39 protein-coding genes and 1 tRNA gene are annotated in these 57671 nt (G+C 51.1%); 5 read left to right on the top strand and 35 right to left on the bottom strand.

Going from position 1 to position 57671, the window contains the following annotated elements:
* Complete coding sequence (locus tag H6750_17900) at nt 1-1305, bottom strand: adenylosuccinate synthase (protein ID MCB9776181.1); 1305 nt, start codon at nt 1303-1305, stop codon at nt 1-3.
* A 184-nt stretch (nt 1306-1489) separates the two neighbouring features.
* Here H6750_17900 and H6750_17895 point away from each other — a divergent pair.
* Together H6750_17895 and H6750_17890 are read left to right on the top strand one after the other, a co-directional pair.
* Nucleotides 1490-1565 (top strand) — tRNA-Ala (locus H6750_17895).
* A gap of 84 nt (nt 1566-1649) precedes the next feature.
* Nucleotides 1650-3512, top strand: coding sequence for an ABC-F family ATP-binding cassette domain-containing protein (locus H6750_17890; protein ID MCB9776180.1), 1863 nt, complete (start codon nt 1650-1652; stop codon nt 3510-3512).
* Between the two features lie 371 nt (nt 3513-3883).
* On the opposite strand, the gene H6750_17885 is transcribed toward H6750_17890, so the two are convergent.
* The 3 genes from H6750_17885 to H6750_17875 form a co-directional block, all read right to left on the bottom strand.
* On the bottom strand, nt 3884-5212 hold the full coding sequence (locus H6750_17885) for a serine hydrolase (protein MCB9776179.1): 1329 nt from the start codon (nt 5210-5212) through the stop codon (nt 3884-3886).
* A 300-nt stretch (nt 5213-5512) separates the two neighbouring features.
* Nucleotides 5513-6034: a DUF2726 domain-containing protein gene (locus H6750_17880; protein ID MCB9776178.1), complete on the bottom strand. Its 522-nt coding sequence runs from the start codon at nt 6032-6034 to the stop codon at nt 5513-5515.
* Nucleotides 6035-6405: 371 nt separating this feature from the next.
* Nucleotides 6406-6609: a hypothetical protein gene (locus tag H6750_17875; GenBank protein MCB9776177.1), complete on the bottom strand. Its 204-nt coding sequence runs from the start codon at nt 6607-6609 to the stop codon at nt 6406-6408.
* A gap of 155 nt (nt 6610-6764) precedes the next feature.
* On the opposite strand from H6750_17875, the gene H6750_17870 reads away from it, so the two are divergent.
* Together H6750_17870 and H6750_17865 are read left to right on the top strand one after the other, a co-directional pair.
* Complete coding sequence (locus H6750_17870) at nt 6765-7007, top strand: ribbon-helix-helix domain-containing protein (GenBank protein MCB9776176.1); 243 nt, start codon at nt 6765-6767, stop codon at nt 7005-7007.
* Nucleotides 7004-7390, top strand: coding sequence for a type II toxin-antitoxin system VapC family toxin (locus H6750_17865; GenBank protein MCB9776175.1), 387 nt, complete (start codon nt 7004-7006; stop codon nt 7388-7390). The genes H6750_17870 and H6750_17865 overlap by 4 nt, the downstream gene beginning before the upstream one ends.
* Nucleotides 7391-7757: 367 nt before the next feature.
* On the opposite strand, the gene H6750_17860 is transcribed toward H6750_17865, so the two are convergent.
* A complete protein-coding gene (locus H6750_17860) occupies nt 7758-9092 on the bottom strand; it encodes a replication-associated recombination protein A (GenBank protein ID MCB9776174.1) in 1335 nt (444 codons plus the stop codon).
* Between the two features lie 174 nt (nt 9093-9266).
* Here H6750_17860 and H6750_17855 point away from each other — a divergent pair, with 174 nt between their 5' ends.
* On the top strand, nt 9267-10061 hold the full coding sequence (locus H6750_17855) for an alpha/beta fold hydrolase (protein ID MCB9776173.1): 795 nt from the start codon (nt 9267-9269) through the stop codon (nt 10059-10061).
* A gap of 333 nt (nt 10062-10394) precedes the next feature.
* Here the strand turns inward: H6750_17855 and folE are convergent, their stop codons facing one another.
* The 30 genes from folE to H6750_17705 form a co-directional block, all read right to left on the bottom strand.
* A complete protein-coding gene (folE, locus tag H6750_17850) occupies nt 10395-11048 on the bottom strand; it encodes a GTP cyclohydrolase I FolE (protein ID MCB9776172.1) in 654 nt (217 codons plus the stop codon).
* Nucleotides 11048-11491 carry a 6-carboxytetrahydropterin synthase gene (locus H6750_17845; protein MCB9776171.1) on the bottom strand — a complete coding sequence of 148 codons (444 nt, stop codon included), beginning with the start codon at nt 11489-11491 and terminating at the stop codon, nt 11048-11050. The genes folE and H6750_17845 overlap by 1 nt, the downstream gene beginning before the upstream one ends.
* Nucleotides 11492-11614: 123 nt before the next feature.
* Nucleotides 11615-11941 (bottom strand): (2Fe-2S)-binding protein, encoded by a 327-nt coding sequence (locus tag H6750_17840; GenBank protein ID MCB9776170.1) that lies wholly within the window; start codon nt 11939-11941, stop codon nt 11615-11617.
* 12 nt (nt 11942-11953) lie between these two features.
* Nucleotides 11954-13249, bottom strand: a complete 1296-nt coding sequence (gene nuoF, locus H6750_17835) for an NADH-quinone oxidoreductase subunit NuoF (protein MCB9776169.1) — start codon at nt 13247-13249, stop codon at nt 11954-11956.
* Between the two features lie 259 nt (nt 13250-13508).
* Nucleotides 13509-14468 carry a malate dehydrogenase gene (mdh, locus tag H6750_17830; GenBank protein MCB9776168.1) on the bottom strand — a complete coding sequence of 320 codons (960 nt, stop codon included), beginning with the start codon at nt 14466-14468 and terminating at the stop codon, nt 13509-13511.
* 42 nt (nt 14469-14510) lie between these two features.
* Nucleotides 14511-14921 (bottom strand): hypothetical protein, encoded by a 411-nt coding sequence (locus H6750_17825; protein MCB9776167.1) that lies wholly within the window; start codon nt 14919-14921, stop codon nt 14511-14513.
* A 17-nt stretch (nt 14922-14938) separates the two neighbouring features.
* Complete coding sequence (locus H6750_17820; GenBank protein MCB9776166.1) at nt 14939-18022, bottom strand: VWA domain-containing protein; 3084 nt, start codon at nt 18020-18022, stop codon at nt 14939-14941.
* Between the two features lie 204 nt (nt 18023-18226).
* Nucleotides 18227-18553 (bottom strand): YggU family protein, encoded by a 327-nt coding sequence (locus H6750_17815; protein MCB9776165.1) that lies wholly within the window; start codon nt 18551-18553, stop codon nt 18227-18229.
* A 685-nt stretch (nt 18554-19238) separates the two neighbouring features.
* The gene (locus H6750_17810; GenBank protein MCB9776164.1) at nt 19239-20027 is read right to left on the bottom strand and encodes an energy-coupling factor transporter transmembrane protein EcfT; all 789 of its coding nucleotides are present in this window, start codon (nt 20025-20027) and stop codon (nt 19239-19241) included.
* A 77-nt stretch (nt 20028-20104) separates the two neighbouring features.
* On the bottom strand, nt 20105-22519 hold the full coding sequence (locus tag H6750_17805; protein ID MCB9776163.1) for an ATP-binding cassette domain-containing protein: 2415 nt from the start codon (nt 22517-22519) through the stop codon (nt 20105-20107).
* A gap of 263 nt (nt 22520-22782) precedes the next feature.
* On the bottom strand, nt 22783-24384 hold the full coding sequence (locus H6750_17800; GenBank protein ID MCB9776162.1) for a bifunctional metallophosphatase/5'-nucleotidase: 1602 nt from the start codon (nt 24382-24384) through the stop codon (nt 22783-22785).
* A gap of 3 nt (nt 24385-24387) precedes the next feature.
* Nucleotides 24388-25614 carry an SUMF1/EgtB/PvdO family nonheme iron enzyme gene (locus tag H6750_17795; GenBank protein ID MCB9776161.1) on the bottom strand — a complete coding sequence of 409 codons (1227 nt, stop codon included), beginning with the start codon at nt 25612-25614 and terminating at the stop codon, nt 24388-24390.
* Nucleotides 25615-25991: 377 nt separating this feature from the next.
* Nucleotides 25992-27281 (bottom strand): nitrate oxidoreductase subunit beta, encoded by a 1290-nt coding sequence (locus tag H6750_17790; protein MCB9776160.1) that lies wholly within the window; start codon nt 27279-27281, stop codon nt 25992-25994.
* A gap of 57 nt (nt 27282-27338) precedes the next feature.
* On the bottom strand, nt 27339-27755 hold the full coding sequence (locus tag H6750_17785) for a response regulator (GenBank protein ID MCB9776159.1): 417 nt from the start codon (nt 27753-27755) through the stop codon (nt 27339-27341).
* Between the two features lie 173 nt (nt 27756-27928).
* Nucleotides 27929-31366: a molybdopterin-dependent oxidoreductase gene (locus H6750_17780; GenBank protein ID MCB9776158.1), complete on the bottom strand. Its 3438-nt coding sequence runs from the start codon at nt 31364-31366 to the stop codon at nt 27929-27931.
* A gap of 1319 nt (nt 31367-32685) precedes the next feature.
* Nucleotides 32686-33630, bottom strand: a complete 945-nt coding sequence (locus H6750_17775) for an NTP transferase domain-containing protein (GenBank protein ID MCB9776157.1) — start codon at nt 33628-33630, stop codon at nt 32686-32688.
* Nucleotides 33631-33730: 100 nt separating this feature from the next.
* Nucleotides 33731-34603 carry a prohibitin family protein gene (locus H6750_17770; protein MCB9776156.1) on the bottom strand — a complete coding sequence of 291 codons (873 nt, stop codon included), beginning with the start codon at nt 34601-34603 and terminating at the stop codon, nt 33731-33733.
* Nucleotides 34604-34648: 45 nt separating this feature from the next.
* On the bottom strand, nt 34649-35011 hold the full coding sequence (locus H6750_17765; GenBank protein ID MCB9776155.1) for a hypothetical protein: 363 nt from the start codon (nt 35009-35011) through the stop codon (nt 34649-34651).
* Nucleotides 35012-35190: 179 nt separating this feature from the next.
* Nucleotides 35191-35493 carry a hypothetical protein gene (locus H6750_17760; protein MCB9776154.1) on the bottom strand — a complete coding sequence of 101 codons (303 nt, stop codon included), beginning with the start codon at nt 35491-35493 and terminating at the stop codon, nt 35191-35193.
* Between the two features lie 1045 nt (nt 35494-36538).
* Entirely contained in the window at nt 36539-37462 is a 924-nt protein-coding gene (locus tag H6750_17755; protein MCB9776153.1) for a carboxypeptidase regulatory-like domain-containing protein, read from the bottom strand.
* A gap of 128 nt (nt 37463-37590) precedes the next feature.
* On the bottom strand, nt 37591-42471 hold the full coding sequence (locus H6750_17750) for a hypothetical protein (GenBank protein ID MCB9776152.1): 4881 nt from the start codon (nt 42469-42471) through the stop codon (nt 37591-37593).
* A 577-nt stretch (nt 42472-43048) separates the two neighbouring features.
* Nucleotides 43049-44230, bottom strand: coding sequence for an HlyD family secretion protein (locus tag H6750_17745; GenBank protein MCB9776151.1), 1182 nt, complete (start codon nt 44228-44230; stop codon nt 43049-43051).
* Between the two features lie 16 nt (nt 44231-44246).
* The gene (locus tag H6750_17740; GenBank protein MCB9776150.1) at nt 44247-45710 is read right to left on the bottom strand and encodes an efflux transporter outer membrane subunit; all 1464 of its coding nucleotides are present in this window, start codon (nt 45708-45710) and stop codon (nt 44247-44249) included.
* Between the two features lie 44 nt (nt 45711-45754).
* Nucleotides 45755-47353 (bottom strand): DHA2 family efflux MFS transporter permease subunit, encoded by a 1599-nt coding sequence (locus H6750_17735; GenBank protein ID MCB9776149.1) that lies wholly within the window; start codon nt 47351-47353, stop codon nt 45755-45757.
* 991 nt (nt 47354-48344) lie between these two features.
* Entirely contained in the window at nt 48345-49634 is a 1290-nt protein-coding gene (locus H6750_17730) for a nitrate oxidoreductase subunit beta (GenBank protein MCB9776148.1), read from the bottom strand.
* A gap of 57 nt (nt 49635-49691) precedes the next feature.
* Nucleotides 49692-50111, bottom strand: coding sequence for a response regulator (locus H6750_17725; GenBank protein MCB9776147.1), 420 nt, complete (start codon nt 50109-50111; stop codon nt 49692-49694).
* A gap of 173 nt (nt 50112-50284) precedes the next feature.
* On the bottom strand, nt 50285-53722 hold the full coding sequence (locus H6750_17720) for a molybdopterin-dependent oxidoreductase (GenBank protein ID MCB9776146.1): 3438 nt from the start codon (nt 53720-53722) through the stop codon (nt 50285-50287).
* Between the two features lie 52 nt (nt 53723-53774).
* Nucleotides 53775-53963: a hypothetical protein gene (locus tag H6750_17715; protein MCB9776145.1), complete on the bottom strand. Its 189-nt coding sequence runs from the start codon at nt 53961-53963 to the stop codon at nt 53775-53777.
* A gap of 140 nt (nt 53964-54103) precedes the next feature.
* On the bottom strand, nt 54104-56068 hold the full coding sequence (locus tag H6750_17710) for a cytochrome ubiquinol oxidase subunit I (GenBank protein ID MCB9776144.1): 1965 nt from the start codon (nt 56066-56068) through the stop codon (nt 54104-54106).
* Between the two features lie 475 nt (nt 56069-56543).
* Nucleotides 56544-57137 carry a fructose-6-phosphate aldolase gene (locus tag H6750_17705; GenBank protein ID MCB9776143.1) on the bottom strand — a complete coding sequence of 198 codons (594 nt, stop codon included), beginning with the start codon at nt 57135-57137 and terminating at the stop codon, nt 56544-56546.
* Nucleotides 57138-57671: the final 534 nt, after the last annotated feature.

Below are 57671 nucleotides of genomic sequence, written 5' to 3'. Positions count from 1 at the left end.
TTAGGCTTTGCGGGACCGAATCAATGGATTCTTCACAACAATGGTATCTTCACGTTTGGACCCGGTCGAAATCATATCGATTCGGCATCCGGTTAATTCCTCAATTCTGGCTAAATACCGTTTGGCAGCAGGCGGAAGTTGCTTATACCCTTTCAATCCCGTTGTGTCGGTTGCCCACCCACTCCATCGTTCATATACCGGTTCACAACCGGCCAGCACCTGTAAGTCACCAGGCATTTCTTTGTGGAGTTTTCCCTCATATCGGTATCCCGTACAAATTTTCAATTCTTTGCAGCCATCCAGCACATCCAACTTTGTGATGGCCAATGAGGTGAGTCCGTTGATTCGAACGGCATATCGCAATAACACCATGTCTAACCAGCCACACCGGCGGGCCCGCCCCGTCGTCGACCCGTATTCATTCCCACGCTGCATGAGTTGCTGACCCATTTCATCAGTCAATTCTGTCGGAAACGGTCCTCCGCCCACTCGAGTCGTATAGGCCTTCGTGACACCTAAAACCCCCGTTATCGTCGTGGGACCGACCCCACTGCCGGTACACGCCCCACCCGAGCAGGAACTTGAAGAGGTGACATAGGGATACGTCCCAAAATCGACATCTAAATGGGTCCCTTGTGCGCCTTCAAACAAGACACGCTTCCCCCGTTCAAAGGCCCGGTCCAAGACCAAGGCTACATCGGTAATATGCGGACGAAGTCGCTCACCATAGGCTTGATAATCTTTAAAAACCTTCTCAACTGTAAAACCATCCACATTGTAAATGCGCTCTAAGAACGCATTAATTTCCACCAGGTTTTCCCGGATCTTTTGTTGCAACACATCCGGATTCAGCAAATCTCCCATGCGAATGCCGACTCGCGCCATTTTATCGACATACGCCGGACCAATACCTCGGCCCGTCGTCCCGATTCGGCGAGCCCCTTTCGCCTGCTCTTCAGCCTTATCAATGGCTTTATGATAGGGCATGATGACATGGGCCCGATTACTAATAAGAAATCGTTTTCCAACGGGAATCCCCTTGGTAGTCAAACGGTCCAATTCCTCGATCAACCCGGCTGGATCAATGGCAACCCCATTCCCCAACGCGCACACCTTCCCTCGATAGAGAATACCCGATGGAATCAAATGAAAAATAAAGGTGCCTTTATTGGTAATGACCGTATGGCCGGCATTGGAACCTCCCTGATAGCGGACAATGATATCCGCATCCCTGGCCAGAAGGTCCACAATTTTTCCTTTTCCTTCATCTCCCCATTGGGAGCCGACAACAACCAATGCGGCCATAGCTTCCTCCACACGCACAAGACAAGAGCACGGGACAAAAAAAAACTCGGCCAGCGGATCAGCCAGAGCTTCAAAGGTGAATCGTAGGTCTCAACGCCTAATTTGTCAACGAGGGAGTTCTGCCTTTCTGGCCTCTGATTTTCTTGACCGAACCGTAGTCGCGTGATAGCATCATTTTCGGTGTGGGGCTGTAGCGCAGTTGGGAGCGCGCGTGAATGGCATTCACGAGGTCGCCGGTTCAATCCCGGCCAGCTCCACCAATTCATCCCTCCTTTCCGTCTTTTTGACCATGACAAAGGGGTTTTGACTCAGTTTTCATCTCACATATTGGATGGTGTTTCCGCATGCTGCATATTGAACAAATCTCCAAGAGCTACCCCACGAAACCCCTGTTCATTGAGGCTTCGGCACACCTCAAACCCAACACCCGTGTGGGGCTCGTAGGTCCTAATGGATCAGGAAAAACCTCACTGATGCGCATGATCCTCAATGAGGAGGAGATCGAAAGCGGTAGGATTCGACAACGTCCGTTTCTTCGCCTTGGCTATCTGCCACAGGAACTGGAGTCTTTGCCGGGAAACACCATTCTCGATGCCACACACCGGAATCAATTTCCCGATCACGAAGCCAAGCGGATTCTTGCCGGATTGGGATTTCAGGAGTCGGATTGGGAGCGCAAGATTGACACCCTCTCCGGTGGCTATCGCATGCGGGTGGCTTTAGCCCACTTACTGCTGTCAGCCCCCGACGTTCTCATGCTGGACGAGCCGACCAACCACCTCGACAAACCCACGCAGCGTTGGCTGGAATCATTTTTACTCTCTTCGAATTTCACGCTGTTGATCATCAGCCATGATATTGGCTTTTTAGACAACATGGTCACGCATATTTGGGAAGTCCGAAACCATACCTTACAGGAATACCGCGGCAATTATACGCGGTTTCAAAAACTCCGAGCAGAGCGAGACGCCCAGGAAGAGGCCGCCGCCAATCGACAATCCAAAGAAATTGCACGCGTCCAAAACTTTGTCGACCGGTTTCGATACCAGGCCAACAAAGCCAGCCAGGTGCAGTCCCGCATCAAACAACTTGAAAAAGTCAAACGGATTGAATTGCAACGGGACACGAAACGTTTGAAATTTAAATTTCCCGACCCGCCGGCCAGCGGAAAAGACGTCTTTGAACTTCGGAATATCGGGAAACGGTATGGCGATAAAATCATCTATGATGGCTTGGATTTTTCGGTTGAACGGGGACAACGCGTGGCCTTGGTCGGGGAAAACGGGGCTGGAAAATCTACACTTCTCAAAATCCTGGCCGGAGTCCTGGAATTTGAAAAAGGGTCCAGAACCCTGGGTCACGGGGTCACCCTCCACTACTTTGCTCAGCACCAGGCCGAAATCCTGAAATCTGAACATTCCATATTGGATTCACTGGAAGAAGCCGCGCCCATGACTGAACGCAATTTTTTAAGAGGATTAGCCGGCGCGTTTTTATTCTCCGGTGATGATCAGAAAAAACCCATCAAAGCCTTGAGCGGCGGGGAACGTAATCGAGTCGCCTTAGCCCGCATGTTAGTCGAGCCAGCCAATACCTTGCTGTTGGATGAGCCGACCAATCATTTGGATCCCACATCCGTGGATATGTTAACGGACGCACTGCTCCAATTTCCCGGGACCATGGTGTTTATCTCGCACGACCCCACATTCCTCATGCGAGTAGCCACGCGCGTCGTGGAAATAGACGATGGACAAGCCCGCGATTACATCGGCGACTATGAATACTATTGCTGGAAACGGGCCAAAGAACTGGAAGACCAGATACCGCCGGATGCCACACCCGACAAGAAAAAATCGAAGAAAAAAGAGAAGCCCCACAAAGAAAAACCCACCACCGAGCACCTCACTAATGGGAAAGCCAAGACCGCCGTCGCCACTCCTGAGGCTCCATCGCGACGAGACCTCTCAAAAAGCATCGCTCGCCTGGAAAAGCAGGTCGCCACCCTGGAAAAAGAAATTGGTCAGCTCGAAGAACAGATTAAAGCTCGGGACGTGGAACTCGCCGACCCGGCCACCTACCAAGACTACTCCCGCTGGAATGCCCTCCACCACGAACGCGAACAATGGGGACGCGACCTTGATCGTCTCACCCACAAATGGGCCGACCTCACCACCCAACTCGAAAAACAACAATCCCAGATTTCGTAATTCCCCACATACTTTTTACCTATCAGAAAAACCAACAAGCGAACCACTCCCCGCGAACTAAAGCATTAAGCTTCTGGCTCTTAGCATGCTCTGGTCCATCAGGAGAAACCATATCGAAACGATACGGATGCCCCCTTCCACCTCAAGGATATTAGAAAAATTTAAAGTGACGCATGTAACACAATGGGGTATCCGCTTACATTTTCGCTAACATTGAAGTTCAAGCTCCACTCTCTGGGTTCTGCTGCATCGACAGGTTAGGCGGGTATCTTGATTAATCCAAATCGTGTCCGTTTTCGGCCAGTAGTGGACATTTGGAGAGAACGATTTCAGGCAAAGTCATGGCCGCAATTTCACCATTTCCCCCTCCTTTAACGTTTGCGCATTAAATACTCGCCTATCGCCTGATAGGCTGGCAGAGAGGTCGGATCGTTGGCAGAGTTGCCTGCCACTGGGTGCGAGGCAAACCGTGCAATCACCACTTCCGCTGTCGGGTCCACATAGATGGTCTGTCCATGCACACCGCGGGCGGCAAAGGCTTCATGGTTGTTATGGAACACCCACCACATTCCACGATAGCTGCCGCCGGCCAGGTACTTGTATCTGGCCTTGGCAAAGGCAGCCTTGTCGCCACCTTGGCGGATACGCTGCACCGCCTCAGCGGGAAACAATCGCTGGTTGTTTATCACGCCCTCATTAAGAACCAGCAGGCCAAGGCGCGCCAAGTCCCGTAGACCGGCACTCAGCCCCCCACCCGCGAAAGGCGTGCCGATAGAATCAACCGTGAAATACGCATCCTGTTCGGCGCCTATCCGACGCCAGATGCGTTCCGAAAGCAAATCGGTAACCGACTTACCCGAGACACGTGAGATGATCCAACCCAACGTATCCGTGTTTATCGTTTTATAAGCAAACGCCTCACCATGCGCGCCTGCCTGTTGAACTGTCTGTAGGAACTCGTAGTAACTCCGAGGGCCGACATAGTCTGCCGGTTTGGGCAATGGGCTTGCCGCAGCGTTATAAATCCAGACATCTGCCTTTGGGTCGGAATAGTCCTCGCTGTAGCGCAACCCTGTCGTCATCTCCATCACCTGGCGGACAGTTGCACTCCCGAAGGCGCTCGCCTTCAGTTCCGGGATGATTGATGACACGAGCGCGTTCTCGTCAAGGGTACCTTCTGCAACCAGGATCTCAGCCAGCAAACCAGTCACCGACTTGGTGACAGACATGGCTCCGTGCTTGCCGAATTCGTTCAGGCAGCCGAAATAGCGCTCATAGACGATCCGTCCTTTGTGAAGGATAACGATCCCGTCGGTGTAGTTCACGGCAAGAGAGTCTTCCCAGCTCATCTCTTCCGTGCTATCAAGCGGGACGAACTTGACCGCACCAATGCCCTTGTCGATCGCCCGCTCCAGGGGAACGGGAGCACCTACCCCCCGGCTCACCCCTTTCGTTGGTAGCAGTTCCCGGAAATGGCAGACCGTCCAGCGCATTTTGGGAAAGCTGAAATAGTTGGAATCTGGCTGCCCGATAACTTTGTCGGGCGCAGGCGGAAAACCTTGCATCCAGCCAAGCGCCGCGGGGTCCGATTCGGTGGCGCTCAGAGGTTGCTTGCCTTGTGCAAAAGCTTCAACGGATATTCCAATCGACAGGACTGCGCCTGCCACCGGCACGAGGAGCCGTGCGAACGAACGCAACATCTATAACCTCCAACTAACCGCCCCAAACCGTTCTGGTGAGGCAGGCCTCCTTCATTTCCTCCACATAAACCTGCGACGACTTTCACAATCCTTGTTGAAATGCCGTAATAATGCAGGATACTTCAAAATGTCAGCTTTGGGTCGGGAACCGACATGTCGGCACACAGCCTCGGCCAGAAGCGGCCATTGAATCTTGGTTAATCCCTCTTGCCGTCTAAGGCTGCGCTCAGGGGCAGGCAACCCGCGTAGCGGATTGGCGTCCGCCGTAGGCCGTAGCGCACTTGAACGCCTGGTTATGTGTCACGAGGATTCTCCTCGGACTGCAAGCCGGATTTGTTCGCCGAGCGACGCAGCAGAGTATTGCGGTGCGGCCTTTACGCGTACTAACGGAAGGCCGACTGCGGCGCAGGTTGAGCTGACGAAATCGTCCCTCTCTCGTCTGTCTCGGCGACGATGACTACGGTCATCAAGCTCGACAGCACACAACACACGGAGGTCATCTGCCGTGCAAACGACGTAGTCGAAGTGCTTTGAGATTGTTCGATTTAAAGCACTACGACGCCGAGAAGGATCTAACTGTCGACTCGGTGCCAACACGTCGGCCATGCGAACTTTCGCGAAGATCTCAAGCTCATCGCCAGCCACAGTCTTCAGGACACCGAAGAGCGACCGCTCCGCGGGAGACATCAGCACTTCAATTCGCTCGTAGTCCGATAACTCCGACCCATCCCGTCCACTCCTCGCTCTAATCCAGGATAGGAGCAGGCCAAGCCCCCCGATGAGAAGAATGCCAACTACCACGGGGACCCAGAGGTCGTTCACGATAGGCTCGCGCTACACATATTTGAAAAAATTCCAAAAGAATTAAATTAATCCGTCCCCTTTTCTCTTACTTCTTTGCTTCATAAACTCATATCACCACGATGTTCGCTGTGGGCCGGTAGCGGACTACTCACCCTCTTTTATGAGTTGGTGAATCTAACTAGAAATAGACAGTCCAAATGTTCTGATTTTGAATAGCCGATGTAACAAACTCCCGTATTCGGTAACATTTTCAGACAACCCAGGCCGTGTCCTCCCATTAAATTCTTTTCAAACTCCTCCAAAACCCCCTATGTATTGGGTTTGGTCAAAAATGCACTAGTTCCCTCAAGAAATTTTTACATTTTCGCCGTTTTTTGTCATCTCATTTATTAACCCGTTTCAACCGGTTCCTTCCATGTTTCCGCCGTCTCTCCTGGCCTTGTGGTGTGGCCGAGCAGTGCAGGCGACTTCGGGAAAAAGGCGCGCACTGTTTGAGCCCCTTGAGAAGCCTCAGGCCAAGCTCCGCGAGTTTGCGCGCCGCCGAAGTCGGCGACCCGCGCAGGGGACCCGAAGGGCCACGCCACGGCCAACATGGTTTTGGGTTCTTTTGCCGAAACAAAAGGACCTCGGCTGCCGGGCCGAAACCCGGCAATACATTCTGAACTCCCTGAATTACCAAGGTGCTTTGAATGGACTAAAAAACATCGGCGATGTATAGTTCTAATGTATACATTACTAAGGAGTATTTATGATACGGACGCAAATCTACTTGACGGAAGAGGAGAAGGCTCAATTGGAAATCATCGCCCTGACGCGGGGAGTGAAGCAAAGTGAGTTGATTCGAGAAGCCGTCGACGAACTCATTGAAAAATATACACCCTCCCAGCGCCTCACCCGCATCAAACAGGCCCGAGGCCTCTGGAAAAATCGAAAGGACCTTCCCGCCTTACGCGACCTTCGCACAGGATGGAGCCGAAGGGCTCAAACGTGAACAGACCCTTCCTGATCGATTCGGATGTCTTGATCGACTATCTCAAAGGTTTCGACCTAGCCTGCGATTTGATGGAAACGCATATAGACAGGATAGGCCTCTCTGTCATCACGATTGCTGAAATACGGGCCGGCATCAAAGGGAGAGAAGAAGAGCAGGCCTTTGAACAGTTCCTCTCTGCCATTCCTCACTACGATGTAACCCGAACGATTGCCGAGATGGGCGGAGATTGGGTTCGCCAATTCGGCCGGTCTCATGGGGTTGAAATACCGGATGCGTTGATTGCGGCCACCGCCGCAACCCACAACCTTGAACTGAAAACTCTCAATACCAAACACTATCCAATGATTAAAGACCTCGCCCAAGCCTATCAAAAGAGTTAACTGGCAGCCTTTCAGCGTCGTGTTAAGTTCAGGGCAGGCCAGCAGATTTCAGATAACATCACCAAGGGGCATTGATATCTTCTCCATCGGTCGGAGAAGAATTCTTGGGTCGATAATACCGGCGGCTCTCCTGGCCTTGAGGTATGGCCGAGCAGTGCAGGCGACTCCGGGAAAAAGGCGCGCACTGCTTGAGCCCTTCGAGAAGACTCAGGCCAAGCTCCGCGAGTTTGCGCGCCGCCGGAGTCGGCGAACCGCGCAGGGGATCCGAAGGACCACGCCACGGCCACCATGGTTTTGACCACTTTTGCCGAAACAAAAGTGGCTCGGCTACCGGTCCGAAAACCGGCTCTTTTTCAGAACTCGATAATTACCAGGGCGAGTTAAGGCCTTCTGCTTCATCTGTAGGAGAGGCAGAATTGGTAGGTTGATAATACCGGCGGCCTTCTAATTCTTTAGGAAGATGGGTTTGTTGTTTAGCCCCTTTCGGGTCGTCATGGGCATAACGGTAGTTTTTGCCATAATCCAGATCCTTCATCAGAGACGTCACCGCATTACGCAAATGCAGCGGTACCGGGAGATTGCCCTTTTCCTTGGCGTCTTTCCTCGCTGCCAGTAGCCCCATATACGATGCGTTGCTTTTTGGGGCAGTAGCCAAATAGGTCACCCCATGCGCCAGGTTGATTTGTGCCTCGGGTAATCCGATGACCTCCACCGCATGGAAAACGGCTGAGGCAATCAAGAGTCCCTGCGGGTCGGCCATCCCGACATCTTCCGATGCAAAAATCATCATTCGCCTGGCGATGAATTTAGGATCTTCTCCACCCTCTAACATCCGCGCCAGCCAATACAACGCCCCATCCGGATCGGAATCCCGCATGCTTTTAATAAATGCCGAAATCAGATTGTAATGCTCTTCTCCATCCCTGTCGTATCGTAAGGCCTTCTGCTTCAGGGCTTGTTCAACTTGCGGTTGATCAATGGTGATCGGTTTGCCTGGCTTCGCATATTGGCCAACGACGAATTCCAGGCCCGTTAACATCGACCGGGCATCGCCATTGCCATATCCAATTAACAGACGCTGCGCGTCGGGAGTAAGGGTCATGCGTGAGGAACCGAGTCCCCGCTTCGTATCCGAAAGGGCACGAGTCAAGATATGCCTCAACGCCTCCTCATTTAAGGATTGAAGCACCACCACCATAGACCGGGACAACAAGGGAGCAATCACTTCGAAAGAAGGATTCTGTGTGGTGGCTCCAATGAGTATGATATCTCCCCGTTCAACATAGGGAAGGAAGGCATCCTGTTGCGCTTTATTGAATCGATGGATTTCATCCACAAAAAGAAGGGTACGCTGTCCTGACACCTTTCGGCGTTGTTGGGCCGTTTTCAGCAATCCACGCAACTCGGGCACGCCACTGAGCACTGCTGAAAACGGGATAAATGTCGCCCGGGTTTTATTGGCGATTATGCTCGCTAACGTCGTCTTCCCCGTCCCCGGCGGGCCCCATAGAATAAGTGAGGGCACACGATCATGTTCAATGGCCACACGCAGCGGCTGACCTTCGGCCAGGACGTCTTCCTGCCCCACAAACTCATCAAAATCCAGCGGCCGCATCCTCTCTGCTAACGGAGCCGCGGGTATATCGGAAGATTCCTGAACAGGGAAAAGATCTTCTTGGGACTGTGGCTCAAAGAATTCCATAAAAATACACGTACCCGTAGGCATTTCTGGCAGCCGGTTCTGTGGTTACCTCTCTATTCTCAGTATGCTATAACCACCGGTCATGCACCCGCAAATGAAACCGCCATATGGCTCTTTGATGACCTCACTCGAGAAAAACCGGTGTGGCTCCCATCGACAAAAAAGGAGAGACCGGTGAAAGCGCTGATTCATGGAGTGACCGTCGGATATTCCGATCAAGGGAACGGCACGCCACTCGTCTTTATCCATGCCTTCCCACTTTCCAAAACCATGTGGCAACCTCAAGTCGATGCGCTAAAGGACACCTATCGAGTGATCACCATCGATCTTGGAGGACATGGAGAATCCGATATCGTGCCATGGAAGGATTCGTTGGACGATTATGCCAGGGACGTCATCCGCCTGCTCGATCACCTCGGGATTGCTCATGCGGTGTTTGTGGGCTTGTCGATGGGCGGATATACCCTCTTTGCAATCTATCGACATTATGCTGATCGGGTAAAAGCCATGGTTTTGGCAGATACAAGAGCGCAAGCGGATAGTGAAGAAGGGAAAGCCGGACGTGCGTCGATGGCTCAAGTAGCTTTTAGCGATGGAACACCAGCCATTGCCGACCTCATGCTTCCTAAACTTCTGTCCCCTTCCACCATTGAGCGTCATTTTGAAATGGTGGAGCAGGTTCGACAGATGATTCTTCACACATCAACGGGGGGAATTATCGTCGATTTGGCAGCTATGGCCGCTAGACCTGATTCAACAGACCTTTTATCCACAATCACCTGCCCGACTTTGATCATTGTGGGCGAGAATGATGTCGCGACTCCGGTCTCAGAGTCTCAGTACATGGCCAATCGGATCACCGGCTCAATCTTGGTCACCATCCCTGAAGCCGGCCATCTATCGAACTTCGAACAACCCGCCGCGTTCAACGGAGCACTGCGGAGCTTCCTCACGACCCACCGGTTATAAGCATTGCCGGCAAGGCCAAACGGATCAGCAAAACATCCGATACAGGAGTTGGGTTGGAACTAAAGAAATAGAGAAACGACGGGCCTAACGGAAAAGAAATTGAGGGAAAATCAAATAGAGGTTCTTTCGCCCCGGACCCACCACAAAACCAGAAAGAAAAAATATAGGGATGAGACCGGCGCCTCCTGCGCGACATGCCCTTCCCTGGGAACACGGATGAACACTCAATAATGCCGCATTAAACCTGATTTCATTTTAAGAATCAACTATCTAGAAAAGCCAAGCCATCAGCTCATTATGAACGGGAACGAAGAAATGGATGGAAACATCTATCTAATCGCCGTCACATCCACGCTGGCGAATGAGCTTAAGAAATTCGTTACGGGTTTGTTCTTGTTTGCGAAACACACCCAGCATTTCACTGGTGACCGCCACGGTATTCTGCCTTTCTACTCCACGCATACTCATACACAGATGGCGGGCTTCCATGACCACTGCCACCCCACGCGGCTTGAGCTTCGTGTGAAGGGTGTCTGCAATCTGGACCGTCAACCGTTCCTGGACTTGCAGCCGACGACTAAAGGCATCGACAATCCTTGGGATTTTGCTCAAGCCCACCACATGCTTATTGGGAATATACCCGATATGACATTTCCCAAAAAACGGCAGAAGGTGATGCTCACAGAGGCTAAAAAAATCGATATCGCGCACGATAACCATCTCATCATATACGATTGGGAACAGAGCCCCATTCAATAATTCATCGATATCTTGTTGATAGCCTTTGGTAAGGAAGGCCATGGATTTGGCTACCCGCTTGGGCGTATCGGTTAAACCATGCCGTTGGGGATTTTCGCCCAAATTTTCGAGTAGTTGCTTTACAATGATCTCCAGGTTCGCGAGATTGGGCATTCGAACCGGCTGGCTGTTGTCTTGATCGACCGCCCGTGGCTTGATGGATGAGGGCCGCTTCGGCTTGGTCGGCATTAGTTCTCCTTTATCCCGTTTCTGTTGGAAGAATCGCTGGTCACTCCGAGAGTGCCGATATATTCAAAGAAGTTATCTCTGGTTTCAATCACCCCAATTTTCTCTAATTGCCCGGAAGGAATCTGATCAACCAGTAGCTCCCAAATTAAACGCGCTAAATTCTCACCAGTTGTCGTGACTTGTGCAAAAGCGGGATCAAAATTGAGATGTTGATGATCAAAACGATCAACAATCTTGTCTTTCACGAGTTGATCCAAGGCGTCCACGTTGGTGATCAACCCTGTCCGCCTATCCAATTCACCGGCCACCGTCACAAGAACCGTATAATTATGCCCATGCCCGTTCAGGTTATTACACTTACCAAAAATCTTCTTATTGGTATCCTCTGGCAATAGATCGGTATGCAGACGATGGGCGGCGCAAAACCGATAGGTTCTGGTGATGGACGATGTAGTCGGCATAGCAGTCGGTCTCAGCATGCCTTCACATTGCCAGACATGTTTTGAACAATACGACTGTGGCTGGTACCCACACTCTCTCCCTTTTCCATTAAGAAAATGGCAAATTCACGCAGATCGTTCAATTTCAGCCTCACCCCATTTTTCTTCGGGGACTTGCACAATCACATCCCCTAATACTCGAGCCTGACAGCCTAACCGGTGGTAAGGCTCAGTCAGGGCTTCCCGATCGAGCAAATCCTGCTCATCAAAATCGATATCAGAAAGATTCCCTTCACCCGCAATCACATCCACCCGGCAGGTGGTGCAGGAGGCGTTGCCCCCACAATCATGATTCAATGGGAACCCGAGTTTCTCCGCGACTTCCAAGAGAGAAAGGCCTTCAGGAACTTCGCCAGACTTGCCTTCTGGATGAAGAAATGTAACGCGAGGCATAAAGTCTCCTCCTTACTCAGCGCCAACTGGAACCGGCTTGAACGGACATCGTCCCAGGCCAATATGCTCTTCGAATTCGTGACGAAACAGGCGTAGGCTATTTTGTACCAATACCGCAGCTCCCGTCACCAGAGTACAAAATCCGGTGCCTTTGACGAATCCACAAATTTGCAACAGCTTGGCCAGATCCCGCTCTTCTCCTGATCCATCTTCGATTTTTCTCATTAAGATCGCTAATTCCTGTGTACCAATCCGGCAAGGTGGACATTGCCCGCAACTTTCCCGTTCAAAAAATCCTGAAAACTTGAGCGTTTGCTCCACCATGCACGTTGCATCATCGACAACAATAACGCCGGCAGACCCCAATCCAGTGCCGGCTTTCTTGAGCGAATCAAAATCCATGGGTAATTCCAATTGATCCGCCCCCACCATGGAAAAGGATGGCCCACCGGGGAACACGGCCTTGACACCACGTCCGTTCGGCACGCCCTGCCCACAGACCTCAATCAAATGTCGGATGGACGTTCCCAACGGCAGTTCATACACACCGGGCCGATTCACGGCTCCACTGAGGGAAAACAACATCGTCCCCGGAGTAGTACTGGTGCCGACCTGACGAAACCATTCTGGTCCGTTCCGCAAGAGTTGGGGAATATTCGACAGCGTTTCAACATTATTGACTAAGGTCGGCTTGCCATGCAGTCCAAACTCCGTGGGATAAAAGGGTGGCTTTTGCTTAGGCTGGGCTGGACGACCCTGCATCGATTCCAACATCGCAGTTTCTTCACCCGCCACGTAACTGCCATATCCATCAAAAATTTCAATATCCAGGGTGAGACCGGTACCAAGAAAATTCTTTCCCAATAAGCCCTGCTCTGCGGCCTGCTCCTTAGCTCGCTCAAAGATGGCTCGCTCTTCGGAAAATTCATGATTTAAATAGATATACGCCGCTTTTGCTCCAACGGTATACGCGGCAATCAGGCATCCTTCGAGAAGTTGGTGAGGATGATGTCGAAGCAAATACCGATCTTTGAACGTCCCGGGCTCGTGCTCCCCGGCATTACAGACAAAGTATCGCTCTTTGACGCGATGATTGACCACCTTGTCCCATTTCAGTCCGGTAGGAAATCCAGCACCTCCCCGTCCTCGCAAATGAGCCTCTTTCAATTGTGCGATTATGGCCTGCGGGTCATTTTTCGTGACACACTGAACCCAGGCTTCATACCCCCCTTGCCGGCGGTACGCCTCTATGTCCCCTGGCTCACCCTTTACCTCCCGCAACACTCGAGGTGCGAATGCGTTATCCACCGAAGCCCCCTTGATCAATGTTTTGGACCCACATGCGTTTTTCCAAGATGTTCAACATTTCCACAGATGGTTTTTTACAAATCCCTTCCTCGAAAAACCAAATTTCCTTCCATATTCCTAAGGGAAATAAGGCGTCAAGGCGGGGTCAGCATACGAGCACCACCCACTATACGAATGGGTCGCTAAAGTCGTCAAGGTAACAGGATGACTCAAAGGCACGGCTATTTAGTGAAGAAAAAAGATGGGCAAGTTCGTCATATCATCCATCACGCTGGAGACTCTTTTTCATCATCTGATCGACATGGGTGCACAATTCCTTAACGGATTCGGCTGAAACCTCCAGAGCCGCGTGTTCCTCAGGGGTGAGCGCATACTCAATAATCTCTTCCGCTCCCCCTGCTCCTAGTTTCACCGGCACACCCAGAAAGAGGTCGTGAAAACCATATTCCCCGGCGCATAACGCCGCACAGGGAAGGATTTTCTTTTGATCTTTAGAGATCGCTTCAACCATTTCTACGACTGAGGCAGCCGGAGCATAATAGGCACTCCCTGTCTTGAGTAGATTGACAATTTCGATTCCTCCCTCGCGAGTCCGCGTGATCAGGGCCTCTAAGGCCTCTGCCGACAGCCATTCGGTCACCGGCCTTCCCGCCACCGTGGTATATCGATTCAAGGGCACCATCGAATCGCCATGTCCCCCCAGAACCATCGCATGAATATTTTCGACCGAGACCTGCAAGGCTTCCGCAATAAAGGACCGGAATCGGGCGGAATCCAACACCCCCGCCATCCCGATGACTCGGTTCCTTGGAAATCCACTCACCCGATGCGCCACGTGGGTCATCACATCAAGAGGGTTGGAGACAATAATGAGAATGGCATCAGGGGAACGATTGGCCGTCTCACGGACTACGGAGGACACGATGTTGGTATTGGTTTCCAATAATTCATCGCGGCTCATTCCTGGGCGGCGAGGCACGCCTGACGTGATCACCACAATGTCGGAATCTTTGGTCGGCTCATAATGATTCGTACCTGTGACGGCGGAATCGTAGGCACAAATTGGGCCGGCTTCGACCAGGTCCAATGCTTTGCCCTGGGGCAAACCCTCGACGATATCGACCAGCACAATGTCGTACCAATTTTTTTCTGCCAACCGTTGCGCGATGGACCCTCCAACATTTCCAGCCCCCACCACAGTCACTTTGATACGGCTCATGAAACCACCCATCCCTTTGAAAGGGTTTCCAGCCATGCGGGTTTAATCATCTTCATGGCTCGTCCACCCTGCGACTTTAAAATTGATCGTGCACACAAAATTATCCCCATCATAAAAATTGACCTTGATTTTTTTCTTTCCGTATTCCCGACTCAAAAACTCTTCCGGATGGTCGATAAACTCCTGGTAGGTTCCTGCCTCATACCCTCCTAACTCCTTAAACGCAACGATCATCCCGACCTTGACCTCCTGTAACATTTTGGCCGAACAACGAGGAAAGATTTCCCAAAATTTTTCACGGATATCATCTTGAGTTGGCTCGAACCGTTCTCCATCCTCCTGCCGATCTTTCCGGTCAAACTTCGCCTGCCGTCTTACGTAAGGGTATTGATGCCCGGTAAACAACTTATAGAGCCAAGCTGGCACATCAGAGTGTGAAGGTAAACTGGTCATACATCTCCCATATCCGCTCATCTGGCCGTAAGCCGTTGATAAATTTTCGGCAATTTCATCGGAAGTGATTCGACTTCATCGACGACCACATACCCAATCTCCCCATACATGCGTTTCACATAATCGGTTGGAGCTTGATCAATGGTAATGCAGAACGGATGGACACCCTGAAGACGGGCTTCACGGAGAGCCATTTTCGTGTCTTCCAAGGAATATTCATCCGCATAGTCATCATCTAATGGTTTCCCATCACTGATCAGGATGAGAAGCCGGACTTTTGCCGCTTGCTGCTTCAATCGCTGCGTCGCATGTCGTATCGCCGCGCCATCACGGTTTTGCTGTTTGGAAGTCACTCCGCTGATTTTCAAACCGACACGCCCACCGGGTCGCTGGTCAAAATCTTTTAACACGTGAATGTCCACCGAATGACGGGATTGCCCCGAAAAGCCATATATCGCATATTGGTCGCCGATCGCGGACAACGCTTCTGAAAGCAGGAGCAAGCCTTCCTTTTCAATGTCGATGACGGGACGCGCTCGAGTTCCGATCTGCCGTCCGGTCGACCCGCTCATATCCACCAGAAATGCCACCGCAACCTGTCGATCACGTTTTTGTCTGGTGGCATACACTTGATCAGAAGAATCGTTTCCTTGCCGTCGATCAACCATCCAATTCACCAAGGCATCCAAATCAATGTCCTCCCCATGCGATTGGCGCCCCATTCGACGAAAGGCTTCCGGACGAATCGCTTCAAAGTAACGGCGGATGAGTCGCACCATCGGGCCATACGTTTGAAACGTTTCATCGACAAAGTCTGGCGACCCTTCACGGCCTGCCTGTTCAATCACACGACACCATTGGGGTCGATAGTCCCTGACCGTCCCATCCCACTCTTCATACAGATACTCTCCCTCACGGAGACGAGCCCCCTGTTGTCCCATGCTCGGACGAAACGTAGGTTGAAACCACTGCTGCATAGGTGATTCACCAAAGGCTGGTTTCTTAGGATCTTGCGAAGGATCGGGTTTCTGAGGAGAGCGACGCTCAAACTGGCTGGGTGTGTCTCCCCCTCCCTTTTCCCCCATTATGTGATCCTGTTGCCCACCTGCCTGCCCTTTTGACGCCTGTTCCCCCTCCTCCCCTCCTTTGACATGGTCTGGATTGAGAATGCCCCGATATCCCCAATTACTCAAAGGCTGATACGCCTCTTCTAAGTGTTCAGCCGCCTCAGGTTGGCCGCCTGTGTCAGAAACCCCGGAAGTATTGGAAAAGGGTTCAAGTTCTTGATTGTGTTTTCCCAGAGTTCCAATCCGGCGCTCCAATTCCTGGTAAAGCCGGTCGGCAAGTTCAACAGATTCATCGACGGTCGCGGCGGGATGTAAGATCGTTCGGGCGATCTGCCAGATTTCATCAATCACCTCTTGAAGTCCCGGACGCGTGAATTCCTCCTGGGTGAACCCTGCAAACAGCAACAACAATGCGTCCAGCACCATCTCACGAGCCGTCATCCCATGAGAAAGGGTGCGAAACTCCATAGCCTCCTTTGTCAAAGACGTCAAATCCTCTTGTAATCCCGGGTATTCATGACGGAGCAAAAAGTCAATTCGAGCATCTTCCACAATTTCCCACAAATCCCGGATAATCTCGGGTTGTGGGTAGCACTGAAAGAGATTTCCTAATGTCTGAATGGCTCTATTGGGGCGAAGAACTTCTTCGTGGTATCGGGTCTGCACCCGGGTAGACACACGTTGCAACACTTCGGTTGAGAGGGCATATGTTCCAAATTCCACGTGCCCAACTTCATGGGCGACCATGACCGTATACCATCGTCGGTTTCCTTCACGGGTCTCTGATCGCCTCATGACCAGAGGAAGATATACCGTTTTGCCGTCCGCACTCACCTGAGCTTTCCCGGAGCCAGGACTCGTTGACATGGAACTGGCACCGATCGAACCTCCTCCCTCCGGGAGCCCTTCTATGGCCACATCCTCTCCACACAATGCCCTGGCAAACATTTTCAACGATCTGGCGACCTGACGAAGCGACACTCCACTCATTGCCTGCTCTACAGCTGAACAGGCCTGCCGCGTTTCCAGACCAAAAAAGGCTCGTCCAGCCTCAACACTATACTCAAGGGCCTCCATCCCCTGGCCAAACCACGCGTCAAACACTCCGGAGTCATCTTCCTTGCCGGCCAAAACGACCACCTCGGAAACCTGAGTAAAATACGCGAGAGTAGCCTCGGGATCCCGATCCGCCACAAGAAGGCCGAATTTCAAGATTCGAATTTTCCACTCGACCGTCGAGACCCTAGCCAAAACTTCCGGAGCCTTCGACAAAAAAACTACCGCCTGTTCGGGAGAATGATCTGCGAGGTTCGTACCTAGATCAATGACTCCCTGCTTGACATTTTCATCATGGATCTCAAGAAATAAACTTGGACTGGCTCGAAAAAACTCCAAGGTTCCAATGTAATCAGGCTTTCCAAGACTGTTTTGAACCATGAGTTTCATGCCAAACCCAATCCAGGACTTTGCCGATCCCAACGGAATAGCTTTAGCAATGGAGGGACACTCCCGGAAAAATTCATTTCCTAACACATAATTCCATTCGGCCAGCTCCATCCCTAGTCGGGCCCATTCACGAATCTCAGAAAGGGCAATCTCCCCGCACAATTGGGGAAGAACCTTGAACCATTCATACGCACATTGTGGAGCGGCCTCATTTGACCCATCGGCCAACTCCAAGACATGGGCCAACCATTCGTCCCGGTTCGACTCCTTTTCCAGAAAACCCAGAATCATAGGGCTTTCTTTGAAATATCGAAGACCCAGTGCGCCAGAGGCCTGAGCGAATGTTATCCCTAAATCTAACCACGGGATGGCACTGCCCAAGCATCGTTTTCGATACACCTCACCCAGGGCCCATATGGCTTCACCCTGTATTTTTGATGAAATCTCTTTTAATTCAATGAGTAACTCTAGAACAGGCACCCGGAGACGGGGGTCCGCGAGTTGTTCATCGAGACCATGCGCCGTGGTCGCATCAAGCCGGTCGACTAATAACTCATGAAGTTCATCTTTTGGGGTAAAGGAAGACATGTAATTGATTAATAACCGAGGAAGTTCAATGGGTACAAGAAGAGATCTTACGCGGCACAATCCCCTGCCTCATTGAAACCACAACTACGGCTGGGCATTATAAAAGTGGCTTCAAGGGTTGTAAACTCACCCAACTATCTTGCCGTTTCTCTTTTTATATTCCAACACCCACTTCTATCAACCTGCCTTTTGGTGTCCCGTACCTTATAAATGTTCAGAATTTTTCGAGGAAAGGCTTTCCATCAGGACTGCTGTTAGGTCGGATAAGGTTTTCCCTTCTATAAAGACTCGCTTTTGTCTTGAACTAACTCCCGATTTCAGCTGCACATGTTGGCGGGGAACACCAACATATCGTGCCAAAAATCGACACAATTCTGCATTGGCCTGACCATCTACCGGCGGAGACGCTACGCGAATCTTCAAGGCTTCCCCATGGAGGCCAACAATCTCCGTTTTTGACGCTCGTGGCTGGATATAAATTCGAATTTCTATTCCTTCTGATTTTTCTATCAGGCACCTGGCCCATTCCATGTGAAATTTCCTATAACCGATATAAATTATTGCCCTATTTTGTCAGCGAAAACGATTGACACGATAGAGATAAACAAAAAGCAATATCACATAATTAGCTATAACATTATTACTTTCAATATCTTATGCCGGAAACCAAGATCTTGACATGCTCCCAGCTGCTGAGTAAAATATTTTTATATTGATAACGGTTATCATTTTCGAAAGGAACTTCATTCAGTAACGGATTTTTTATGTTCATTTGTATCTGCAAAGGTATCAAGGAATCCGATGTCCGTGAACTTGGACAAGCAGGTGTCACTTGTCCCCTAAAGCTTGCGGACGCACTCGAACTCAATGACAAACGTCAGTGCTGTGGCCGTTGCATTAAAAAGATATCAAAATTTGTCGCACTCGCCGTAGAAGAAACGTCCTGCCGACACACCCCCATGGCAAGTTAGGGCGTTCCCGTTCCTACCACCTCACACCCGATTCCCAGAAATTCCCCCTCTGGTCTAGCTCCTGATCTCTCCGCGAGAAAAGCATTGTCCCTTGTGCCTTAGGAGGAGCCAATCTTTACAGGATCAACCTTACCCAGCCAACATTTGCCGCATCTCAACAATTAATGAGAGGACATGTATTTTTGTCCTTGTCTATGGAAAGAGCAGGTGGGGAGCCTGAACGAAATGATGCGAACCTCGAATTCTCAAAATCGCACATCAAGCGTTCCAACGCCTTGCCATCGCAAACAAATGCCTACCACCACCAAAATCAGCATCACACTTATGACCGCATAGTCTCGGAAACCCAATTTCCCGGCAGAGTAAAAATGCCGTTTCGCTAAGGGATGGAACCCTTTGGATTCTAAAGACATGGCCAGAAGATTTGTTTGACGAAGGACATGCCCAATCAATGGAATCACCAGAGGCACATATTTACGAATGCGTTGCAGAATTCCCCCCGTCGATACATCTAATCCGCGTGAGCGCTGGGCTTGAACCACTCCCGCCCCTGCTCCCAACAACATTCCCACCCACCGAAACGCAAGTGAAAAAACAAACCCTGCCCGTGAAGGAAGTCCTAATTGCTGAGAGGCCTGTGCGAGTTCTTCAACCGACATCGTCGAAAGTAGCCAAATTCCAGCCCAGAGCATAATCAACAATCGAAGGCCCATACCTAAGCCAACCATGACGCCTTCCCAGGTCACCCCGAGCTCATGCAGGAGGGGCACAGGCGTCATACCTTCGACAAAGAAAGGCCAGAGCGCCACGCTATAGACAAAGAGGAGAACCGTTAGCATCCACATTTTCTTCACATTAGCCCACGCACCAGACAAGGCTAGCCCACTCATGACAAATCCAAATAGTACCAGCAAGTAGAGCGGATCCGAAAAACAGAGAGCCAGCCCAAACACTCCAAGCACCGTCAGAACTTTGGTACGTCCACCTAACCGGTGCATCCACGAACTCCGGGAGAGATACAGGGAAACAATCATCGGTCGTTACCTGGCCCTTCGAATCTCACGCACACCACATCCGCGCTCTATTATCTGAAAAGTATCGGCCACAAGTTTTATGGAAAACCGGGTCGGCAGGAGGCCTTCACTTCGTCAACCGTTAACAAGGTCTGTCCCCATCGTTGACTAAAGCGAGAAATGGCCGGAATCTCTAATGATGCTTTTTGGATCAAGCCCGGTTCAGCAAAAACTTCCCGCGGGGTCCCATCAGCAAGAATTCTCCCACTGTGGATTAACAAACAGCGCCCGGCATAGGCGGCAACAAGCTCCATCGAATGGGTGATCATCACAATCGTATGCCCCTGTTGGTTCAATCGACGAATCATCGCCATCATCCGGTCCGTTTCATCAGGATCAAGGCCTGTCGTCGGCTCATCAACAATCAATACAGCCGGTCTGGTAGCCAACACGGACGCGACCGCAATCCGCTGTCGCTCTCCTTTTCTTAGGGAAAACGGATCTAAGTTCCGGCTGCCCTCAAAGGGCAACCCCACAGCCGCCAGCGATTCTTGCACCCGATGGACAATCTCATCGTTTGAGCAACCCATATTCTTCGCGCTGAAGGCAACTTCCTCCCAGACGGTATCCGCGAAAATTTGATGATCAGGATTCTGAAAAACTAATCCGACGCGCCTCGCCAATTCATTCATCGATGTGGTGCGGGTATCCATGCCGTCCACAACGATGGTGCCGTGCGTCGGCATCAACAGGCCATTGAGCAATCGTGCAAGCGTACTTTTTCCTGACCCATTCTGACCCAGCAAAGCCAGAAATTCTCCTGGACGGATGGTAAATGACACCTCATTCAGGACCATCTGCTCTTCATACCGGAAAGCAACATCGTCAATCTGAATCAAAGGCAAAACCACGGTTGATTCTCTCTCCGGCCGGTCCCCCAACCGAATCGTGTCATCCAGGACTGCCGCCGGAGGAGAAAGACGAAGATTCAATGCCTCAGCCTGGGTCCAGGCTTCTTCGACAGAAATAGGCAAGGGTTCCACGCCCCATTCTTCAAAACATTCAGTCAGGGCGAAGGGTCGAAGACCATAATTCCTCATCAACCGAGGCTGTCGCAATAAGGCTTCAGGTCTTCCCTCCCAGACGATTTGCTCCTGATCTAAAACCAGTACCCGATCCGCTTGCAAAAGAGAGCCATCATCATGCTCCGTCATAAGCACAGTAATCCCGTCTTGTCGAAGATTACGTAAAACCTCCCGCAATTGCACTCGCCCTGCCGGATCATAATCTGAGCCGGGTTCATCTAAGACCAACAGCGCCGGTTCCTGCACGAGCACAGAGGCCATCACCAAACGCTGCCTCTGGCCACCGGACATCCTCATGGGATCGCGGTGGGCACAATCGCCCAACCCCATTTGATTAAGGGCATGATTGATCCGCCGTCGGACCTCGTCCGAAGAAAGCAGGGGGTCACAATATTCCAATGGGTGAAGCAGTTCCCCCTCAACAGTCGTCGCCACAAGTTGCGTATCAAAATCTTGAAATACCAGGCCGACCCGTCCGGCCTGTTTCCACACGGGATCATCCACGGTTCTACGGCCCACCACCCGCAATGTTCCGGAGAAAATCCCTGGAATCATGTGAGGAATGAGCCCATTACAGGCATAGCATATTGTAGATTTTCCACTTCCACTCCTGCCTAACAGGACGACGAGTTCCCCGGAAGCCAGAGAAAAGGAAACATTCCGGAGAGCCGGCGCTGAACCGGAGGCATATTGAAAAGAAAGTCCACGACAAACCACAATCGCGTCGTCGAAATGGTCATTGCCCTTCTCGCTCCCCATCGATTCATGTGCCCGCAGGGTTTTGGAAAGGTGACTATGGGAAGAACTTGATTCTCGAATATCCGCATACCGTAATCGCCACCGTTGCACCCTTGGATAGAGAAAACCCAATAACGGAGGACCGAGAAACAAGCCCATGACCACATTATTAACAAAGATCGCCGGAGCGAGAATAGCGAAAGGCAACAACCCCAACCACTCCACTCCCCATGCAATCATTCCGGCGCAAGCACCTGAAGCAATCACACACACCACGCTATATTCCATCATCTGGGGCCAAGATTTTCCCAAGGGCGGCTGCCCAGAAGAAAACCACCCCAAATGCCCCCACAATACGTACGGAAGATACCCAAAAATAAAGTTACCCAATAACCCAAAGACACTTGCTGGCCCCAAGGTGCCGAAACAATCTCCGATGACATTGCCAATACCGGCACCCCAGGCCGCAGCGGGACCGAACAACAGCGATGCGACAATGGGAATAGCATTCGCCGGACGTAATTCCACAAAACCAGGAACAATCGGAATGCCGGCTTTAAAGGGAATAAGAATCGCCGCATAAATTGCGGCAATCTGAGCCGTCAGAACAATCTGCTTGGTATCCTGCCAGACAGCCAGCAAGTCAACCCACCATCTTCGTGAATCGCGAGCATCTTGAGGAAGAGCCATGAATCTATGAAAAGCCTCTAAGACGGGAAGTACACAGTTGACTGCTGAATCATGAATATTTTGACTGGTAATGCAAATATGGCTTCGGAAGTGCCAGAAAAGAAGAAAAAGAAAACAGCAATGCCCAACTCATGTGAACCAAAGGAGAGTAACCGCGGAAATTGAGAACGGGCAATAAGCGACCTTCCTGCGCCCTTACACAGCGAAACGCTTCATCAGGCAGACATAAAGGCGCTCGGCAAAGGCAAGAAACGCCATTGAGGTCATTTTTCTTCGTCCACCATCATGAACACTATACGATGATCAGTCTCCGCATACAGCGGCCCTTCAGCTATGGCATTCAGCAACAAATCCCTCAGGGGGATTTGATGATCCGTTCGGTGTGTGACGTGAGTCAACATGTCATAGCCATCCCCGCCGTCAGCCACAAATGCGTCCGTCGCCACGGTATAGACTTTGGAATTATCTACCGGCACACCTCCAACCATGATGCTTCTCACTCGAGATCCGACCGAAGCTTTTCCTTGATACGTGACCTGGAGACCGGATAGCTGGAGGAACCGGCCAGAATGATTCGGCCATTGGCCCACACTATGCTCTAACACCTCACGAAGCATCGCTCCCGTTACATGCAGGGTCACAAGAGCGGAATCAAAGGGTAGTACCGACAGCACATCGCCAAGTGTCACCGGACCGGGTTCAAGACTTCGGCGAATCTGTCCGGCATTCACCAAGGCGATATCCGTACCCAACGTGCTTCGCATACGATCGGCCAACAAATTACCTAAATTGGCTTCTTGGGTCCTGATAACCGGCCGATCCCCCTGGAGCCGCACCGACGCCTCCCCCAACACCTTGGTGGCATGACGGGCAAACCGCTGTCGATATTCATTCAGAAGTTCTTGGACTTTCGGCTCTACTGGAACCGCCTCTGTCACTGGAATATTAGAGGAACGCGCCTGGACCACCGATCCATCTGCAATCGTCAGATCTAATCGCCCGATTGTCCGTCCTTGACGGTGCGTCTTCACATACACCGATCGGGGACGGGTCACGGTTTCGACGGGCTCCATCAATCCGGGAGCGTATAATCCGTCAAACCCTTCGGTATGCCCACCGATGAGCACATCCACCCCCTGGACGGTCTCCAGAACTTTCAAGTCTTCCTCACTATCTTGATGCGTGAGGGCGATGATCAGATCAACATCGCCTTCCGTTCGTAACCGCATGGCCTCCGATTGAAGAGAGTCAATCGGATCCACCAACGATAATTCCTTTGCCACATCCCGGTTAAAAGTGCCAGGAAAATTACTTTTCCCGACAAGACCTAAAACCCCGACGACCACATTCCCCAAACGCGTGACAAACGAGCGCCGGCAAGGCAGGAGGGATCGCTCAGACTGGAGATTCGTGCATAAAATTGGGAAATCGGCCAACTTGACCAATGTGCGAAGATGGTCTATTCCATAATCAAAATCATGATTTCCAGCCACCATCGCGTCATAGCGGATCAGATTCATCGCCCGAATATCCGGTTCACCTCGGAACCAGGAAGACAAAGCCGTTCCAATAAGGATATCCCCGGAATCCACTAATAAAACCGGCACGCCTTCCTGCCGAACTTCTTCGACAATTGTGGCCCGCCTGGCCAACCCTCCAATTTTAATCTCCCCGGCTTGATCAAGCGGAAGCGCGACCCCGTGATGTTCACTCGAATGCAAAATGACCAGGCTGTCAGTCGCATGGGCTGGATTCCCCCAGAGAATTAAGATAAGGAGGAAATGCCACAAATACCCTGCTCTTTGTGGAATCTGTCGCATGGAACGGTTTAATCCGAAACGCAACACGGTGGGGACTAGCGTCATGCATTAGGATTGCACACAACGGAACCCGATATGCGCATAGGGATAACTTTGTCGAAACCAATTTCGAAATGACCGGCGTAATAGCCGGCTCGCGGTATGAGGACCACCACCTTTCACCACATAATGATCCTGGTCAAAAAACCTGGCCGAATAGCCGGGATAGGTGGGAAGGGGCGAAAAACCTTGAAAAGGATGAAAAAGAGTGGATGTCCATTCCCACCCGTTCCCTACCATCTGTGCCACCCCAAAACCACTGTGCTCACTGGACTGGGCCGTAACCGGAACGGGATCCCAGGATTGAGAATCAACATTTACATGTTGCAATCTTGACGCTTCATCACCCCAGGGGAAAGGTCGTTCAATACCGGCCGGAGTGCCAAAGGCTGCGCGATGGAATTGCGCTTCGGTCGGGAGGGTCATCCCGATCCAGTCAGCATACGCTTGTGCCTGTCGGTGCGTCACATACACCGGCCAGGATTTCGGTAATGGAATCTCGTGAAACATTGTGCGAACATACCAGGCATCCTCTCGTTTGACCCAAAAAGCCGAGGGTTCCCCACCATCCTGGACAAATCGCAAATATTGTTGGTTCGTCACTTTATACCGGTTGATTAAAAACGCAGGGACAGCCACCTCATGTTGGGCGAATTCGTTATCCCACCCAAACCCTTCGTCCGGTTTCATCCCTAAGGTCGCAATGCCTTCCGGGATTTCAATCATCTCATCTTTAGTCTTTTCATCTGAGAGTGAAAAAGAGGAGAGGCAAGAAAAATCGGATGGGGGAATTTTGTGCTTCGAATCCAAATGGTGCAGTAAATAGGCGTTAGTTTCAGCATGCATCAGACGATGTTCAATCGCCGTATGAACTATCCATTCTGGAACAGATGCCAACAGGCGATCCACTTCTTCGCGAGCACGGGCATTATACCTATATACCTCATTGAGCGTTGGCCAATCGGAAGGTTGGTCAAGGGGATAGTTTCCAAGGGAAGGATCAATACCGGCTTCAAATAATTGATCAAATGATTCATGAAAGGACGGCATGCCCAATGTCCATCGACCGATCTGATTCCAGTCAAAAGCCTCAAGATGTCCCAAATAAAAAATGAGGCGGTTCCGCTCAGGAATGGGACGCTCATACATGGCCTCGGCACGAATAAACGAAAATAGTCTATCAGTACGTGACCTGGCCGAATCCAGTTCTCTCTGTAATTGTGGCAATTGCGACATCGCCCCTCCTTAGCCAATATCCAGCTAATAATGTCCCGGCAAACCACTTTCACAAGATACGATGACCCACCGGCCTAACTATACCAACTCGCTTCTCCCTAAAAAAGTTCAACGAACAGGATTCAAAATTTCAAACAAACGGAAAAAATACTATTTTTGAAAAAAGTAGGGACAACGCTTGCACCAAAGTTAATGATGATGGTGCTACCATCTAAAATCTCCATATTTCAAAGAAAAAGTGATACGAATGCCACCCTGATGATCATTTTCGTTGACCCTCTCATTTCCTCAAGACCAGGTCAATAAGGGAAACAAAAAAAAGCAGGGGGCGACGAATGTCGCCCCCTGCTCTTCGGGTTCCCCTCTGGGCTCCCTGCTTACAGCCAGTTCACCCGCTCCGCCGGGCGGATGTAAATCGGCTCTTCCACTTGCTGCCGCACCGCTTCCTTGCCCGACTTGTTGAAGCCCAACACCGTGTCGTTGTACATCTCAAACTTCCGTCCATGGATCTGGGTTTCAAACACTTTCGGCCCCGGAATCACGTCATACCGGAAGATGATCTGCTGGCTCGCCCGCCACAACTGCAGCACCGCCAACAACTCCCGGCTCGGCACCAGATACTTCTCAATCGCATTATCCACCCCCGGCCCGAACATCTGCCGGATGTAGCCCCGCGGTGCCTGCCGCGGGGGGATGTAATACCCGTTGGGTTCCGTGCCCCATTGCGGATACAACGGCAACGCCACTTGTTCCACCCGAATGGCATAGTACAACGGATTCCAGCGATCTTCCGCCCAGAGCCCGTCATCGCCCACCTTCACCAACCCTTGCAGCCGGATTTTCCCCACGCACGCCGCCATACACCGCGTCTCCATCGGCTCGCCCCCCGTTAAGGGGTCTTTGCCTTCCACCCGCGGATAGCACGCGATACACTTCTCACTCACCCGCGTCGTGCCCCGGTACATCGGCTTTTTAAACGGGCATTGCTCCACACACTTCTTGTACCCCCGGCACCGGTTCTGGTCGATCAACACAATCCCGTCTTCCGGCCGCTTGTAGATGGCCTTCCGCGGACACGCCGCCAGACACCCCGGATACGTACAGTGGTTACAGATGCGTTGCAGATAGAAGAAGTACGTCTCATGCTCCGGCAAGCTGCTGCCTTGCATTTTCCACGGCTCTTCTTTCGTAAACCCCGTCTTGTCCACCCCTTCCACAATCGCCCGCATCGAGGTGGCCGTATCTTCATAAATATTCACAAACCGCCATTCCTGGTCGGTCGGGATGTAGCCAATGGCCGCCTGCCCGATCTTGGCGCCCGCATCAAAGATCGTCATCCCTTCAAACACCCCATACGGCGCATGGTGTTTGCGGCCCACCCGCACGTTCCACACCTGCCCGCCCGGATTGACCTGCTCAATCAACTGCGTGATCTTCACATCGTAGAACTGCGGATAGCCCCCGTACGGCTTCGTCTCCACATTGTTCCACCACATGTATTCCTGCCCTTTGCTGAACAGCCACGTCGACTTGTCCGCCATCGAACAGGTTTGACACGCCAAACACCGGTTGATGTTAAAGACAAACGCGAACTGCCATTTCGGATGCCGCTCCTCATACGGATACAGCATCTTTCGTCCTAACTGCCAGTTATACACTTCAGGCATTGTCATCCTCCGTTTCAGTGAAAATTTCGGGGCTGCCCGGGCCAAGTCCGCCAACCCTCAAGTTGGCAACCCTCCCGTATCAACCCAATTTAACTGTCGCATCTTTCTTAGAGCCATTGCTTCATTCACGATAGAACCCAATACACTCAGATCTATCGTTTTAAGCAGGACTTCGCAGCGCCCGAGTTGCTTTACGGCCTGCAAGTCCACCAGGCCTTCGTACGCCGTAAATATTACGGTAGGAGTGGATGAAACCTTTCTTACTGCCCGCACGGTTTCGACCCCATTCATCCCACCCATTTTATAATCCACCAAGATCACATCAGGTTCATCCCTATGATCTCTCAAAAATTCCATCAAGGCCTCTCCCGATTCAAAGGCACGGACCGTGCAATGTAAACGGGAAAGTTTTTTCGCAATATTTGAGCGAATCACCTCATCATCATCCACCACAAATACATAGGGTTTGCTCACCGACAGGTCCTGGTAATTGGTTGTGATTTACGTCGATCTCAAATGTCATAGCATCCTCCAAAGGATAATCTTTATAAGATTCGCCGCGTAAGTAGAGGGAGGCTGGGGGAGGTATTCGCAATGTTTCTTTCTAGACGGCAATCAAGAAAAAAAACCCCCAGCCTCCAACTCACCTACACTTTGATCTTAATATGATCACCCTTCAGCCATTTGATCATGAACTCATTTTCCTGACCTGGCGTAAACCCGGTCCGGACCGGTTCCCACGGCCCACGCCCGCCGATGCCGCCATCCTCCGCCTTGGTGATTCGGATGAGACATTCCTTTGGCGTCGTATTGACCGCATGGTGATCAATCGCAAAACCCCATTTGAATTTCCAGGCAACTGGATGCTTACCCGGTAACGAGTCGGTTTGATGCATCGGCATCAGCCAACTGCGGGTAAAGGACTGCTGCGCCCCATACCGGAAGTTCGATTGATACCCGGTATCCAGCGCAATCGCCCGTCCATCCGGCCGGGTTTCATGCCCCTTCACCGACTTCGCCGTCGACACAAACGGCGCATGCTTGGCCATCGTGACATGATACGGAAAGGCCGGGTTGTACTTCGCCCGGATCATCAACCGCGCCACCTTGTAATAGGGGTCGCTGGGCTTCCAGCCACGATACGGCCGGTCCACCGGGTTTCCATCGACGTAGACATAGTCCCCGTCATTGATCCCACGATCTTTGGCCGCTGAGGGGTTGATATGAATTTGATGTTCACCCACCCCCGGTGTCCGCTTATCCATTCGATAGGCATCGCCGAAGTTGGATTCATACATCTGCACCCAATCGTTCACCGACCATTGGCTATGCACCCGATGCCGGGTCTTCGGTGTCACGCAATAGAACTGATACCCCTTCTCCCAGAGTGGATTGGCGTACCGTTTAATTTCCGCCCATGGCAACTTGATGTTGCGGACGGTTTTATCGTCATGATGTTGCGCCGTGATCGGCACCCCATAGTCATCCGGCCGGATATACGGATTGGAGGACATGATCGCATTCGGTAAATATGGAGTGGCCTCTGGTCCTTCACGATGCACAATGAAGTTTTCCCCATATTCGATGGCTTCCGGCTCCACCCGGTAGGTCTCCACTCGTCCACTGCGGGTCCACATCGGTTTCGATTCGTTGGTTTCCTCCCAAAATGGATGTCGAGGATAGGTCCGGGTCATCACCATCCAGCCCTTTTCCGATTTCAACATCGTGTCCGCGTTATACCCATAAGAGGTGTTGCCGGCATCCAACAATCGTTGGAGATACACGTCCACACGGTTGTCATAGACAAATTTGAAGTAATCGCGGAAGCGGCCATCACCCGTCATTTCGGTGAGTTTGGCCGCGACGCCCGCCACCGTATCCAAATCGTTCCGCGTGTCATACAACGGACGGATACCACCCTTCCATACTTGGAACCATGGATTCGACACCGTCGCCGTATGCTCAGGATAGGTAAACTCCATCCAGGTATTCACGGCAAACGACACATCAAAATGGTTGACATCCGAGGTCATTTCCACTTCTTGATGCACGAGACATTCATTATGCGGATCCACGTTCTTGACCATGTCATAATGGTGCTTTGAATTATTCAACACGTTCACGTTGGCTACCCACCTGAATTTACTGGGGGTTGGCATGTGCGTTTTCCCCGTAAACACCCGTCGGCCATACTTGGGCGTATTCACAATCAACGCCGTATCGCCGTGGTTCCAATAGCCGACTTCTTCTCCATAGTAGTAACTTCTCGTTTTAATTTCTTTTCCATGAGCATTGGGGTCCGTCGTAATCTTGAACGGATCCTCTCCGGTATGCACAGCAAGTCCGGATCCTGCCCACGGCGTGGCTGCCCAGGTACCCGCTTTGTAATTTCCAGACCAGGTATGGCAACCGCTTCCGAATTTTCCCATATTTCCCGTATAAATAAGCGTCAATGCCGCCGCACGACCATTTTGCGTCATGTGGAAGTAATGGCAGACGCCCTCTCCGTTGTGAATAGCGGCCGGTTTGACCGTACCCATATCTCGCGCCCACCGAACGATCAAATCCTTCGGTGACCGACAGATTTGATGGACAGTGTCCAAATCATAGTCCTGCAGATGGACTTGATACATTTGGAAAATAGGCATGACGTCCACTTCACGGCCGGTAAGCAACCGAACCCGATGAGTCCCCGTCAACGCCGGATCAATGCCGCTTTTCTTGAAATGCCAACCCACCAACTCACGATGAATGGGCACCGCTTGATTTTTATTCAGATCCCAGACCATGATTCCCCCCAACCTGGCAATTTCTGCCTGCGTCAGGGTCTGCACTTTGCCCGAATAGGTCTTGGAAAAATCAGGAAACTGGTAATCTGCAATGACATCACGCGGATCTAAATACTGAAGGGTATCGGTACGAACCAGCAGAGGCATATCGGTGTTGGCCCGTACAAAATCCGCATCGAACAAACCCTCATCCACGATCATTTTGCACGCCCCTAAAAAGAAGGAACCGTCTGACTCGGGACGAATAGGAATCCAGTAGTCGGCTCGATACGCCGTCGGATTGTATTCCGGGGTAATGACCGCAATTCGCGCACCACGCTCAATAGACTCAAGCTTCCAGTGGGCTTCCGGCATTTTATTCTCGACGAAGTTTTTCCCCCAACTGGTGTTAAATTTACAGAATCGCATATCACTCAAATCGACATCGCAATTTTGAGTTCCATTCCACCAGGGCTGGGAAGGATCCTGGTCACCGTGCCAGGTATAATTATTCCAGTATCGCCCTCCTTGAGCATTTTCAGGCCCAACTTTTCTGACATAGGAATCCAATAAGGCCCCGCAGCCGCCATTCATCCGCGTAATGCCCATTTTCCCAATGATCCCCAAAACAGGCATGCCGGCCCGGAATTTAAATGACCGGACTCCAGAACCTTTCATCATTTCAATCATCTCCGGGGGATAGCCTTGCTCACGCAGTTTGCGCGCCCCATATTCTCCGCTATACCGGTTGGCGATGATGATCATGGCTTTCGCTAAATAGGTAAACGCCGTATCCCAGGACACCCGCAACATGTCGTCCAAATACCGCGCATTAAACTTGTATTTCGTCTGAATGGCAGGAGTAAACTCAGGGCTCCCGTCATCCATCCATTGTTTCCACCCTCGACGCATCAAGGGCCCCTTTAAACGGTATGGACCATACACCCGGCGATGCATCGTAAACCCCTTCAAACACATACGGGGGTTGTGTGCGAACGTCCCACGGTTGCCATAGAGATCTTCATATGTTTGATGGTCATAATTTTGCTCAACCCGCATCACGACCCCGTTCCGCACAAACGCCCGAATGCGGCAGGCATGGGTATCGTTGGGGGAACAACACCAGGTAAACGAACTGTCATAACGATATTGATCGTGGTAGACCCGTTCCCATGAACGGTCGGGATATTCACCAAGAGGGTTGCCAACTTCAATGACTGGCTGTAAAGCCGTTAAGGCCAGTGCCTTATCGGCAAGTGCGACTGCCGCCACAGTCCCCGCAGAAACTTTCAAGAATTGACGTCTAGAAAGAAACATTAAAAGACCTCCTTTTTTTTAAAAAACTCATTACGGATAGCCATAATTAATAAAGATTTCCGTAATTGGACTTCAAATCAGACCTGCTTAACACCTCCTTTCTTACCATCCCAATGCAAACAAATACTGAACAAACACTGGTCACCAGTGTCACCACATTCTTCCTCCCACATTATTAGCAATCTTTAGTCCAAACTATTATTCTCCCGTTATTTTTCTTAACTCATTGAAAATGAGAGGTTAATTGAAGTTTCTGCTTGTTATGGAAAAACAACCGTGTCGCGAAAACAATCGCGAACCACTCGCGAAACCTCGAAATTTCAATGCCATGGATTTTTGCCTCAACTTTTCAGGAGTTCTGTTTTTCTGCAAAACATAGGAAGGTCATATTTCTATAAATTGGAATATAGACAAGCCGACTGTTCCAAACAGAGCACACACTCGGCAAAAAAATGAATTCGGGTTGGTGAATTAAACAATAAGGTAGGACAAAAGGGGGAAAGGGGTATTCGGGCTTGAATGACAGGGACATCCACGGAAAATGAAAGGGTTACAAAACCATGAATTAAGACATGCACAAGATATAGAGAATACTTGAGCTGCCTGGTGTATTTGAAAGAATCTGAAAGGCACCAGGCTGTTTGACCGGTCCGGTCTTTACCGGACCCGATCTCATTTGGGAAGTTGATGAGCACCTGCCCGACTACGCCAGAGCTTGGGAAAATGAACAACATGAGGGAATCTAAGAATGCCGACCGGCAGGTCTATTAGGTTTCACAGTCACAATTGGATCGGTATCCTTGATGATGCGACGATCGTTTCTCCAATCAAAGTTAACTTTGGGCTAGGATAATTTTTGAAGAAATACTGTGGGAGTAATCTCCATTCCTTTACCTGAAAATTCTATTCCACATGAAGGGGAGTCCTGCATTTCATGAACACGCCGGCGACCCTCTGCCGATTGACGTGCCAAATTAGCAAAACGAGTCTCATTGGAATCAACGGTTACCTCACGATTTCAATACTTTTTTGTTTCAGTCTTCTAAATGGTTAACGTAGAGATTCCTAGTGGGAGGGTAGCCACCCAATTTATGTCCAGGGAAAAATTCGGTCCAATCGATACCCTCCCAATTGGAAACCAGATTCCGTTTTGAGAATCCTAACGAGGTTGGATAAAAAGAAGGGGGGGTATCCCACAAAGAATATGGATTGTTGAGGCAGGCATTACCTGAATGCCAAACTGAAATTTTCGAGATTGGAGGAAGAAATCTACGCGAATAATTTAAAAAACTTTTGCCATAGATGATCGTATGGAAGGGCTATGAAGCCATTTGAGGTAAAGGAAAAGCCGGTTTTTTTCGTAAAAAGCCTAATGTCTCAATAATCCTCTCCGGCCGACCCCAATCACTCCAAAGAACGCCTTGTAATTCTATGGTAGCCAGGTGTGAAACAATCCTTTCCAGGAAATTTTTTGAAAAATTTCTCTGGGGCATGGCCTGATAAATCCTCTCTAACGTCAGGGATTCTTGAGGCAATCCAATCACTTTTCTCAGTTGATGAAAAAGTTCCATCATATCCGGACACCAGAGTTCCCCCAAGCTCCACAGTCGGCTTCCATAGGCTGTAACAATCATCGTATTCCAAATTCCTCCGTTCCGACTTAAAGTCTGAATCGTTTTTTGATCCGGTTTTTCAATAAATTCTTTCACCGTTCGGACAGGAAACCCTGCATTCCTTATCAACGGGTGACCCGGACAGATCCATCCATACTCTCCTTCCGGAGAATTGGGCGTCGCTCCCAGAAGGATGATCCGCTCTTTCAACCTGGTTACGGCTGAAACCGTCTCCTTTATCATTTTCGTAAATTGTTCCTGAGGAGCGATAAAGTGGTCCGAGGGATAAATGGTCACAATAGCCTTAGGATCCCAATGATTAATATAGGCCAATGCCAGGAAAATCCCTGCGGCCGTATCGCAGTTTCTGGGTTGAATAACGATGCGCCCTTTCGTATGAGTCTCCATCTGCCGAAAAATTTCCTGGTTATGCGATTTATCGATAATTGTCACTTGATTTTCCGAATGACCGGCTCGATCAGCTCGATCCCAGGTATGTTGCAACATTGACCGCTCCCCGACAAAGGCGCAATATTGCTTGGGCTTGGGATATCCCAACCAACTTTGAATAAATGGCTTCATTCGTTGTCCATCTCCCCCGGCCAAAATGACCGCCCACTGATTCCCTTCGGTGTGTTTTTGATCGGTCATGATGGTTCACCTCTTCAGTTATGGCCAGGATTAACAATCACCAAGCAAAGCCAATGCACACAGACAATACATTTCACCGTCACATCTCAGTGGAAGGAATTCATGGGACGGCATTTCTTTGAGGAAGTTGCGTCGATTCCGTGTTCAGAAGAAGGGGAACCTGCATGTTGGTTGGAAGAATCACGAATTTTGAATTTTGCGAATCATACAATTTGTATTGCAAATATTCGGGGGTTAGGGTTTTTAGTATATTTTCCTGGGCTTTAGCCTGTCCTTCGGCCCGAATTCTGAGGCTTTCTGCTTCACCTTCGGCTCGGATCATCAGAGAATCTCCTTCGCCTTTGGCACGTCGTCTGGCAATTTCAGCGTCTCTGGTCGCAATAATCAGTTCAAATTCCTTTTGTTCTTTCTCTTGTTCCTTCGCCTGTTTTCGTTCAATCGCTTCCAAAACCATTTTGGGCCAATCGATATCAGAAAGGGCGATACTCCGAATCTCAAGGTGACGCCCCTTTAATTTTTCCTCCAGGACTCCCTGAACCTTATGGGCAATTTCCGTGCTCTTTTCGGGGACACTCACCATGGGATACCCTGAAACCACACTCCGAACGGCGGAAAGGAACTCAGGCCGTACAACCTTGGGATACCAATCAGGCCCGACTTCTTGGGCCAAAAAATAAATTTCTTCCGGTATGGGACGGATGATAATCGCGCTTTTGACATTCACCTGCAAATCATCTGAACTCAGTGCATCCACTTCCTCGGTGAAGCTTCCCCACTGAACCGAATAAACATAAATATCATTCCAGAAGGCTCGCCAGTAAAATCCATTTTGAAGGGGCTCGTTCATAAGACCTTCAGATAAGGGGTACCATCTCAGCCCCCGTTCCCCTGGCTTCACGGAAACCCCACAACCCACGGATAGCAGCACGCCGACAAGGACTAACCATTGAAAAATCCGAGGAAGAGATTTCATGTTGGCCTCCGTAGCAAGAGACTCAAACGTCTCTTGCACTATTTTCTAACGCGTTTCAAAATGCGGAGAGTGAGGATGAAGCCTGCCTGCCTCGGCATGCAGAATGGCTAAACGTTCCCGATTCTGCGCTTCCTGCTCATAAAATTTCTCCAATAATTTTGCGCTGGTGGCCCATTCTGAGTCCGCGCCAAAAAGTTGCGCATAACGTTCGGCCTTACTCTTCAAATCTTCGGCAGTTTGTTTCATAAGTGCGGCCTGCCGACGATACTGGTCGGCAATAAACTGTTGATCTTGGGAAGGGTCAAAACTATTAAGATCGAGAGGAGCGTGAGGACTCCCACACCCCACACAGACCCATAATCCTGCTAGCAGGACTCCCTGAATCCCAGTTGGTAATGACCGCTTCATGAGAGACCTTCCTCAGGCCCACCGGCCTGACTGATCTTTTCTTCCCGGCCTCTACCATCGGAGAATCCAATGAAGAGATTTCATATTATCCTCCTGATCAATCCCCATCTTTTTTACTTGGCGGACTTCAATCATTACAAAATGAAAAGCGACCTTCGCCGATTCACCATATAGAGTGGCTATCGTTCTTGGACCAGCGATTCATTTTTATAATATTTTTCCAAAAATTTGGCGCTGGAGGCCCACTCCAAGTCAGGGCCAAAGAATTGCGCATGCCGTTTGGCCCTAAGATTCACATCTTGTTTTGCATTTTTCACCATGAAGCCCCCTTGCCGATCAGACTGGACGCCCATGGATGGTGGATCTGGGAAAGGGGCGGAGTCATGAAGATTGATGAGAGGACTGGTCCCATGACATCCCACTTTGACCAATATTCCTATTAGGAGGACCGCTTGAAGACTGGCTAATAATAATCGAGGCAAAGAGTAGCCCTCCCTTGCCAAGTTCCTGAATATTCTTTTCTTCTTAGCCTCTACCCGTCATGTTTCCTATGCGACTCGTACGTTTAACTCTCAAAATACCCTGGTCAGGTAGACTGAATGTTCACTCCGTTTTGATACTCCAGCATTCTTCAAAAACTCCGACCATTTGTAGGTAACTCGCTAATTAATGATCAAAATTCATACCAGATGATTAAACGATTGAGCACCCACAATAACGGTTCGGCAACAAGGACTTAACGAAATGCTGCGGACCTCAGCCAATGTCTTTTGTGCGATACCACACAATCTGGCTCGTTCATATTCGCTCCAATCGGAGGCCAGTCGGGATGAACCCACAAATCAGCGATGTGTGGTTCCATAGAGCCCTTATGGGCAATAGGTTTCCGTATTACCGGAAAATGGCACTCGCAGTAAAAAATGGGGAGAAGGTAAGGAGCGAGCAGTCATAATCTCCGCCAAAAGGGCGGGGCTTCCACGTTTGTATGCGGGGATGGATTGCGATCTAGCGATAGGGAAGCATTACTGCGGCTGTTGAATATTTCAAATATTCGGCCCTTTTCATGGGCATACGTGTGACGAGGTCCGGGAGAGGAAAATGTTAGGAATGTCCCAAAAGGCTTACCCAATTCTGGCCTGCAGCTTCACGAGAGAAAGGCCGCAGCCTTTTTTGTGGGGAGGAGAGCGTAGAGAGGGGTATGTGCGCACGCCCAAGCAGCGACTTGCCTGTGTGCTTGCGGGTCCAAACCCTTCAGCGGGTAGGCATCCAGCCTCTCCTGCGAAAGCAGGGAACATCGTTGGCGGAATTGTCCAACACCCCCTTACCCTGAGAGTCGGCATTCCCGCATGCTTGGCCTTTTCCAGGATGGTAACCTGGAAGACGGGCCACATCATAAGGAAGTTGTATACAAGCAAGAATTCGATTGTCTAGAAATGGAAGGTAAGAAACAACTCGCCTCAAAATTTCCCGGTTCTTCAAAACAGAGACACCCTCCTACCGCATGCAAAAACCTGCTCCTGATGCCTGTCATGAGGGATGCTGGAGACGAAGTGAAGGGATGATAACTTCCTCCCCTAATAGGCCCAATCCAAAATGGGGATTTTCTTGAATTTCATGAACACTGCGGCGGCCCGCGGGTGATTGATATTCGAAATTCACTGACAATGCCCCATTCGGTTCAATGGTCACCTCACGGTTAAGGTATTTCTTCATTCCCGCATGCCAGACTGATAAGGTATAGGTTCCTGGTGGAATGTCGGATATCTCAAACCGGCCATCCTCGGTTGTAATCGCATAATAGGGATTGTCCACCACCATCCCCCAGGAAAACATATAGGGGTGAAACCCGCATTGCATCACAAAGATATTCCGATCCTTCTGCAAATGTATGTTTTCGATCATTGGCTCCCCGGGTAAATGATCATGTCTGTTGAGCAAATCCAATACTTTATGAAATGGATTCATTGGAAGCGGGCGATTAAACAAGACCCTGGCCCCACGATCACGAGCCGTCTCGTATCCCTGGATATCATGTTCCACTGGATCCATATTAATGACCGTCAATTCATCCTGATCCCTCAAGACATTGACAAATGGGAGAAAATCACAATCCTTGGCTTCGATGGTCACTTTCGGCAACTCAAACGCTTTTCCTTTTTCAATACCCTTGAGCATTACGATCGCGTCCTTCAGCGATCCCTGAGAGCCAAGTATGAAATCTTCAACAATACGCCATCCTGTTCCGGTTGAAATTCGCCCACAAAAAACCGGATCGGGAATCGTGACCAAATTAAAGGCCATGGCTTTAGGCATTCCTCCAGCTACAGTCACTTGCCCACGAATCGTTCCTCCTTGTTTGACCTGACTTTCCTCATAGGCCCAAACCGGGATGGCCCCCATTCCCAGGACACCCAAAATCACCCCAAGCATCTGTACCACCGTGCGTTTCATTTATTCCTCCGCCAGCATAAAATTTCAAATGTTTTGCACCATCCTGTCTTATGGAATTGTGACCAGCACGGGGAAGCCGTGTATCGGCTTCCCCGTTCCCAAACCCGCCAACTAAAAACTTTGCCGGTTTATTTCAGGTCGACGGGTTTAATAAGAACCACTTGCTCGTGTGGCAACTTGGCTTCTTTACCCCCAGGAGCCCTTCCATCCAACGGCAGGATTCGTTGATCACTCCCTGGGAGGACACGTAAATATCCCCATTGCCCTGATTGGGAATAGGGCAACCGCTGGTTGCTCCAGACGTAATCCCCGGTGCGTTGATATGGCCCACCTGCGGCCGGAATGAAGGCATCCAACGCTTCCGACCCCGAAAACTCCACGACGTTGATTTGATCGGCTCCTCGCATGAATGGTTCAATGGGCCATTCATGACTTTCAACGCCGAACATCCCATTTTGTTCATTGCTGGCACCGAAGACATGAATGCGAACGGGATCACCGGCATGGGCCTCGATGACCGGCGTGATGGGATCTTCCGGGTTTTCCTTAGAACAGGGCTGGAATATCCTATCCAACGTACATCCCTGTTCCTCACGGAACAAATAGGGCTCCGCTCGATAATTCACCCCGACCAGCCCAGCCACGTTCTGCACGTAAGGCATGAAGCTCGTACCGATGATGTTGTCCTCGTCCTGGAAGAACAAGGCCGCATCCCGATAATTTGGTCGGTCTTCGTATCCGGTTACCGTCCGGTCCACGATCACATCGGCAATCCAACTATTCTTATTGGATATATCCGCACCTGTTTTGGGATCACGATACATCGCGCCCTTCGGCCCGATAATGATCGCGCCGTAAAGCCCGTTTCGAGGATTGTGCATAACATTGCCCCAGTCCCATACTAATGAGGCAATCTCACCTAAAAACGGATCGGCATAATATGTGTATGTCCGGCTTTCTCCAGGCGAAACCGTTTGGTCACCTGGATTCTGCCCGACGTTGGCTCCTAACGAATTTTTAGGATCGAAGGCGAGGGAAAGCGCGGAAAAGGAGGCGCGGCTTTCCTTCATTTGATTCGTCAAGTGAATCTTGAGACAGTCGCCCACATTGGCTCTCAGAGTCAGCGGCATCGGTTGAAGGCCACTGGCGGTCTTTGCGACATCTTCTTCGAGCACATAAATTTTTCCCTCCGGATTCCGGAGCAGAATGTTCCGTTCGAAATCGACCTCAACGGCTTCGGGTGCCTTCGTATTGAAATTCATGGACGGAAAATCCATCGCCACCACATTAAATGATTTGACCGGAGCCCCGGCAGGACAGACGGGACGAGGCTCTGGAATTTCATTACGACCGGAATAACCGGCCGGCAGCTTTTGTAAATCAGGCACCTCCTTATCCAATACCCGCAGAATACCCCAGGCTCCTTCCGAGAACTTTGAAGAACGTCCGTTAAAATGGATGTAGTCACCAGGCTGGAGCCGAGGCCCGCCCGCCTGCGGAACCACGAGGTCGTATCGCTCTGCGATACCAATGTGGATGGAATTTTTCCGGTTGGCATCACCGGCATACCGCTCGGTCAGAAAGGTATGCCCTGACAACGTCCACACCATGGATTCGTTGGTCATGGTCTCCAAGAGCCGGAACACGACCGTATCGCCGAGATAGGCCCTGACCATTGGCGTATAGGGATCCCCATGAACATGGCTACTGAAGATGTTCGAGAAATCGGGGTTTGCCTTGAGTCTGGCCGCAACCGGTTCGGCCCGGAAGTTAAAACTGCCGCCGGTGGTGTGGGTTCCCCCATTGAGGAACGGCATCGGTGTCATGGGAATATGTTCAGGCATGGGAAATGAGATCGTCTTTCCCGCTTCCAGCGCGACCTCAATCGGCTGGCCCGGAGGATTACCTGCAGTGACGATGTTGACGGAATGCGGCACACTGTCGTTCAACTGCACCATCAGTTCACGGAAGCTCCCATTCACTCCATAGCCTACCGGTTCAACCGTATGGATATCGGCCACCGGTCCACTCCGGATCGGTTCGCCCGTTTTGGGATCGTGATAGGTCGAGCCCCAGGGTTCAACAATCATCGTCCCGAAACCTCCGTGTCCCCAAGTTACACGGCCGACCGCATGGTCATGCCAGAACACGGTGCCCACATCCGCATCCGCCCAGAATCGTTGTCTTACGAATTCCACTGTCACGATGTCATCAACCGGATGATCATGCTCTAACGGCCGATACAGCGTAATTTGATTCCCATCTATGGCCTTAATGCGCCCGATTTCGTTATCCTTCACGTTATCGGCCCCGATCAGAATCTCGTTCTTCGGATGATACTGCGCGGCATTTTTCACCGTGATGGTTAGATCACCTTTCTTACCCGGTTTCGTAAAGACCGTATTCATCGGCAGCGGCAGACCCTTGTCAGTCGTCTTTTCCATCATCGTAAAGGGTCGCACGGATTGTTCATATGAAAAGCCGGTAATCACACCATCCGACGATTGATTGTCGAACTGCATGAAATGCCAATGGGTGTTGATCTTCGACGCATGCATGTTGAAATTGTCGTCATCAACCCATTCGCTTGTCAGCATCCAGTCGACACAGTCGTACACGTTCGATCTCACGACCAACGGATGTCTTTTATCATTATTGTTTCGAACCTCTTCCTCCTCTTCATGCAGAACATAAATCGTCCCGTCCGGATCGATGATAGCCGGTTCATCCCCTTGTTTATCTGCCACCATCATGGGGGTCTTGATGAAATGCACGTTAAACTTTTTGGAGCCGGCATTGGCTGGACACAGGCTCCATCGTCCGTTTTCTCCAGGCTTTGCCGGATAGGAACTCATCTGACCATCATCATCTAAATGGATCATTTCCAGCCAGGGAGAAGGATTGTGATTTTGAGAAAACGGCACCCGTTTTCCAAAATGAGGCCTCAAGTGTGGCCATGCGATCTTGCCGGTGGTGGGCTCAAACAGAATCGGCAAGCGCTCGCCGGGAGCCGGAGATTGGTATCGTGGATTGGGAATAGTATTTTCCCGTTCGGTCATCGCCCGGTTGCCGTTCCAAATCCAGTCCAACACCGTCGCATCATAGGAGAGGATCTGTTCTCTCTCATCATCTTTGTGACCGGGCTTGCCCTGAGGGGGCAACTGCATTTCCACCCAGTCTTTCACTGTGACGACAGCCGGATTGGCTTTCCAATCCGTTGTACCTTTCTCGATAATTTTAAACTCTTTGCCGAACCAATCCACTTTTTTGTCGATAAGCTGGTCCGATGTGACACCCGCCTTGATCCGTCCCTTGCGATCCGGTAATTCGCGAAGGTCGGGCATCGTATCGTTGTGAACTTCTCCCTGCTGGATAGTATTGTATACCCGCCAATAGCCCCACATACCGGCGATATAGTGATGCGCCACATGACAGTGAAACAGAAAATCCCCAGCCAATTGCTGACAGAGTCCCGATCCACATTCGGTTTCCAGGTCAACGGCCTCGGACGGCCCGATCACCTCCACATCGACACGGTCAGTCTTTGTCCGGACAACCGGAAACTTCACCGGACCGTTTTTTGCGGTGTGCCACAGGGGCATTTCGTCGATCGCACGGGGACTCCTGGGCCACCGAATTGACCCGCCATGGGGATGATGGGAATGGAAAACCTCCGATCCCCCATGCACCAGCCGGAACTTGGCCGGATCCCCCAAATAACTGCGAGGCACAGTGGTGGCCGGATCACCGAAGGTATAGGCGCTGTAGGCCATTGACTCGTCCTCAAATCCGAAATACTCATGTTGCGTTTGCATGTTGTCCACACCAAACGGTTCGCTTCGATAGTTCAACGCCCGCGCGACGGGCCGGTACACATCGGTGACTGGATCCCGCTGCGGAATAAAGTCACCATGCTTATTGACCGGACGAAAGGCTTCATCGCCGACTTCATGATAAATGAGGACGAACTCGCGAAAATCCGGACCGGTGCCGTTTTTGATGATCGCCTGCCAACCACTGGTCATCGGTGTCGGTTCCCCTGCACCGAGCGGATTCAGATACGTCGAACCCTTTGGTTCCACCACAAAAGTGCCCATCAGGCCCATCACCGTCAACTCACGATCATTGCTGTAACTATGAAACTGCCGTCCCCCTTCCTGCATCGTCGGTGGAATATACCACTCCATTTCCACGACTTTGTCTTCAAGAGCGATCGCATCGGGGTTCGTGGTTGTCGCCGGTTGGCCCGTGGTGCTCACCATCATACTTGATCCCCCGATCTGCAAACTCACCCCTTCTCCGGTTATCAACTGATTGCGGAGAGTGAACCTCACGCAATCACCCTGATTGCCCCGGATCACCAATGGCTGAATCCAGTTATTCTGCAAACCGGTCTCAACCGCGCCGGGGTCGTAGCCTTCCTTCTCACGGGCCGCGGCATTTGCCGCTTCTTCCTCCCGCACCTTCTCGAGATTTTCAGTGAGGACATACATGTAGCCGACATAGTAGTCGAGCCATCTATTCAACGTGATTTCCACGTCGATGGCTGAAATATCGTAATGCTTTTCGGGCACACCAGCCGGGCAGAGTCCAGGCTGACCCGAGACGGGTTCAATTTCATTGTCCGAAGCCAGAAGATAGTCTGCCGGGCCGGCTCCGTATTGATGGAGCATCGTGGCGGTGTCATAGGCCCCACTACCCTCCATCAACTTCAAATCGGCCTGCATTTGATGTCCCATTTTCGACATTATCCGTTCATGCTGCCGATTCACCTTCGCCGCACGCTCAGGATTCCCCTCAATCGAGTCCTCCACGATCGTCTGCCCTTTCAACCTCTCTACCCAATTCTTCGTCTTTCCTGACGCTGCCGCCACGTTATGACCAGCATGGGAATCCGCTTCCTCCTGAATGCCCTCTCCCGCATGTCCCATGGCACTCATCATGAGCACCATCCCTGCACACGCGACAACGACTTTCACGCCCTCATACACTTTCTTCCCTGACAACATAGAACATCCCCTCCTGATAAATAATCGATGCCGGCCCTTTAAGTAATGACGGTCTCCGGGAATAGGAACCCCCTCTATAGCGGAACATTCTCTCCTTTCATGCATTTCCTCTTTGAGTCATGACCATACCTTTTCGTTTCTTTTCGATAAGCAAATAGCGAGCCGCCAAACGCTTCACCCGCTATCTACCAATTGGCCTTATTTTCGTGGCCTCTTTTGGCACATAATATAAGCAATCGGCTGGAATGCCACGAAGGATCGCTGCCGTCCACCACGATTCCACCACCGCTTTTCGTGGGAAGCAGTTTTACTGCAATGCTCAACAAGTAAAGAGCAGGCTTGGTTGAGGATATCTTAAGAATGAAGAATGGAACTTCAGGATGAGGACGGCCCGTTCGGTTGGCCGGCAAGAACAGAGCACAGGCCTTCAAGATGCAGGCAGAGTATGAGTGGACTTAAACTTTCATCACATAATACAGGAAAGATTGTGAATCGAAGGGAGAAGTCTTTTGTCCTCCACCCTCAAGTAGACGGCCTCCCGGTATTTAGGGTTTCTGAACCGGCGCGACTCTACCCGCTATGCCGGTTCTGGCCGATCGCCTTTCAAAACAAGGTTCTCCATGATGATCTCATGTGCCAGGGATTCTGCATCGGTAAGTTCATCGGCATAGATGTTCGTTTCATACTCCTGAGTGGAAGCCTCTGCCAGCGAGACATCCAGAGGGCGTCCCGGCTCGCTCACATGGATATAGGTTTTGGTCGACAATCCCGGGCGAACGGGGTGCTCAAGGATTTCATCTTTCAAAAAAGCCACGCGCACAGGCACGCGTTCCACAATATGAATGAAATTGCCGGTTGCATTCTCAGGAGGCAACAGAGCGAATACACTGCCAGTGCCGGGCACCAACCCTTCGACCATCCCATGGTATGTATGGTGTTTCCCGTATACGTCCACATTTATCAGTGCCGACTGACCGGGACGGACCTGCTGCATTTCGGTTTCCCGTAAATTGACTTCCACCCACAGATGATCCAAAGGCACGATCGTCATCAATGGAACACCCGGATGAACCTGGTCACCGACCTGGGCCTTTCGCTTGGCCACATGGCCCGAAGCCGGCGCCCGAATGCGCTGCCGGATGTATTCGAGATAGGCGGCGATGAATTCATGCTTGGCGGCTTCTACAGCGGGATGATCCATGATATTCACGCCCCCCACCTCCGCGGTGATGGATTGGTATTCCTCACGGATTTCCCTGACTTCGGCTTGAAGGGCACGCATCTTATCAAGGGCATTCTGAAGGATTTGTTCGGAAATGGCTCCACTCGGAAGCGCCTCACGGAAACGGGCCACATCATGGCGTACTAAGTCGAGTCGAGCCATCCTGGAGGTAAATTTTTGCTGGATCTGCCGCCTCTGGGCGAACAATGACGCGATTCTGCGCACCTCCCCTCCCAGTAAGCCCCGCGTCCGGCCCAATTTGGCCTGGGCCTGGTGTTCATCAAGACGAATGAGAAGATCGCCTTTTTCCACATACTGGGTTTCCTCCACGAGGACTTGAGTGATAATGCCCGTTGCCTGGGCCTCCAACGTGACGAGGTTGCCGGCAATAAAAGCATTATCGGTCCACACCCAGAAACGGGCGTAGTACCACCAGTACCCCCCATAAGCCAATACCGCCGCAACGAGAATCACACCCACCAACAAGAGCCTGCGGTTACGCCGGCGACGAATTTCCTTAGGGCGAATTTTCAGCATAGGGGTATCCATGATGTCATTTCCTTGCTTGAGAGGATTCTTGAACGATGGGGTACCCCCCACCCAAAGCTTCAATCAAACCCACCATCGACACAAGTTGATCGGCTTCCAGGGCCTTCAGGGCGAACTCCTGATCCAATACCGCATGCTGCTGTTTTAACACCTCACGGCGATCGTCCAGACCGGTGCGAAAGCGGACTTCAACAAGGTGCCGGTCGTTCCAAACCGAGGTCAGGAGCCGACGGTGTGCCTCAAGCATCGAGCGAGTCTCATGCCAGACACTCAGACTGTCGGCAACTTCCCGCATGGCTTCCAGCAAGGTATCGTTATAGAGTTCCACTGCCGAGTCATATTCTCTCCGTTGTGCCTCTAGTTCTCCACGGAGGCGACCGCCTTCGAACCAGGGAAGCCGCAGACCCGGTCCGCCCCCATACGCAAGACTGGACGAGGAAAACAGAAGATTCCCCAAAGAACCGGCCCCGCTCGCCAGAGTCAGAGCTCTAAAACCCACGAACCCGTTTAGATCGATAGTGGGAAGAAATCGAGTCTTCGCCACCTTGATCAACTTTGCTGCAGCCTCGGCTCGATATTTGGCGGCGGCGAGATCCGGTCGGTGCGCCAACAACCCGATCGGCAATTCGGGCGGCAAGGGAATTCGCCGGGGTAGAGTCACCCTATCAGCGAAGACATGCTCTCCCCAATCAGGCCCGTGACCGCTCAGTCTGACCAGCAGATATTGTTGAAAGTCCAACTGCTCCCTGGTACCGGCTTGGCGTTTATTCGCCGCCTCTAACTCCGCCGTGGCCCTCATGACCGAGTTGCCATCATCCAGGCCGGACCGAAATCGAATCTTCGCCAGATTCAAGAGATCGCGACGAAGTTCCACCATAGCCTCGACCACCTCAAGCTGCTGGCGCAATGCAACCCTGCGAAAATACGAGCGTGCGATCGCAGTGGTTAACCGTAACCGCACCTCTGCCCATTCCGCATGATGGGCCAATTCCCTGCTCATGGCAGATTCCATCATGGCGCGATTCTTCCCCCAGAAATCCAACTCCCATCGAAAACTCAATGGATTGATGAGGCCCAGCGCAATATCAATCCCCGCCACCTCAGGATTAAGGGCCGCAAACACGCCATGTTCGGAAATCCGCTCTGCGGTCAATTCAGCGTCGGCCTCCAGGAACGGCAGCAACCTCGCACCTTCGACGCGGACCAGGGCATGCGCCTCGTGGAGACGGGCGTAAGCAACCTTGAGACCGGGGTTATTCTTGAGACCTGTGTCAATCAACTCGTCCAGCTCAGGGCTGCCGAACTCTTGCCACCAACGATCGTTAGGCCATTCCGGGATTGGCTCCTCCGGTTCGTGATGAATTGCATGGGACAGTGCCTCTTCCATGGAATCCGGTTCTAAGAATTCGGCGGGGGCTTCGCCTGGAGGAATCCAGGCACAACCAGCACAAAGGAGCAGGGCGCACATACCGAACGCAAGAACCCATTGTAATCTCACCACGACGGCATGCCTCATAGCGGCTCCTCAAGGAGTGCTTCGGACCGCATTTCTTTCAACTCTTCATCCCGGCTTGGATACAACGGGAGGTAAGTGGGATAGGCCAACCAGACGAGCGCGGCTAATCCCATAAACATCGAGCTGGCAAGCAGAAACGCATCGCTCATGGCCAGAATTCCCGCATACTGCCTGACAAGGGCCAGGAGCTTGCCATTGACCATGGCAGCATCGAGCCCAGCGCCATTCAGTTTGGTCGAGAATCCTCCCAACACATCGAATGACGCAAACTGCCTCCCGCCAAAATGGTTCGCCAGATGAAGCTGATGGAAGGGGAGACGCCGGAAATGTACAACCTCCTGATACGTAATCCCAAACGCCCCGGCGGAAATCCGCAAGAGATTGGCCGTTTCCGCTGCACGTATTATTTGAACGCCAGACAAGCGATGCAGCATGAGCACAGTGAGCGGAGTAAAAAATGATCCCAGGAATAGACCTTCAAGCAGCATCGGCCAGAAAATCTGATCAAATGAGTGAGGATCGTCGTATTGGCCTATCCAGTATAAAGTCAATGCAAACCCAAGAAAATTAAGACTCGCCAGCATCCGAACGTCGAACCGTTTGGAGAGCTCATGCATCAGGGCAATCATCGGAGCCCCTAAAAACACCATGGGGAGGAGCGCCATACCGGCAAGTAACGAGGAATACCCCATCAACAATTGAAGCTGGACGATCAGCAGTGTGAGTAATCCCTGGATCGAAAAAAATCCGACCACCAAACAGATCACCCCGATGGTAAAATTCCGGTCGGCGAACAACCGGAGATCCAGAATAGGATGGCGCTCGCCAAACTCCCAGATAATAAAACAAGGCAATGCCACGATGACGACGATGAGGACGCCACGGAGGAATGGCGAGTCAAGCCAGTCAAAATCGTTCCCCATGTTCAGAAGAGTCTGAATGCCGCCCAAAATGACGGCCAATAAAAAAAATCCCACGAAGTCAAACCTGGTACGTCGTCGAGGGAATCCCCGACCATACAGCAACGAACCCATGAAACCGACGACAACCAGGGAGAGGACCACATCCATATAAAACAGATAACGCCACCCGAGATCATCCGCGATCCACCCTCCCACAGGAAGACCAATGGTAAACGGCGTAATGGTAAACAGACCCCAGATGGCCAATCCCATGGACTTGAGCCGAGCCGGGTATTCTTTGAGGAGCATATCTTGTGAGAGAAAAATCGTGAGGCCGCCTGCAAACCCTTGAACAATTCTGGCATTCAGAAATTCCCAATGGGTCTGACTGATGGCGCCAATATACGAAGCCACGGCATACAGAAGAAACGCGACAACAAACACACGGGTATGGCCGTACCGGTCAGACAGCGTGCGACCAATGGGAATGCCCAGCGCCAGAGCAATCATGAAATCCGTCTGAGCCCAGGTCAGGAAACTCGGCAACACCCCTTCCAGGTCGCCGGCGACATGGGGCAACAACGCAACATAGGACCCGGCATTGAACATCACGAGAATGTGCCCCAGACCGAGTGTGATATTGAACAGAATAAAGTGCCATCCTCTGAGGGGTTTGGAAAACACGGCCTGCATGGGTTTCCTCTGGTTCACAGACAGAAATTTCCGCTTGGCTGCGCGGATAAGAAAAAAGACTTATGGTTGACGGCTTGAACCTGTTGAGGATCTATCGTGGGAGAACCATGTGCACAATACATTGCCAGGTCTTGGAAGAACATCCCTCCAACCAGGTTGTCCACCTGCTCAAAAACCTACAGGGAGACCTATCGATCTCAGCTCCCATTCCCATACCGACTGGCATGACAAACATGTTCACCGCCGCGTGTTCAATCCCCTGGGAGAAGAACAGAACCATAGGCCCTCAAATGCCACATACCCGCCCGATACAGAACCCAGGGCCACGGCCAAACACCACGGTTTACCGTACCATCCAGACTCTTGACATCCTCCATGATTCCCTTATGGAAAGATGGTAATCCTTCTTATTTGAATTTCCATGTCCCGTCGTACTCATGAAAAAACTCTCATTTTTCGAATTGTAATTTTGACTCCCAATAAACAAACCGGGTGTGATGAAAAATAGTTTTTTTCATTTATTCAACGGGGAAGAGCACAAGGAGGTGAAACGTATTCACCCCGTTGTGCTCTTCCAGCAGCGGACTTGCGGTTCTCCGTTAGGCTTCTATGGTTTGAGCATTTTTCCGCATTATCTGTCTGGATGGTGAAAACGTTTTAAGGCGGGCCTTTCCCGCCTTGGGCCTGGGTTCGTTTTCGCGATTTTGTAAAATCAAAGAATCGACAATTTCTCCACAGTTAAAACATTGCCAGGCCACGGACCATAACTGTCCTGAATCATTAAGATGATCTCCCATATTTAGACAATGCATGAGACCAGCACAACGCCGACAATTCATTATATTCCCCCTTTCCGGCTTTCTCCCCTTACCAGGGAGAGACCGGGTGGCGATTTTTCCCTGATACGCATTTTTCAATCGCCAGCCGGCCTCCAGCCTAACCGAATATTGATAATTCCGGTCGTCTTTCATTGCATAAATAACCATGGAACCTACAGCCAGTTCACCCGCTCCGCCGGGCGGATGTAAATCGGCTCTTCCACTTGCTGCCGCACCGCTTCCTTGCCCGACTTGTTGAAGCCCAACACCGTGTCGTTGTACATCTCAAACTTCCGTCCATGGATCTGGGTTTCAAACACTTTCGGCCCCGGAATCACGTCATACCGGAAGATGATCTGCTGGCTCGCCCGCCACAACTGCAGCACCGCCAACAACTCCCGGCTCGGCACCAGATACTTCTCAATCGCATTATCCACCCCCGGCCCGAACATCTGCCGGATGTAGCCCCGCGGTGCCTGCCGCGGGGGGATGTAATACCCGTTGGGTTCCGTGCCCCATTGCGGATACAACGGCAACGCCACTTGTTCCACCCGAATGGCATAGTACAACGGATTCCAGCGATCTTCCGCCCAGAGCCCGTCATCGCCCACCTTCACCAACCCTTGCAGCCGGATTTTCCCCACGCACGCCGCCATACACCGCGTCTCCATCGGCTCGCCCCCCGTTAAGGGGTCTTTGCCTTCCACCCGCGGATAGCACGCGATACACTTCTCACTCACCCGCGTCGTGCCCCGGTACATCGGCTTTTTAAACGGGCATTGCTCCACACACTTCTTGTACCCCCGGCACCGGTTCTGGTCGATCAACACAATCCCGTCTTCCGGCCGCTTGTAGATGGCCTTCCGCGGACACGCCGCCAGACACCCCGGATACGTACAGTGGTTACAGATGCGTTGCAGATAGAAGAAGTACGTCTCATGCTCCGGCAAGCTGCTGCCTTGCATTTTCCACGGCTCTTCTTTCGTAAACCCCGTCTTGTCCACCCCTTCCACAATCGCCCGCATCGAGGTGGCCGTATCTTCATAAATATTCACAAACCGCCATTCCTGGTCGGTCGGGATGTAGCCAATGGCCGCCTGCCCGATCTTGGCGCCCGCATCAAAGATCGTCATCCCTTCAAACACCCCATACGGCGCATGGTGTTTGCGGCCCACCCGCACGTTCCACACCTGCCCGCCCGGATTGACCTGCTCAATCAACTGCGTGATCTTCACATCGTAGAACTGCGGATAGCCCCCGTACGGCTTCGTCTCCACATTGTTCCACCACATGTATTCCTGCCCTTTGCTGAACAGCCACGTCGACTTGTCCGCCATCGAACAGGTTTGACACGCCAAACACCGGTTGATGTTAAAGACAAACGCGAACTGCCATTTCGGATGCCGCTCCTCATACGGATACAGCATCTTTCGTCCTAACTGCCAATTATACACTTCAGGCATTGTCATCCTCCGTTTCAGTGAAAATTTCGGGGCTGCCCGGGCCAGGTCCGCCAACCCTCAAGTTGGCAACCCCCCGGTATCAGTCCAACAATCATTTTTTTGTAAATTCCTCAAAGCCAAGACCCCGTTCACCATATGCGTGAGATTGTGAAGATCAACGGTTTTGATTATGACCTCACAATTTCCAATTTGTGTTATTTCCTGCGGATCTATCCAACCTTCATACGCAGTAAAGATAATGGCTGGAACAGAAGAATTTTTTCGAATGGCATGCAGGGTTTCCACCCCATTCATTCCACCCATTTTATAATCCACCAAAATTACATCAGGTTCATCCCTATGATCTCTCAAAAATTCCATTAAGGCCTCTCCCGATTCAAAGGCACGGACCGTGCAGTGTAAACGGGAAAGTTTTTTCGCAATATTTGAGCGAATCACCTCATCATCATCCACCACAAATACAGAGGGTATGCTCACCGACGGGTCCTACCTGGTTCATCTTGCTCCCCCCCACAGTTTTCATGATAAAAGGCTTACAAGAATTTTTTAGGTCCAACGATCACAAAAAAAGAAGGAGGCTGGGGGGAGGTATTCATCATATTTCTTTCTAGACGTCAATATAGAAAAAATATCCCCAGCCTCCAGCTTACCTACACTTTGATCTTAATATGATCACCCTTCAGCCATTTGATCATAAACTCATTCTCCTGACCTGGCGTGAACCCGGTCCGGACCGGTTCCCACGGCCCACGCCCGCCGATGCCGCCATCCTCCGCCTTCGTGATCCGGATGAGACATTCCTTCGGAACCGTGTTGACCGCATGATGATCAATTTCAAAACCCCATTTGAATTTCCATTTATTCGCCATTTTGCCGGGCAATGAGTCCAATTGGTGCATCGGCATCAGCCAACTGCGGGTAAAGGACTGCTGCGCCCCATACCGGAAGTTCGATTGATACCCGGTATCCAGCGCAATCGCCCGTCCATCCGGCCGGGTTTCATGCCCCTTCACCGACTTCGCCGTCGACACATACGGCGCATGTTTGGCCATCGTGACATGATACGGAAAGGCCGGGTTGTACTTCGCCCGGATCATCAACCGCGCCACCTTGTAATAGGGATCACTGGGCTTCCAGCCACGATACGGCCGGTCCACCGGGTTTCCATCGACGTAGACATAGTCCCCGTCATTGATCCCACGATCTTTGGCCGCTGAGGGGTTGACGTGGATTTGATGTTCACCCACCCCCGGTGTCCGCTTATCCATTCGATAAGCATCGCCAAAGTTGGATTCATACATCTGCACCCAATCGTTCACCGACCATTGGCTATGCACCCGATGCCGGGTCTTCGGCGTCACGCAATAGAACTGATACCCCTTCTCCCAGAGTGGATTGGCGTACCGTTTAATTTCCGCCCATGGCAACTTGATGTTGCGGACGGTTTTATCGTCATGATGTTGCGCCGTGATTGGAATCCCGTAGTCATCCGGCCGGATATACGGATTGGAGGACATAATCGCATTCGGCAGGTAGGGTGTCGCTTCCGTTCCCTCCCGATGCGAGATGAAGTTTTCCCCATATTCGATGGCTTCCGGCTCCACCCGGTATGTTTCCAGTCGTCCACTGCGGGTCCACATCGGTTTCGATTCGTTGGTTTCCTCCCACAATGGAATACGAGGATAGGTCCGGGTCATCACCATCCAGCCCTTTTCCGATTTCAACATCGTGTCCGCCGAATAGCCATAGGAGGTGCTACCGGCATCCAACAACCGTTGCACATACACGTCCACGCGATTGTCATAGACAAACTTGAAGTAATCGCGGAAGCGGCCATCACCCGTCATTTCGGTGAGTTTGGCCGCGACGCCCGCCACCGTATCCAAATCGTTCCGCGTGTCATACAACGGCCGGATACCGCCTTTCCATACCTGCATCCAGGGATTGGATACGGTGGCGGTCATTTCAGGATAGGTAAACTCCATCCACCCGTTTACCGCAAATGACACATCGGCGTGATTCACGTCAGAGGTCATTTCAATGTCCTGAGTCACAATCGTTTCAATGTGGGGATCCACATTCTTAACCATGTCATAATGATGTTTCGAATTATTGAGAATATTGACATTCGCCACCCACCGGAATTTACTCGGCGTCGGCATATGCGTTTTGCCGGTAAACACCCGTCGGCCATATTTGGGCGTATTCACAATTAATGCCGTATCGCCGTGGTTCCAGTATGTCGTCTCTTCGCCGTAATAATAGGGACGGTAATTAATTTCTTTCCCATGGGCATTCGGATCCGTCGTGATCTTGAACGGATCTTCCCCGGTGTGAACCCCGATGCCTTCCCCCGACCACGGCGTGGCCGCCCAAACACCAACCTTATAGTTTCCTGACCATGTATGACATCCCGAACCGAATTTTCCCATGTTTCCGGTCAGGGTCATGACCATGGCAGCCGCACGCCCCATTGAGGTCATATGAAAGTAATGGCAGACGCCTTCTCCATTATGAATCGCAGCCGGTTTGATGGTCCCGTTATCTCGAGCCCATCGCACAATTAAATCTTTCGGACATCGATTAATTTGGTGGACAGTATCCAGATCGTAATCCTGAAGATGGACTTGATACATCTGGAAGAGGGGCATGACATCCGCCTCCCTCCCACTCAGCAACTTCACCCTGAACGATCCCGTCAACGCCGGATCGAGACCGCTATTTTTGAAATGCCAACCCACCAATTCTCGATGAAGCGGAACCGCCTTGTCCTGATTGAGATCCCACACCATAAACCCTCCAAGACGAGCAATTTGCGAAGGCGAAAGCCCTTGCACTTTGCCGGAGTAAGATTTGGAGAAATCCGGGAAGGCATAATCTTTAATAACATCACGCGGATCCAAATATTGCAGAGTATCCGTTCGAATCAACAAGGGGAAATCCGTACTGGATCGAATAAAATCGCTGTCCTGAAGGCCATCGTCTAAAATAATTTTGCATGCCCCGAGGAATAACGCTCCATCTGTCTCGGGTCGGACCGGCATCCAATAGTCTGCCCGTTGCGCCGTGGGATTGTATTCCGGGGTAATGACCACCACTCGACCACCCCGCTCAATGGACTCCAGTTTCCAATGGGCTTCCGGCATTTTATTTTCGACGAAATTTTTTCCCCAGCTTGTATTCATCTTGCTGAATCGCATGTCAGACAGATCACAATCGATGGCTTGCGCTCCGGACCAGAAGGGTTGCGAAGGATCCTGATCACCGTGCCAGGTCAAATTATTAAAATACCGTCCCCCCTGCGCATTGTCCGGTCCGACCTTTCTCACCCAACTATCCAACAAAGCTCCACATCCGCCGTTCATCCGGGTAATGCCCATTTTGCCGATGACACCTAACACAGGCATCCCGGCTCGGAATTTCATGCTCCGGACTCCTGAGCCCTTCATCATCTCAATCATTTCCGGAGGATACCCTTGTTCCCGTAATCGCCTCGCACCGGCCTCGCCACTATACCGATTGGCGATGACGATCATGGCCTTGGCCAAATAGGTAAACGCGGTATCCCAGGAGACCCGCAACATATCATCCAAATAGCGCGCATTGAATTTATATTTGCTCATGACCGTTGGATCTAATTCCGGGCTTCCGGCATCCATCCAGGCTTTCCAGCCGCGCCGCATCAAGGGCCCCTTTAAACGGTATGGACCATACACCCGTCGATGGTAGGTATACCCCTTCAAACACATCCGGGGATTATGGGCAAAGGTTCCCCGATTCCCGTACATATCCTCATAGGTTTGGTGATCGTAGTTTTGCTCTACGCGCATCACGACTCCGTTCCGGACAAACGCACGGATACGACAGGCATGCGTGTCATTCGGGGAACAGCACCAGGTAAAGGAACTGTCATACCGGTACTGATCGTGATAGACCCTCTCCCAGGAGCGATCCGGGTACTCACCCAAAGGATTGCCCACCTCCACAACCGGTTGTAATGCCGTCAACGCCAGCGCGTTATCCGCCAACGCCACTGCCGCCACAGTGCCTGCTGTAATTTTTAAAAATTGCCTTTTTGTGACCAACATCAAACGCTCCTCCATACAAAGGTTGCCAATTCCGGTTAACGACACAAACCCTTTACTCCTCCTTTCTTTGAGACTGCCTCAACCGATGTCTTTCCCAGACATTCAAGTCGGCAGGTATCACTACCGCGGTTTTGGGGGGATCGACCATAAGATTGGCCCATCCCAACACCAGGACTCCCACGAAGCTGACTATCCCGAAGATCATTTCAATCAGAGGATTTGCAACCCAAAATTCCATCATCTCGCCCTCCTTCAACATCACATCCGTCCGTGTATGCACCTCACCTTGAATGCGTGAACGCTCCTTTCAACCCCTAATCTGGCGCTGGTTTTATGAATGCATCATTCCTTCATCCCTCCATAGCGTTCCCGGCTAACCCATCAGGAACGACTGACCGATTGAGGTGTGAATTGCGGAACAGCGGGGGATTCTTGCACTTTGGGCATCTCCGGTAGGGGCGATTTTTTACCGGCAAATGCCGCCAGCCAGAACACGAATAGAATCGTCGACCAGAAAAGCAGAACATTGAAGGAGATCATATTTGCAGCAAACCCGATGGTGTGGGTATAGGCCCAGGGCGAGTTATCCCGCATCACCTCATTGACATGCCAGAAGAGGCGGACTGATGAACGGATGTATCCCATCAAGGCCATCATCCAGGTAAATTCCGTGGCCAGGGCGATCAGCGCATACTGCGATCTCGCCGGCATTTTGCCCCATTGAATGGGGCCCGCCACCTTGGCATTTTTCAGCATGGCCAGATTCATCGGCATCATTAACAGGAGGCACGACATCGTAGTGGCCACCTGGGGCACCGATAGACCAATTCGCACGTTTGCCGGAATGAAATACCCATAGATGGCTAACCAAATAATATTGAGACTGCCGACCACGAAAAAACAGGTCATAAAAATATTGCCGAATTTTTTCCATTTCACTGCCGGAATTAAATTACCGCGCTGATACCAAATGAAACTCACAATCGTCACAATGATGAGCATATTGATTCCGCCATTTTTGGCAGACATCACCCCATAGTTCCCTAAAACGGGATGCTGTTGACCTCCCATGGCTTTCAACTCAGCCGGGGTCATCACGATGGTATGGGGCGTGATAAATACCAGTAATCCCACGACCGCAATAAACACGAGATATTTAATATACCGTTGAAATCGTTCAGCACCCGGCATCCGGCCGAAGCATTGCCACAAGTAATAACTCGTACTCAGAAAAAGAGCGCCGATCATGGTGGCCTGAATAATAAACAACCAGGCGAGGAGGCCTCCCATCAGGGTAATTCCCATTTGCTGGCGATAGGCATAGACCTCCCGCATGAGCCAATAGCCCGCAAACGGCAATGGAATGAGGAAAATGACGGCGATAAACATCGCGACATACCCCATCCAATCGTAATGGGCGCGCTCTTCATCGGATTTAGCCGATAAAAACCGATAGGCCGCGTAGGCGGCTACGACACTGCCTCCGAATGCCATATTTCCTAAAATTCGATGAACGTTCAGCGGATTCCACAACGCGCTATGAATTGCATGCCAGATATTCCCGAGATACCGTCCTTGTTCATCCACCCCTGCCGGGGACATCATGAAGGCAATCCACGAATTCGCTAAAAACATCAGCACGGTTCCAATGACATTCAGGACCACGGCGATACTGAGATGCACCCACTTCAGGACACCTTCTCTCATCCTGTCCCATCCATAGTAGTAGATATACAGCGTTCCGCTTTCGGCGACGAACAGCAGCGCGTAGATGTGCATAACAGGACGAAAAATCCCTGAGAGATAACTGAAAAATGTGGGATAGAGCGTGAGAAAGGTGAAAAGGAGAATGCCCCCAAGGATGGCGGTCAACGAATAGGCCGTCAGACTGATTCGGATAAAATCATAGGCCAGCTGGTCGTATTTCTTCGCCATGGCCTTATCCTTTGTCACCATGCCGATGAACTCAATCACCATGCAGAAGATAGGAACCGCCAAGACGAAACTGCCGTAATACAAATGCTGCTGGTTCGCCACCCAAATCAGCACTCGACTTTCAAAATTGCCGTAGCGGGGATAATCATGCGTATTGTCCGCGGTGACTGGAGCCGTTTCACTCGACACCACGCCTTCGGTCTTGTAATAAATATCCCGTCCCATTTCGACCGGCGCTGCGCCTTCCTCACCCTCCACAACTTCCTGCACAGGCTGGGTACTTTGCCCTCCTCCCGAAGCGATGGCTTCACCATTTCCAAATAGAATCGGCAGCGCGATACCGATCGGCAGCAGCAACATTCCCGCAATCATGCTGATCAACAAAACTGCGGCATTCTTTTTCAGTTTCATTTTTCCACGCATTCCACTCATTTTTCTCCCCCCAAAATCATTGGATACATCTAAGATCCAAAAAAATTCCTCTGATAAATTTATCGCACCAGTTTTTCCCTCATTGCCGTAATCTTGGGTTGACCGATTTCATTCCCGTCTTTTCTGTATGTTGGTGAATGCTTTGCATGGGCCATGCCCGATCAAAATAATTCAGTGCCCTAGGACAATCCCTTGTAATCCTAAAGTTTCCATTGTTTTTCTCCGGGATAACATCCGCAGACGGATCATTCACCCACGAAAGAACGTGGTGGGACGTGGTGGCCACCCACCGATTTACGCGGCGGCACTCAAGAAAATACGGGAAGTCCAAAAGTGGAAAGTACTCGGAGCATAGCGAAGAACGATATGATACCTGCAAAGCCGATCACGCTTCGAACGGTCAGGAGTTCTGAAGAGCACAGTCCGGGTCGGAGGATATGATCAGAAAGGACAATTACACCGCAGGCTCAAAAAGTTGCTGAAACACGGGGAATCGCATTGTACAAATATGCCCTCCCCCTAATGCTGCCTCAAGCACATCATCAGGAGAACGGATACCGGCAAGAAGCACCTGAGTAGAGAGACCAGAGTTTTGAAAGACGGTGACAATGTTTCGAATAATATCGTCTCCCTTGGATTGATTATCCCGGGTACGATCAAGGCAAATGGACACACACCAGGCACCGGCTTTGGCGGCAAGCAAGGCTTGCGTGAGTGAAAAACACAAAGACACATTCACACGGATGCCTTCGGCTGTCAGCCGCTTAGTCGCCTTGAGACCGGCAGGCGTCAAAGGACACTTTACCAGGACATTCCTGTGAATTTTCGATAATTCTTTGCTTTCCTTGACGATGGCCTCTTCTTCAACACTCAACACGCCGACACTGATCGGACTATCCACATAACGACAGATTTCTCGAATTCCCTGATAGAAATTCAGCCCCTGCTCAGTAACCAACGCGGCGTTCATGGCTATTCCATCCAGAACCCCCAGCCTGCCAATCTCTTGAATCTCTGTGAGACTCACCGTGTCCAGAAAAAATTTCATGAGCACTCATTACTCATGAACAGGGATTGCCCCCTAAGCAGCAGAACATCTACCAAAATCATGAACTCCTGCTCCCGCCTCAGGATCGCGAATAAAACTCCAACTCATGATCCGAAATTCTTTAACGAATTGATAAAAAGTAACTGGCTCCATTTTCGGTATGCATACACCAAGCCACAGTTGGATTGAGGCGGACTGAAACGAGAGACCATTGAAAATGCTGTAGATGCTATTGGCAAGTAGGCAGGTTAATGAACTGGTATTGAAACCCCATGAAGGATCGTGGTGGTCTTCGTGGCTCATACCACCACCCACCGTGGTTTCAGCCCATGGTATTTCGGAGAAAAGAGTGGGATCAGGTAGAACGAAAGAATGTGGAGTTGAAGAATTTAGAGTCTACTCGGTCGTTGAAGACCGAGTTTTTTGATCCGGCTCCTGAGCGTGCTAGGTGCCAATCGGAGTTGTTCCGCCGCGCCCCCCTCCCCCTCGATCTGCCAATTGCTGGCGGCCAGGGTCTGAAGAATATGTTGCCGC

This window comes from Nitrospiraceae bacterium, from assembly GCA_020632595.1.
In the GTDB taxonomy this organism is placed as follows: domain Bacteria; phylum Nitrospirota; class Nitrospiria; order Nitrospirales; family UBA8639; genus Nitrospira_E.
Note: the sequence above shows the minus strand (reverse complement) of the source record. Positions and strands in the feature narration are given on the sequence as shown.

Bases quoted from the DNA above. Each gene is read 5' to 3' on its own strand.
- H6750_17775 (MCB9776157.1), bottom strand. From the start codon at position 33,630: ATGACCGATCAAAAACACACCGAAGGGAATCAGTGGGCGGTCATTTTG.
- H6750_17740 (MCB9776150.1), bottom strand. From the start codon at position 45,710: ATGTGCGCCCTGCTCCTTTGTGCTGGTTGTGCCTGGATTCCTCCAGGC.
- H6750_17780 (MCB9776158.1), bottom strand. From the start codon at position 31,366: ATGTTTCTTTCTAGACGTCAATTCTTGAAAGTTTCTGCGGGGACTGTG.
- H6750_17710 (MCB9776144.1), bottom strand. From the start codon at position 56,068: ATGAAACTGAAAAAGAATGCCGCAGTTTTGTTGATCAGCATGATTGCG.
- H6750_17885 (MCB9776179.1), bottom strand. From the start codon at position 5,212: ATGTTGCGTTCGTTCGCACGGCTCCTCGTGCCGGTGGCAGGCGCAGTC.
- H6750_17820 (MCB9776166.1), bottom strand. From the start codon at position 18,022: ATGTCTTCCTTTACCCCAAAAGATGAACTTCATGAGTTATTAGTCGAC.
- H6750_17735 (MCB9776149.1), bottom strand. From the start codon at position 47,353: ATGCAGGCCGTGTTTTCCAAACCCCTCAGAGGATGGCACTTTATTCTG.
- H6750_17800 (MCB9776162.1), bottom strand. From the start codon at position 24,384: ATGACGCTAGTCCCCACCGTGTTGCGTTTCGGATTAAACCGTTCCATG.
- H6750_17810 (MCB9776164.1), bottom strand. From the start codon at position 20,027: ATGATTGTTTCCCTGTATCTCTCCCGGAGTTCGTGGATGCACCGGTTA.
- H6750_17795 (MCB9776161.1), bottom strand. From the start codon at position 25,614: ATGTCGCAATTGCCACAATTACAGAGAGAACTGGATTCGGCCAGGTCA.
- H6750_17890 (MCB9776180.1), top strand. From the start codon at position 1,650: ATGCTGCATATTGAACAAATCTCCAAGAGCTACCCCACGAAACCCCTG.
- H6750_17825 (MCB9776167.1), bottom strand. From the start codon at position 14,921: ATGACCAGTTTACCTTCACACTCTGATGTGCCAGCTTGGCTCTATAAG.
- H6750_17840 (MCB9776170.1), bottom strand. From the start codon at position 11,941: ATGCCTCGCGTTACATTTCTTCATCCAGAAGGCAAGTCTGGCGAAGTT.
- mdh (MCB9776168.1), bottom strand. From the start codon at position 14,468: ATGAGCCGTATCAAAGTGACTGTGGTGGGGGCTGGAAATGTTGGAGGG.
- H6750_17705 (MCB9776143.1), bottom strand. From the start codon at position 57,137: ATGAAATTTTTTCTGGACACGGTGAGTCTCACAGAGATTCAAGAGATT.
- H6750_17750 (MCB9776152.1), bottom strand. From the start codon at position 42,471: ATGTTGTCAGGGAAGAAAGTGTATGAGGGCGTGAAAGTCGTTGTCGCG.
- H6750_17805 (MCB9776163.1), bottom strand. From the start codon at position 22,519: ATGGCTCTTCCTCAAGATGCTCGCGATTCACGAAGATGGTGGGTTGAC.
- H6750_17860 (MCB9776174.1), bottom strand. From the start codon at position 9,092: ATGGAATTCTTTGAGCCACAGTCCCAAGAAGATCTTTTCCCTGTTCAG.
- H6750_17745 (MCB9776151.1), bottom strand. From the start codon at position 44,230: ATGCTGAAAATTCGCCCTAAGGAAATTCGTCGCCGGCGTAACCGCAGG.
- H6750_17900 (MCB9776181.1), bottom strand. From the start codon at position 1,305: ATGGCCGCATTGGTTGTTGTCGGCTCCCAATGGGGAGATGAAGGAAAA.
- H6750_17815 (MCB9776165.1), bottom strand. From the start codon at position 18,553: ATGGAATGGGCCAGGTGCCTGATAGAAAAATCAGAAGGAATAGAAATT.
- H6750_17730 (MCB9776148.1), bottom strand. From the start codon at position 49,634: ATGCCTGAAGTGTATAATTGGCAGTTAGGACGAAAGATGCTGTATCCG.
- H6750_17720 (MCB9776146.1), bottom strand. From the start codon at position 53,722: ATGTTGGTCACAAAAAGGCAATTTTTAAAAATTACAGCAGGCACTGTG.
- H6750_17715 (MCB9776145.1), bottom strand. From the start codon at position 53,963: ATGATGGAATTTTGGGTTGCAAATCCTCTGATTGAAATGATCTTCGGG.
- folE (MCB9776172.1), bottom strand. From the start codon at position 11,048: ATGCCGACCAAGCCGAAGCGGCCCTCATCCATCAAGCCACGGGCGGTC.
- H6750_17765 (MCB9776155.1), bottom strand. From the start codon at position 35,011: ATGAAGCGGTCATTACCAACTGGGATTCAGGGAGTCCTGCTAGCAGGA.
- H6750_17790 (MCB9776160.1), bottom strand. From the start codon at position 27,281: ATGCCTGAAGTGTATAACTGGCAGTTAGGACGAAAGATGCTGTATCCG.
- H6750_17755 (MCB9776153.1), bottom strand. From the start codon at position 37,462: ATGAAACGCACGGTGGTACAGATGCTTGGGGTGATTTTGGGTGTCCTG.
- H6750_17770 (MCB9776156.1), bottom strand. From the start codon at position 34,603: ATGAAATCTCTTCCTCGGATTTTTCAATGGTTAGTCCTTGTCGGCGTG.
- H6750_17875 (MCB9776177.1), bottom strand. From the start codon at position 6,609: ATGTTGGCCGTGGCGTGGCCCTTCGGGTCCCCTGCGCGGGTCGCCGAC.
- H6750_17870 (MCB9776176.1), top strand. From the start codon at position 6,765: ATGATACGGACGCAAATCTACTTGACGGAAGAGGAGAAGGCTCAATTG.